This window comes from Pseudomonas sp. Ag1, assembly GCF_000278565.1.
Lineage (GTDB): Bacteria > Pseudomonadota > Gammaproteobacteria > Pseudomonadales > Pseudomonadaceae > Aquipseudomonas.
Map to the genome: position 1 here is coordinate 111,329 of NZ_AKVH01000106.1, position 57,171 is coordinate 168,499.

The 57,171-nt window shown below is 60.6% G+C and carries 54 protein-coding genes and 1 pseudogene (2 of these 55 only partly in view); 40 read left to right on the forward strand and 15 right to left on the reverse strand.

The features are described from left to right. The 6 genes from A462_RS10000 to A462_RS09975 form a co-directional block, all read left to right on the forward strand. Nucleotides 1–226: the final stretch of an ABC transporter ATP-binding protein gene (locus A462_RS10000; protein WP_008437107.1), read on the forward strand. It extends 1,418 nt beyond the left edge of the window; only the last 226 of its 1,644 coding nucleotides appear in the window; its start codon lies off the left edge, out of view; its stop codon occupies nt 224–226. 112 nt (nt 227–338) lie between these two features. Then, nucleotides 339–1,592, forward strand: a complete 1,254-nt coding sequence (locus A462_RS09995; protein WP_008437109.1) for an OprD family porin — start codon at nt 339–341, stop codon at nt 1,590–1,592. Between the two features lie 207 nt (nt 1,593–1,799). Beyond that, nucleotides 1,800–2,918 carry a succinylglutamate desuccinylase/aspartoacylase family protein gene (locus A462_RS09990; protein ID WP_032899594.1) on the forward strand — a complete coding sequence of 373 codons (1,119 nt, stop codon included), beginning with the start codon at nt 1,800–1,802 and terminating at the stop codon, nt 2,916–2,918. A 166-nt stretch (nt 2,919–3,084) separates the two neighbouring features. Next, a complete protein-coding gene (rocD, locus tag A462_RS09985) occupies nt 3,085–4,278 on the forward strand; it encodes an ornithine--oxo-acid transaminase (protein WP_008437112.1) in 1,194 nt (397 codons plus the stop codon). Beyond that, nucleotides 4,275–6,926 (forward strand): aconitate hydratase AcnA, encoded by a 2,652-nt coding sequence (gene acnA / locus A462_RS09980; protein ID WP_008437114.1) that lies wholly within the window; start codon nt 4,275–4,277, stop codon nt 6,924–6,926. The genes rocD and acnA overlap by 4 nt, the downstream gene beginning before the upstream one ends. Beyond that, a complete protein-coding gene (locus A462_RS09975; protein ID WP_008437122.1) occupies nt 6,919–7,632 on the forward strand; it encodes a transporter substrate-binding domain-containing protein in 714 nt (237 codons plus the stop codon). The genes acnA and A462_RS09975 overlap by 8 nt, the downstream gene beginning before the upstream one ends. Here the strand turns inward: A462_RS09975 and A462_RS09970 are convergent. Continuing rightward, nucleotides 7,629–7,991 carry an NUDIX hydrolase gene (locus A462_RS09970; protein ID WP_032899596.1) on the reverse strand — a complete coding sequence of 121 codons (363 nt, stop codon included), beginning with the start codon at nt 7,989–7,991 and terminating at the stop codon, nt 7,629–7,631. The genes A462_RS09975 and A462_RS09970 overlap by 4 nt on opposite strands. Before the next feature lie 141 nt (nt 7,992–8,132). On the opposite strand from A462_RS09970, the gene A462_RS09965 reads away from it, so the two are divergent. Further along, the gene (locus A462_RS09965) at nt 8,133–9,113 is read left to right on the forward strand and encodes a Gfo/Idh/MocA family protein (RefSeq protein WP_008437124.1); all 981 of its coding nucleotides are present in this window, start codon (nt 8,133–8,135) and stop codon (nt 9,111–9,113) included. Between the two features lie 36 nt (nt 9,114–9,149). Continuing rightward, nucleotides 9,150–9,788 (forward strand): ribonuclease T2 family protein, encoded by a 639-nt coding sequence (locus A462_RS09960; RefSeq protein WP_003214647.1) that lies wholly within the window; start codon nt 9,150–9,152, stop codon nt 9,786–9,788. Between the two features lie 6 nt (nt 9,789–9,794). Here A462_RS09960 and A462_RS09955 read toward each other — a convergent pair whose 3' ends face one another. From A462_RS09955 to A462_RS09945, 3 genes are read right to left on the reverse strand one after another with little or no spacing between them, the layout of a single operon-like run. After that, nucleotides 9,795–10,637, reverse strand: a complete 843-nt coding sequence (locus A462_RS09955) for a metal-dependent hydrolase (protein WP_003214649.1) — start codon at nt 10,635–10,637, stop codon at nt 9,795–9,797. Nucleotides 10,638–10,652: 15 nt separating this feature from the next. Further along, nucleotides 10,653–11,552: an SDR family NAD(P)-dependent oxidoreductase gene (locus tag A462_RS09950; protein WP_008437125.1), complete on the reverse strand. Its 900-nt coding sequence runs from the start codon at nt 11,550–11,552 to the stop codon at nt 10,653–10,655. Then, nucleotides 11,549–13,084, reverse strand: a complete 1,536-nt coding sequence (locus A462_RS09945; RefSeq protein WP_008437126.1) for a flavin-containing monooxygenase — start codon at nt 13,082–13,084, stop codon at nt 11,549–11,551. Before A462_RS09945 ends, A462_RS09950 begins: the two co-directional genes overlap by 4 nt. Before the next feature lie 303 nt (nt 13,085–13,387). On the opposite strand from A462_RS09945, the gene A462_RS09940 reads away from it, so the two are divergent. From A462_RS09940 to A462_RS09895, 12 genes are all read left to right on the forward strand, one after another. Then, entirely contained in the window at nt 13,388–14,386 is a 999-nt protein-coding gene (locus A462_RS09940) for an alpha/beta fold hydrolase (RefSeq protein ID WP_032899598.1), read from the forward strand. Between the two features lie 318 nt (nt 14,387–14,704). Beyond that, nucleotides 14,705–15,985: an alkane 1-monooxygenase gene (locus A462_RS09935; RefSeq protein ID WP_008437141.1), complete on the forward strand. Its 1,281-nt coding sequence runs from the start codon at nt 14,705–14,707 to the stop codon at nt 15,983–15,985. Between the two features lie 146 nt (nt 15,986–16,131). After that, complete coding sequence (praA, locus tag A462_RS09930) at nt 16,132–16,626, forward strand: alkane oxidation protein activator PraA (RefSeq protein ID WP_008437144.1); 495 nt, start codon at nt 16,132–16,134, stop codon at nt 16,624–16,626. A 131-nt stretch (nt 16,627–16,757) separates the two neighbouring features. Beyond that, complete coding sequence (gene praB / locus A462_RS09925; protein ID WP_008437145.1) at nt 16,758–17,273, forward strand: alkane oxidation protein activator PraB; 516 nt, start codon at nt 16,758–16,760, stop codon at nt 17,271–17,273. Between the two features lie 148 nt (nt 17,274–17,421). Further along, nucleotides 17,422–17,937 carry an alkane oxidation protein activator PraB gene (praB, locus tag A462_RS33595; protein ID WP_083853232.1) on the forward strand — a complete coding sequence of 172 codons (516 nt, stop codon included), beginning with the start codon at nt 17,422–17,424 and terminating at the stop codon, nt 17,935–17,937. A 103-nt stretch (nt 17,938–18,040) separates the two neighbouring features. After that, nucleotides 18,041–18,535, forward strand: a complete 495-nt coding sequence (locus A462_RS34305; RefSeq protein WP_008437146.1) for a hypothetical protein — start codon at nt 18,041–18,043, stop codon at nt 18,533–18,535. Between the two features lie 107 nt (nt 18,536–18,642). Then, nucleotides 18,643–20,085: an outer membrane protein transport protein gene (locus A462_RS09920; protein WP_008437147.1), complete on the forward strand. Its 1,443-nt coding sequence runs from the start codon at nt 18,643–18,645 to the stop codon at nt 20,083–20,085. Between the two features lie 262 nt (nt 20,086–20,347). Continuing rightward, a complete protein-coding gene (locus A462_RS09915) occupies nt 20,348–22,885 on the forward strand; it encodes an acyl-CoA dehydrogenase (protein ID WP_008437148.1) in 2,538 nt (845 codons plus the stop codon). A 160-nt stretch (nt 22,886–23,045) separates the two neighbouring features. Further along, nucleotides 23,046–24,389, forward strand: a complete 1,344-nt coding sequence (locus A462_RS09910) for a 3-oxoacyl-ACP reductase (RefSeq protein WP_008437149.1) — start codon at nt 23,046–23,048, stop codon at nt 24,387–24,389. A 2-nt stretch (nt 24,390–24,391) separates the two neighbouring features. Continuing rightward, complete coding sequence (locus A462_RS09905) at nt 24,392–25,282, forward strand: MaoC/PaaZ C-terminal domain-containing protein (RefSeq protein ID WP_008437150.1); 891 nt, start codon at nt 24,392–24,394, stop codon at nt 25,280–25,282. Beyond that, nucleotides 25,279–26,577: an acetyl-CoA C-acetyltransferase gene (locus tag A462_RS09900; protein ID WP_008437151.1), complete on the forward strand. Its 1,299-nt coding sequence runs from the start codon at nt 25,279–25,281 to the stop codon at nt 26,575–26,577. Before A462_RS09905 ends, A462_RS09900 begins: the two co-directional genes overlap by 4 nt. Before the next feature lie 31 nt (nt 26,578–26,608). After that, on the forward strand, nt 26,609–28,312 hold the full coding sequence (locus tag A462_RS09895; protein WP_008437152.1) for an AMP-binding protein: 1,704 nt from the start codon (nt 26,609–26,611) through the stop codon (nt 28,310–28,312). Nucleotides 28,313–28,454: 142 nt separating this feature from the next. On the opposite strand, the gene A462_RS09890 is transcribed toward A462_RS09895, so the two are convergent. Further along, nucleotides 28,455–29,351, reverse strand: a complete 897-nt coding sequence (locus A462_RS09890) for a MurR/RpiR family transcriptional regulator (protein WP_003214679.1) — start codon at nt 29,349–29,351, stop codon at nt 28,455–28,457. Between the two features lie 303 nt (nt 29,352–29,654). Between A462_RS09890 and A462_RS09885 the strand changes: the two genes are divergently transcribed. From A462_RS09885 to A462_RS09815, 15 genes are all read left to right on the forward strand, one after another. Further along, complete coding sequence (locus tag A462_RS09885) at nt 29,655–31,592, forward strand: bifunctional 5-dehydro-2-deoxygluconokinase/5-dehydro-2-deoxyphosphogluconate aldolase (RefSeq protein ID WP_008437153.1); 1,938 nt, start codon at nt 29,655–29,657, stop codon at nt 31,590–31,592. Between the two features lie 147 nt (nt 31,593–31,739). Further along, the gene (gene iolE / locus A462_RS09880; RefSeq protein ID WP_008437154.1) at nt 31,740–32,633 is read left to right on the forward strand and encodes a myo-inosose-2 dehydratase; all 894 of its coding nucleotides are present in this window, start codon (nt 31,740–31,742) and stop codon (nt 32,631–32,633) included. Then, complete coding sequence (iolB, locus tag A462_RS09875) at nt 32,630–33,424, forward strand: 5-deoxy-glucuronate isomerase (RefSeq protein WP_003214687.1); 795 nt, start codon at nt 32,630–32,632, stop codon at nt 33,422–33,424. Before iolE ends, iolB begins: the two co-directional genes overlap by 4 nt. Nucleotides 33,425–33,446: 22 nt before the next feature. Next, nucleotides 33,447–34,949 carry a CoA-acylating methylmalonate-semialdehyde dehydrogenase gene (locus tag A462_RS09870; RefSeq protein WP_003214689.1) on the forward strand — a complete coding sequence of 501 codons (1,503 nt, stop codon included), beginning with the start codon at nt 33,447–33,449 and terminating at the stop codon, nt 34,947–34,949. Between the two features lie 28 nt (nt 34,950–34,977). Continuing rightward, nucleotides 34,978–35,793, forward strand: a complete 816-nt coding sequence (locus tag A462_RS09865; protein ID WP_008437155.1) for a TIM barrel protein — start codon at nt 34,978–34,980, stop codon at nt 35,791–35,793. Between the two features lie 10 nt (nt 35,794–35,803). Beyond that, nucleotides 35,804–37,735: a 3D-(3,5/4)-trihydroxycyclohexane-1,2-dione acylhydrolase (decyclizing) gene (gene iolD, locus A462_RS09860; RefSeq protein WP_008437156.1), complete on the forward strand. Its 1,932-nt coding sequence runs from the start codon at nt 35,804–35,806 to the stop codon at nt 37,733–37,735. Between the two features lie 19 nt (nt 37,736–37,754). Next, nucleotides 37,755–38,765, forward strand: a complete 1,011-nt coding sequence (locus A462_RS09855; RefSeq protein ID WP_008437157.1) for a Gfo/Idh/MocA family protein — start codon at nt 37,755–37,757, stop codon at nt 38,763–38,765. Nucleotides 38,766–38,925: 160 nt separating this feature from the next. Continuing rightward, a complete protein-coding gene (locus A462_RS09850; RefSeq protein ID WP_008437158.1) occupies nt 38,926–39,786 on the forward strand; it encodes a sugar phosphate isomerase/epimerase family protein in 861 nt (286 codons plus the stop codon). A 131-nt stretch (nt 39,787–39,917) separates the two neighbouring features. Next, nucleotides 39,918–40,958: a Gfo/Idh/MocA family protein gene (locus tag A462_RS09845; protein WP_008437159.1), complete on the forward strand. Its 1,041-nt coding sequence runs from the start codon at nt 39,918–39,920 to the stop codon at nt 40,956–40,958. A gap of 365 nt (nt 40,959–41,323) precedes the next feature. After that, a complete protein-coding gene (locus A462_RS09840; protein ID WP_003214701.1) occupies nt 41,324–42,259 on the forward strand; it encodes a sugar ABC transporter substrate-binding protein in 936 nt (311 codons plus the stop codon). A 63-nt stretch (nt 42,260–42,322) separates the two neighbouring features. After that, complete coding sequence (locus A462_RS09835) at nt 42,323–43,876, forward strand: sugar ABC transporter ATP-binding protein (protein ID WP_008437161.1); 1,554 nt, start codon at nt 42,323–42,325, stop codon at nt 43,874–43,876. 59 nt (nt 43,877–43,935) lie between these two features. Next, the gene (locus A462_RS09830) at nt 43,936–44,973 is read left to right on the forward strand and encodes an ABC transporter permease (protein WP_003214704.1); all 1,038 of its coding nucleotides are present in this window, start codon (nt 43,936–43,938) and stop codon (nt 44,971–44,973) included. Between the two features lie 402 nt (nt 44,974–45,375). Beyond that, a complete protein-coding gene (locus A462_RS09825; protein ID WP_003214706.1) occupies nt 45,376–45,780 on the forward strand; it encodes a TraR/DksA family transcriptional regulator in 405 nt (134 codons plus the stop codon). 547 nt (nt 45,781–46,327) lie between these two features. Then, on the forward strand, nt 46,328–47,548 hold the full coding sequence (locus tag A462_RS09820; protein WP_443200828.1) for a methyl-accepting chemotaxis protein: 1,221 nt from the start codon (nt 46,328–46,330) through the stop codon (nt 47,546–47,548). A gap of 124 nt (nt 47,549–47,672) precedes the next feature. Then, entirely contained in the window at nt 47,673–47,876 is a 204-nt protein-coding gene (locus A462_RS09815) for a hypothetical protein (protein ID WP_003214710.1), read from the forward strand. A gap of 4 nt (nt 47,877–47,880) precedes the next feature. Here A462_RS09815 and A462_RS09810 read toward each other — a convergent pair whose 3' ends face one another. From A462_RS09810 to A462_RS33605, 3 genes are all read right to left on the reverse strand, one after another. Further along, entirely contained in the window at nt 47,881–48,117 is a 237-nt protein-coding gene (locus A462_RS09810) for a DUF2789 domain-containing protein (protein ID WP_003214711.1), read from the reverse strand. Between the two features lie 83 nt (nt 48,118–48,200). Next, complete coding sequence (locus A462_RS09805) at nt 48,201–48,431, reverse strand: hypothetical protein (RefSeq protein ID WP_003214713.1); 231 nt, start codon at nt 48,429–48,431, stop codon at nt 48,201–48,203. A 141-nt stretch (nt 48,432–48,572) separates the two neighbouring features. Further along, nucleotides 48,573–48,827, reverse strand: a complete 255-nt coding sequence (locus tag A462_RS33605; RefSeq protein ID WP_083853233.1) for a hypothetical protein — start codon at nt 48,825–48,827, stop codon at nt 48,573–48,575. Between the two features lie 415 nt (nt 48,828–49,242). On the opposite strand from A462_RS33605, the gene A462_RS09800 reads away from it, so the two are divergent. From A462_RS09800 to A462_RS09790, 3 genes are all read left to right on the forward strand, one after another. Then, nucleotides 49,243–49,692: a hypothetical protein gene (locus A462_RS09800; protein ID WP_003214715.1), complete on the forward strand. Its 450-nt coding sequence runs from the start codon at nt 49,243–49,245 to the stop codon at nt 49,690–49,692. Next, the gene (locus A462_RS09795; protein WP_008437165.1) at nt 49,692–49,889 is read left to right on the forward strand and encodes a hypothetical protein; all 198 of its coding nucleotides are present in this window, start codon (nt 49,692–49,694) and stop codon (nt 49,887–49,889) included. Before A462_RS09800 ends, A462_RS09795 begins: the two co-directional genes overlap by 1 nt. A gap of 123 nt (nt 49,890–50,012) precedes the next feature. Next, nucleotides 50,013–51,029: an ABC transporter substrate-binding protein gene (locus A462_RS09790; RefSeq protein ID WP_008437166.1), complete on the forward strand. Its 1,017-nt coding sequence runs from the start codon at nt 50,013–50,015 to the stop codon at nt 51,027–51,029. A 156-nt stretch (nt 51,030–51,185) separates the two neighbouring features. Here A462_RS09790 and A462_RS09785 read toward each other — a convergent pair whose 3' ends face one another. Next, the gene (locus A462_RS09785) at nt 51,186–53,312 is read right to left on the reverse strand and encodes a TonB-dependent receptor (protein WP_003214718.1); all 2,127 of its coding nucleotides are present in this window, start codon (nt 53,310–53,312) and stop codon (nt 51,186–51,188) included. A 95-nt stretch (nt 53,313–53,407) separates the two neighbouring features. Further along, on the reverse strand, nt 53,408–53,797 hold the full coding sequence (locus tag A462_RS09780) for a DUF2946 domain-containing protein (RefSeq protein WP_003214719.1): 390 nt from the start codon (nt 53,795–53,797) through the stop codon (nt 53,408–53,410). 93 nt (nt 53,798–53,890) lie between these two features. Between A462_RS09780 and A462_RS09775 the strand changes: the two genes are divergently transcribed. Next, nucleotides 53,891–54,328: a DUF3995 domain-containing protein gene (locus A462_RS09775; protein WP_003214721.1), complete on the forward strand. Its 438-nt coding sequence runs from the start codon at nt 53,891–53,893 to the stop codon at nt 54,326–54,328. Nucleotides 54,329–54,416: 88 nt separating this feature from the next. Here A462_RS09775 and A462_RS09770 read toward each other — a convergent pair whose 3' ends face one another. From A462_RS09770 to A462_RS33615, 3 genes are read right to left on the reverse strand one after another with little or no spacing between them, the layout of a single operon-like run. After that, on the reverse strand, nt 54,417–54,875 hold the full coding sequence (locus tag A462_RS09770; protein WP_008437167.1) for a DUF6896 domain-containing protein: 459 nt from the start codon (nt 54,873–54,875) through the stop codon (nt 54,417–54,419). A 32-nt stretch (nt 54,876–54,907) separates the two neighbouring features. Next, entirely contained in the window at nt 54,908–55,312 is a 405-nt protein-coding gene (locus tag A462_RS33610; RefSeq protein WP_083853234.1) for an Imm50 family immunity protein, read from the reverse strand. Further along, nucleotides 55,309–55,557, reverse strand: a complete 249-nt coding sequence (locus tag A462_RS33615) for an HNH/endonuclease VII fold putative polymorphic toxin (protein WP_083853235.1) — start codon at nt 55,555–55,557, stop codon at nt 55,309–55,311. Before A462_RS33615 ends, A462_RS33610 begins: the two co-directional genes overlap by 4 nt. A 45-nt stretch (nt 55,558–55,602) precedes the next feature. On the opposite strand from A462_RS33615, the pseudogene A462_RS33620 reads away from it, so the two are divergent. Next, nucleotides 55,603–55,731 (forward strand): annotated as a pseudogene (locus A462_RS33620) (helix-turn-helix domain-containing protein); the annotation flags it as partial. A gap of 92 nt (nt 55,732–55,823) precedes the next feature. Here A462_RS33620 and A462_RS0132600 read toward each other — a convergent pair. Both A462_RS0132600 and A462_RS09765 read right to left on the reverse strand, forming a co-directional pair. After that, nucleotides 55,824–56,240 (reverse strand): hypothetical protein, encoded by a 417-nt coding sequence (locus tag A462_RS0132600; RefSeq protein WP_003214727.1) that lies wholly within the window; start codon nt 56,238–56,240, stop codon nt 55,824–55,826. A 2-nt stretch (nt 56,241–56,242) separates the two neighbouring features. Further along, a protein-coding gene (locus A462_RS09765; RefSeq protein WP_008437175.1) for an RHS repeat-associated core domain-containing protein crosses the window boundary here: on the reverse strand, nt 56,243–57,171 show its end. It continues 3,856 nt past the right edge of the window; 929 of the gene's 4,785 nt are visible here — the last part of the coding sequence; the start codon falls outside the window, past its right edge; it ends in the stop codon at nt 56,243–56,245.

A 57,171-nucleotide genomic window follows, 5' to 3' on the forward strand; every position in this document is an offset into this window, starting at 1 on the left:
TGCCTGCCTGTTCATCTCCCACGACCTGGCGGCGGTGGAACGCATCGCCCACCGGGTGGCGGTGATGAGCGAGGGCAGGGTGGTGGAAATGGGTGCCCGCGACGAGATCTTCGACCGCCCGCAGCACCCCTATACCCGCAAGCTGCTGGCCGCCGCCAGCCCCTTGGAGAAACTTGAAAACGGTGGCTACCGCATCCGCCAGGGCCCCGTACCGCTAGCGCTGTAACCCAGGACTGACGTCACCCGCCGCGCAAATCGCCGATTTGTGCGAACGGCGAAGCCATGCCCGAAGAACAATAAAAACACCAACCCCCACCCCACTGCCAGGAGCTAAAAAAATGAAAAAATCCCTGACTCAACTCATCACCGGCGTCGGCGTTGTCAGCAGCGGGCTGGTCCCGTCACTGGCCCATGCAGACTTCATCAAGGACAGCAGCGGTACGCTGGACTTGAAGAACTACTACTTCAACCGTGACTACCGCGAGGCCGCTTCCCAGTCGATGCGCGCCGAGTGGGCCCAAGGTTTTATCCTCGGTATCAAGTCCGGTTTCACCGAAGGCACCGTGGGCTTCGGCCTGGACCTGACCGGCATGCTGGGGGTGAAACTCGACTCCAGCCCGGGGCTGTCCGGCACCGGTTTGCTGCAGCGTGACAGCGACAAGAATGTCTCCGACGAGTACTCCAAGCTTGGGGTGACCGCCAAGGCCCGCTTCGCCAAAAGCGAGCTGCGTGTGGGCTACCTGGTGCCGGACCTTCCGATCCTGCAACCCAACACCAGCCGTCTGTTTCCGCAGTCCTTCAGCGGCACCCAGCTGGTGTCCAACGACATCAGCAACCTGAAAATCACCCTCGGGCAGATCGACCAGGCCAAGGACCGTGACTCCACCAACTACGAAGACATGAAGCTGACCACGGTGAGCAAGGTCTACAAGAGCACCGCCCTGAGCGACCAGTTTCGCTTTGCCGGTGGCGACTACTCGCTGACCCCAAACACCTTGCTCAGCTACCACTTCGCGGCGCTGGACAGCATCTACCAGCAGCAATACGTGGGCTTCAAGAACAACTTCGGCCTGGGGCCGGGCACGCTGAAAACCGACGTGCGCTACTTCAAGTCGGACAAGGACGGCGCGGGCCTGGCGGGCAAGGTCGACAACAGCGCCTTGAGCAGCCGCCTGACCTACCAGTACGGCGGGCACAGCATCGGCGGCGGCTTCCAGCAGCAATACGGCACCACGCCGTTTACCTACCTGGACGGCTCCATCACCTACCTGTTCACCGAGTACCAGTTCAGCAACTTCACCCAAACCAGGGAGCGAGCCTGGCACGCCCGCTACGACTACAACTTCGCCGATCTCGGCTTGCCGGGCCTGTTGTTTGGGATCAAGTACGCCAAGGGTGATTCGGCTGAAGTGCTCGGCTTCAACCGCGAAGGCCGCGAGTGGGAGCGCGACCTGGACCTGGGCTACGTGGTGCAGAACGGGCCCTTCAAGGGCGTGTCGATGCGCTGGCGCAATGCGCTGAGCAAAGGCAACTACTTCAACGACGTTAACGAGAACCGCGTGATGCTGGGTTACACCCTGGCGCTCTGGTAACCACCCACTGTGGGAGCGGGCTTGCCCGCGATGGCGGTGGGTCAGTCACGGAATAGGCTGGCTGACCCACCGCCATCGCAGGCAAGCCAGCTCCCACACTGATCGGATTACCAGATCAAGATAGTGTGGGCCGCCCTTACAGACGATCACGCCGGCTCGTTAATATTTCTTCAGCGTTCATCACTCGAATATCGAGATTTCCGGTTTATGAAACTTAAATCACACCCCTTGCTGCAAGCGACACAAGGCACCCACAGGCACGTGGACAGTGAGCATTACGGTGCAATGGGTGCAAGTCGAAAAATCTATATCCAGGCGGCGCTGCATGCCGACGAAACTCCGGCGCTGCTGGTGGCCGCGCACCTGCGCCGGCAATTGGCAGAACTGGAAAATGCCAACCGGCTGAATGCGCAAATCGTGCTGGTGGCCGTGGCCAACCCCACCGGGCTGAGCCAATACATCATGGGCGCGCCCAGCGGGCGTTTCGAACTGGGCAGCGGGCGTAATTACAACCGGGGCTTTCCGGTGCCGTACCAGGCAATCGCCGACAAGATCGAGCACCTGCTGGGCCAGGACATCGACGCCAACCGCCAACTGATCCGCCAGGCCTGGGGCGAATGTCTGCTGGACGCGGCGCCGCTGGACGAATTCCAGTCGCTGCAACGCACCCTGATGCTGCTGGCCCACGATGCCGACATCGTGCTGGACCTGCACTGCTCCCGCGAAGCGGCGATGCATGTGTACACCGGCGAGGCAGTGTGGGCGACCGTGGAGCCGCTGGCGCGCTACATCGGCTCTGAAGCCTCGTTGCTGGCCACCGATTCCCAGGCCAACTCGTTCGATGAGGCGCTGTACCTGCTGTGGGTCAACCTGCGTGAGCGGTTTGGCGATCGGTTTCCGATTCCGGACAGCAGCGTGGCGGTGACCGTCGAGCATCGTGGCCAGCGGGATGTGTCCTATGAACTGGCAGAACATGACGCCACGGCGATCATTGATTACCTGACCCACCTGGGCGCGGTTGAAGGCGCGCCACGGCCATTGCCAGCCCTGCGCAACCCGGCGACGCCGTTGGCCGGCAGCGAACAGTTTTATGCGCCGTGCGCCGGGGTGCTGGTACACCGGGCGGCGGTGGGCAGTCGCATCGAGGCCGGGCAGGCGTTGTTCGATATCGTTGATCCCCACAGTGGGCAGGCCACCACGGTTTGCAGCCACAACACCGGCGTGTTGTACATGCGCCGTGACGTGCGCTTTGTGAAGCCGGGGGATCCGCTGGGCCGGGTGTCCGGTGCCACGCCGATTCGCAGCGGCAAGCTACTCAGCGCCTGATTTGCCAGCTATGGAATACGGTCAAAATGTGGGAGCGGGCTTGCTCGCGAATGCGGAGGGTCAGTCGCCGGAGATGTTGTCTGACCCTCCGCATTCGCGAGCAAGCCCGCTCCCACATTGGGTCTTTGTTGTTCATTCATTATTTATTCGGCAGGACATCCCCACCATGCACCCCAACCCGGCAATCACCCTCGAAAACCAATTCTGCGCCCACAACTATTCCCCCTTGCCGGTGGTGATCGTCAAGGGCGAGGGCGTCTGGGCCATTGGCGATGATGACAAGCGCTACCTGGACATGATGTCGGCCTATTCCGCCGTCAGCCACGGCCATGTCCACCCGCGCATCCGCGCCGCCGCCGTGGCGCAGATCGACAAGGTCAGCGTGGTGTCCCGGGCGTTCTACAGCGAACCCTTGGGCAACTTCCTCAAGACCTTGTGCCGCATCACGGGCTTCGACTCGGCCCTGCCGATGAACAGTGGCGCCGAAGCTGTGGAAACCGCGATCAAGGCGGCGCGACGCTGGGGCTACCGGATCAAGGGCATCCCGGCCAATCAGGCCAACATCGTGGTGGCCGACAACAATTTCCACGGCCGCACCTCGACCATCGTCGGCTTCTCGTCGGAGGCGGACTACAAGGCCGACTTCGGCCCATTCTGCAACGGTTTCACCGAGGCGCGCTTCGGTGACATCGAGAGTTTCCGCCAAGCCATTACCGCCGACACCTGCGCGGTGCTGATCGAGCCGATCCAGGGCGAGGCCGGCATTCGCGTGCCGCCCGCAGGTTTCCTGCGGGAACTGCGCCAGCTGTGCGACCAGACCAACACCTTGCTGATCCTCGATGAGATCCAGTCCGGCCTGGGCCGTACCGGCAAGTGGTTTGCCTTCCAGCACGAAGGCATTCGCCCCGATGCATTGATCCTCGGCAAAGCCCTGGGCGGCGGGATCATGCCGGTGTCGGCGTTCGTCGCTGATCATTCGATCATGGACCTGTTCGACGCCGGCAGCCACGGCTCGACCTTCGGCGGCAACCCGTTGGCGGCGGCCATTGGCCTGGAAGCGTTGAAGGTGCTGGAAGAGGAGGGTTTGATCGATAACAGCGCGCAACTGGGCCATTACCTGGTGGAGCGCCTGAAGGCCATGCACTCGCCGGCCATCCGCGAGATTCGCGGGCGTGGCTTGTGGGTCGGCGTGGAACTGGACCGCGATGCGCGGCCCATCTGCGAAGCGCTGCTGGCCGAAGGGCTGCTGACCAAGGAAACCCACGAAAACGTACTGCGCATCGCACCGCCGTTGTCCATTACCCGCGAAGAACTGGACTGGGGCCTTGAGCGTATCGAGCGGGTATTCAAACAGCTATGAGTGAGTATCTCAGTCACCTCGACATCGACGGCCAGCGCTTTGCCTGGATCGACCTGCACCAGTTGCTGACCCCGACGCAACTGCAGCGCCTGCCGTATTCCGTGCGCATTCTCCTGGAAAACATTGCCCGCTGCGCCCCGGCTTCGTTGCCACAGGTAGTGGCGCGGGCCATCGGCGAAGGGCCGGATTGCGAGGTGCCGTTCCAGCCCAACCGGCTGATGTTCCACGACACCACGTGCCTGCCGGCCCTGGCGGATTTCGCCGGCATGCGCGATGTGGTGGCCGAGCTGGGCGGTGATCCACGGGCGGTGAACCCTTCGATCCCGGCGGTGCTGACCATCGACCATTCGGTGATCGTCGAGCACTACGCCGAGGCGGGCGCGGTGGATGCCAACCTGGACATCGATTTTCGCCGCAACAGCGAGCGCTACCGTTTTATCAAGTGGGCCCAGGCCAGCCTGGATAATTTCAAGGTGATCCCGCCGGGCACCGGGATCATCCACCAGATGAACATGGAGTCCATCGCCCAGGTGGTGTGGGAAAGCGCGCCGCGCAACGGCCACGTGCTGTTGCACCCCGACTGCATGGTCGCCACCGACAGCCACACGCCGATGATCAATGCCATCGGCGTGCTGGGCTGGGGCGTTGGCGGGCTGGAAGGGCAGGCGGCGATGCTCGGCGAACCGGTGCCGATTCCTTATCCGCAGGTGGTGGGCATTCGCGTCACCAATGCGTTGCGCGACGGCGTGACGGCCACTGACCTGGCACTGACGGTGACTGAACTGCTGCGCCGGCGCAGCATGGTCGGCAAGTTTGTCGAGTTCACCGGACCGGGCCTGGCGTCCCTGAGTTGGGCGGCGCGGGGCACCGTGGCGAACATGGCGCCGGAATACGGTGCCACCGTGGTGTTTTTCCCGTTTGATGACGAGACGCTGGCGTACCTGACCCTGAGTGCGCGCCCGCAGGCCTTGATCAACAAGGTCTCGGCCTACATGTCGGCGCAATCTCTGTGGCGCCGGGACGACGATCCCGAGCCGGTGTTCGATGAGTTGATCGAGCTGGATCTGGCGCAGGTTGAACCGAGTGTCGCCGGCCCGCATCAGCCCCATCAGCGCCAGTCCCTGGCCCACGCCGGGGCGTCGTTTCATCAGCATGTAAGCGCGCAAAAGCAGGATTTCTTCGAGCCGTCATTCCAGGTGCCGATCACCCATGGCGCGGTGGTGATGTCGGCCATCACCAGTTGCACCAACACCGCCAACCCGGCGCAGATGATCCAGGCCGGGCTCTTCGCCCGCAATGCCCATGCCCGTGGGCTGACGCGCAAACCGTGGGTCAAGACGTCGCTGTCGCCAGGCTCACGGGTGGTGGCCGATTACCTGGAAGCCGCCGGCTTGCTGGAGGATTTCGCCGCGCTGGGTTTCGACCTGGCGGGCTTTGGCTGCATGACCTGCATCGGTAATTCCGGCAGCCTCGAACGCCATGTCGAGACCTTCGCCGAGCAGGGCTTGAAAGGCGTGGTGGTGCTCTCGGGCAACCGCAATTTCGAAGGCCGGGTCAACCCGAAAGTCCCTGCCGGCTACCTTGCCTCGCCCGCGTTGTGCGTGGCCTATGCGATTGCCGGCAGCATCGACACCGACCTGTCGGCCCAACCGCTGGCGATGGATGCCCACGGCCAGCCGGTGTTCCTGCATGAGTTAATGCCCAGCGAAGCCGAGGTGGCCGCGCAAGTGGCGGCGGTGGTGCGCCCGGCGCTGTTTCACCAGCGCCAGGCACTGCTGTGGCAAGGCACTCACCATTGGCAGGCGCTGGAAGCCGACGCCAGCGTGCAGTTTGCCTGGCACCCGGCCTCCACTTACCTGCGCCGCCCGCAGTACCTTGCCGGGGTAACGCCGGTGCCGGCCGCGTCCTTGGCCATCAGCAACTCCCGAGCTTTGGTGGTGCTGGGGGATAACGTCACCACCGACCATATCTCCCCGGCGGGCACGATTCCGGCCGACAGCCTGGCCGGGCATTGGCTGCGGGAGCGCGGTGAAGCGCTGGCGGACCTCAACCAGTATTCGACCCGGCGCAGCAACCACGAAGTGATGGTGCGCGGCGCGTTTACCAACCCGCGCCTGAACAATCTGCTGTCCTGCGACCAGCCCCCGCGCCAGGGCGTCTGGGCCTGGAATGCCGACCGCAGCGACTACCTGCCGCTGTACCTCGCCGCGCAAAGCTACGCCGGTACACCCACCGTGTTGTTCGCCGGGATCAACTACGGTGCCGGCTCCAGCCGCGACTGGGCAGCGAAGGTCCTGACCCTGCTGGGGATCAAGGTGGTGGTGGCCCGCAGCATCGAGCGAATCCATCGCAGTAACCTGATCGGCATGGGCGTGTTGCCGCTGGTGTTCGATGAGGGCGCATCGGTGCAGGACTTGAACCTCGACGGCAGTGAGTCCCTGAGCTTCCTCGGCCTGGACGCGTTGCAGGTCGGCGACAACCCGATCACCTTGCAGATTGACCGCGCCACCGGTGAGACCACGCGTACCCCCCTGACCTTGCGCCTCGACTCGTTGCAGGAGGTTGGTTACCTTGAACACGGCGGCGTCTTGCCCTTCGTCATTCGCAAGACCGTGCAAAGAACCGTTCAAGGAGCGCGTAATGATTGACCCGCAGGTACTGCAACAACTGGCCCCCGAGGGTGTGCTCAGGGCTGCCATCAACTTTGGCAACCCGGTGCTGGCCCAGCGCGGCGAGGACGGCCAGCCCCAGGGCGTGTCGGTGGCGCTGGCCAGGGCCCTGGCCGATGAGTTGGCGGTCGACCTTGAGTTGATCACTTTTGATGCGGCGGGCAAGGTCTTCGCCGCGCTGGGCGATGACCGCTGGCGCGTGGCATTCCTGGCCATCGAGCCGGTGCGCGAGCAGGAAATAGCCTTCAGCGCGCCCTACGTGATCATCAAGGGTACGTACCTGGTGGCGGTGGATTCACCCCTGGGCAGCGTGACCCAACTCGATGCTCCGGGCCAACGCATCGCCGTCGGCCAGGGTGCCGCGTATGACCTGTACCTGAGCCGCACGGTGCAGCATGCCGAACTGGTGCGCGCGCCGACCTCGGCGGGTGCCGTAGACCTGTTTATCGAGCAAGGCCTGAACGCCGCGGCCGGGGTTCGGGATTACCTGCGAACCCGGCTGGATGAGCGCTGGCGCCTGCTGGAGGATGACTTCATGAGCATCAGCCAGGCGGTCGCGGTACCGGTAGCGCACGCAGCCGCTGCCGCGTTCGTCAAATCCTTTGTCGAACGGCAGAAAGCCAATGGTCTGGTAAGACAGGCGTTGTTGCGCAGCGGGCAAAGCCCGGAACTGGCGGCGCCTTAGAGACGGCGCAGGAAGGATTTGACGATTTGCTGGGTGGCCTGGGTGGTATCCAGGTCTTCCAGGCGTGTGTAGGGATGCCACTGGCATTCCTTGATTTCGCTCAGTGGCCGGGCTTCGTCGATATTCACCACCGACGCCTCGAACACATGGTGCAGGGTGTCGCTGGCCTTCAGCTCCTGCAATAACAGCAAACCGTCCACGTTCAGCCCGGTTTCCTCTTCCAGTTCTCGTGCGGCAGCACCTGCCGGGCGCTCATGGCGCTCGACCTTGCCGCCGGGCAATGCCCATTTCGATCGGGCTTTACGCACGAACAGGATGTGCCCGTCGTGCTCGCAAATCACCGTGGCCCTTATTTTCATCGTCTGTGCCCCCGCAGCTGGATGATTGTCATAAAAGTGTAATGCAATTGTCATGCTCAGTCTTTATCCGGCAGGGTGGAGAGGGGGCCGGAAAACACCGATACTGCCCCATCGAAAAAAACTCACCTGAAGGAGATGCAGATGAACACCGTACGCTGGGGCATGATCGGCTGTGGCGATGTCACTGAACTCAAGAGTGGACCCGCCTTCTACAAAGCGCCAGGTTCTGCGCTGGTGGCCGTGATGGGGCGGCGCGAGGAGGCCGTGCGCGATTATGCGGCACGCCACGGCATTGCCCGTTTCTACACTGACGCCCAGGCGCTGATCGACGACCCGGAAGTGGAGGCGGTCTACATCGCCACACCGCCCGACAGCCACCTCGAATACAGCCTGATGGTGGCCGCTGCCGGCAAGCATTGCTGCGTCGAGAAGCCCATGTCCCTGAATGCCGAGCAAAGCGCGCTGATGCAACGCACCTTCGAACAGGCCGGGCTGCACCTGTTTGTCTCCTATTACCGGCGTTCCCTGCCACGCTTCCAGCAGGTGCGGGACTGGCTGCAGGACGGGCGCATCGGCGAATTGCGTCATCTGACCTGGACCCTGTGCAAGCCGCCTTCGGAAGACGATGCCAGCAGTGCCAACTGGCGCACCGACCCGGCGATTGCCGGCGGCGGGTATTTTGCCGACCTGGCCAGCCACGGTTTTGACCTGTTCCAGTACCTGGTCGGGGATATCGTCGAGGTGGCCGGGTTTACCGCGCGCCAGGCGGGGCGCTATGCCGCCGAAGATGCCGTCACCGCCTGCTGGACGTTCGCCTCGGGCGCGCTGGGCATGGGCTGCTGGAACTTTGTCGCCGACCGGCGCGAAGACCGGGTGGAGATGATCGGCAGCAAGGGCCGCATCACGTTTTCGGTGTTCGATGAGGCGCCGTTGCGGCTTGAGGGCGAGACCAGCGAGGTGCTGGAGGTGCCCAACCATGCACATATCCAGTGGCATCACCTGCTGGGGATGAATGCGCATATTCGCGGCGAGAGCAAACACCCGGCACTGGCGATCGAGGCGTTGAAGACCGACCGGGTCATGGATCGGGTGCTACAACGTAACCCCAACCTGGCGGTTTAGCGGTGCTTTGATTTTGTCTTTTTAAGGAATGAACGGATGAAAATGAAAGCAGCCTGGATTGTGCTTTGCCTGGCGTTGGCCGGGGCCGCGACAGCAGCGCCACGGGCCCAGGGGCAGGCCGGGGAGTTTGACTTTTATGTGTTGTCGCTGTCCTGGTCGCCGACCTTCTGCCTGACGCACCCGGACGACCAGCAGTGTTCGGGCAAGGGCTACGGGTTTGTCTTGCATGGGCTGTGGCCGCAGTACGCGAAGGGCGGCTGGCCGGCGTCGTGTGAGCCGCAGTCGCGCTTGTCGGATGCAGACTTCGCCCGGGGCAGGACGCTGTTCCCGTCGCCCAAACTGCTCAGGCATGAATGGGCCAAGCACGGCACCTGCAGCGGCCTTGAGGCTTCGGCTTACCTGGACAAGACCGATGCAGCGCTCAGCGTGGTCAAGATCCCGCAGCAGCTTGAGCCCTTCAATGTCCGAAGCGGCCTGGGCGCGCGGGACATCGAAGCGCTGTTTCGCGAGAGCAACCCGGCCATGGGCAACCATGGCCTTGCGGTGATCTGCAAGGGTGCCGTGCTGACCGAGGTGCGGGTGTGCCTGACCAAGGACCTGGCGTTTGCCGGCTGCCCCCGCAGCGTCAAGAGCCAGTGCCGGGATGGCGATATTCGGATCCCGACCCAGCGCTAAGCGGACTCAGGCGGGCCCATAACCTTTATGGGCCTGCTCGATCTCCTCCACCAGGCGGTCAATACCCGCCAGGCGTGCCCGGTTGTCGTGGTCCCAGGGATGGAACCCGGGCTTGAAGTAATGCAACCAGGGCAGCGCCATGCGCGGGAACACGCCCTTGGGCCCGTACAGAAACTTGAGCATCCGCCAGAAGCCCTTCAAATGCCCGCCCGAACGCCGGTCGGCAAACAACAGGCGCAGGTGAAAGTCCAGGATCGTCAGCCAGAACAGCCCCGTGGTGATGAGCATGGTGGAAGTGCGCAGCAGATAACGCTTGGGCCCGGGCTTGATCACGCTGTTCCACACATCAAACGCCACCGCCTTGTGCTCGGTTTCTTCCAGGGCATGCCAGTACCACATCTGCTGGTAACCCTTGACCGAATCCCCGAACCGCGACGGGTCGCTGAGGAGGATTTCCGCGAGCATCGCGGTGTAGTGCTCCAGGGCAATGGTCACCGCCAGGTTGAAGGAGGCGGGCAGGTATTTCTTTTGCGCGTCGAGGATCATCTTCAGCCGACGGTCGAGGGTATTCGCCGGCAGCCCTGCGGCCTGCAGCAGATCGTTGTAGGCCACGTGCTCGCGGCTGTGCATGGCTTCCTGGCCGATGAAACCCTGGATTTCTTTCTTCAGCTCCGGGTCTTCGATGCGCTGGCGGTAGTGACGCACGCTGTCCATGAAGAACAGTTCGCCCTGGGGAAACAGCAACGACAGTGCGTTGAAAAAGTGGGTAATGAACGGGCCTTGTTCATGCCAGTCCTTGATGCGTTCGGCCGGCAGGGCAAAACGGAGGTCGCGGCGAATCGGCAGCATGGTCGGTACTCCAGTTCAGAGACGGTGCTCTTCGTTGGTTTCAAGGACGGGCGAGGGCGCATTGCGTTGCTTGGGCGCCATGCGTTTGCTGGCCAACACCACCAGCGCTTGATAGGCGGCAGGCAGGCAGCGGGCGAGCAGGTCCAGAAAATAGGCGTCGCGGCCAATCAGCACGCGGCGTTTGTTTTTGCGTACGCCTTGCAGGATAACTTTGGCGGCCTGGTCGGCGTCGGTGATGAACAGCTTTTCGAAGTCGGCCCGGGCCTGCTGTTCGCTGTGAATCAGGAAGCCGGTCATGTTGGCGTCGATCCGGCTGCTGCGGCAGATGTCGGTGCGGATCCCGCCAGGGTGCACGCAGGTGGCCGAGATCCCGCTTTTCTGCAGGTCGAGTTCCTGGCGCAAGGACTCGGTAAAACCACGCACGGCGAACTTGGTGGCGTTGTAGCCGCTCATGCCCGGCTGGGCGAACAGGCCGAACACGCTGGAAGTGTTGACCACATGCCCATCGCCGCTGGCCTTGAGGTACGGCAAAAAGGCCTTGGTGCCGTACACCACGCCCCAGAAGTTGATCCCGACGATCCATTCCAGGTCGGTGTAGTCCACGCCTTCGACGGTGCTCGACAGCGCGACGCCGGCGTTGTTGAAGATCAGGTTGATCTGGCCATGTTCGGCGGCGCATCGGGCGGCCCAGTCTTCCACGGCCTGGCGCTCGGAAACGTCCAGCACCTGCGAGGTGACCAGCACCGGTGCAAGCACCTGGGCCTTGATCAGTGCGACGGTCTGCTCCAGGCCCTGGCTGTTTTTATCCGCCAGCGCCAGGTGGCAGCCTTCACGCGCCAACGCCAGGGCCAAGGCGCGGCCCATGCCGGAAGCGGCGCCGGTAATGGCCGCCACGCGGCCGTTGAATGACTTCATGACAGGCTCCCTTCTGCGGTGGTGTGGGGCGTTGCGGCCGGGCGCGCGGTGGACGGTATCGGCACCAGGCTGGCGACGTAGTCCTTGAGGGCGAAATGCCGGGTGACCTGCTTGAAACGCCAGGTGGAGCCGGGCCACAGCGTGGTGTTCTTGCCGGTGCGTGGGTCGAGGTACCAGCTCTTGCAGCCGCCAGTGGACCAGATGGTGCCGTTGAGTTTTTCCTGCAGCCTGGCGTTGTAGGCCAGTTCCACCGCCGGCTTGACGTCCACCGTGGCGATGCGATGACGCTGCATTTGCTGCAGGGCATCGAGGATGTAGGTGACCTGGGCCTCGATCATCAGAATCATCGAGTTATGCCCCAGCCCGGTGTTGGGGCCGACGATCAGGAACAGGTTCGGATAACCCGGCACCGTGGTGCCCAGGTAGGCGTGGGCGCCGTCTTGCCAGGTGTCCATCAGGTCGATGCCGTGGCGCCCGATGATGCAGTTGCGGGGCAGCGGATCGGTGGCCTGGAAGCCGGTGCCGAAGATGAGGCAGTCAGCCGGGTGCTTGATGCCGTCGGCGGTGATCACCCCGTCGGCCTCGATGCGCAGCACGTTGTCGGTTACCACCTGCACATTGCTGCGGGACAGGGCCGGGTAGTAGTCGTTGGAGATCAGCACGCGCTTGCAGCCGATGGTGTAGTCCGGCGTCAGGGTCTTGCGCAGGGAAGGGCGGGCCACTTGTTTGTGCAGGTGGCGCACGGCGATTTTCTGCACCATTTTCATCAGGCGCGGGTGCAGGGCAAAGCCCACCACGCGACCTTCCAGTGCCCAATAGAACGCGCCGCGTACCAGGCTCTGGGTGAACGGCAGGTGCTTGAATGCCCAGCGCTCGAAGCGTGAAATCGGCCGGTCGGGCTTGGGCATGATCCACGGCGGGGTGCGCTGGAACAGGTCCAGGTGGGCCACCTGCGGCGCAATCTGCGGCACGAACTGAATGGCACTGGCGCCGGTGCCGATCACCGCCACGCGCTTGCCCTTCAATGAATACTCGTGGTCCCACTGCTGGGAGTGGAAGCGCTTGCCCTTGAAGCTGTCCAGGCCCGGAATATCCGGCAGTGCCGGGCGCGACAGGCCGCCCATTCCCGACACCAGCACCCGCGCACTCACCTGGCGGCCATTGCTGAAGCTCAGGCTCCAGCGCTGTTGCGCCTCATCAAATACCGCCTTCTTTAGGCCCATGCCAAAGCGCAGGAACGGCGCCAGTTCGAAGCGCCGGGCGCACTGCTCCAGGTAGGCTCGAATCTCCGCCTGTGGCGCAAATTGCCGGGTCCAGTCCGGGTTGGGCGCAAAGGAAAACGAATAGACATGGGATTGCACGTCGCAGGCGCAACCGGGGTAGTGGTTGTCCCGCCAGGTGCCGCCGAGAGCATCGGCCTGTTCGGCAATAAAGAAGTCGTGGAACCCGGCTTCCTTGAGTTTGATCGCCATGCACAGCCCGGCAAATCCGGAACCGATGATGGCGATGTCGATGGTGTCATGGGCATTCATAGGCTGTCCCTCGTGGGCCGGTGGCGCCTTACGGGTGTCGACATCGGATGTGCTCCTTGTTTTTGTTTTGGCTTTTTAGATAGAACACCATTGCAAAGGAAAATTGAATTATTTATTTTAAAAAAGATTTTAAATAATCTACCTGAAAATATCGTCTAGGCTACGACCGAGTTCCTCATGTGCGACTTATCCGACGGACGAGAGCTTGTACGCACACAGTTAAGGTCCAGGGTGGACGATGGCTGAGGCCTTGACCAATTCCGGTCGGGCCGCCAGCAACGCAGGGATGCAGAGGACCGAGCTATGGCTGTCGAGTGGGTTGTCGCTGCGGGTGTGTGTGTAGGATTAAGCGTAGTGTTGTGGGCCTTCAGTGCCCGGATGACACGGCGTATAGAGGCTGCTGTTCCGATCAACGGGCGCTTTCTGGAGATCAACGGCGAGCGCTTTCATTATGTAGACGAGGGCAAGGGCCCACCGCTGGTGATGATCCACGGGCTGATGGGCAGCAGTCGCAACTTGACGTACGCCTTGTCTGCCCAATTGCGTGAGCACTTTCGAGTGATCACCGTGGATCGTCCGGGGTCGGGTTATTCCACCCGGCATGCCGGCACGGCCGCGGACCTGCCTGGCCAGGCCCGGCAAGTCGCCAGCTTTATCCAGACGCTGGACCTGGAGAAGCCGCTGGTGCTGGGGCATTCCCTCGGCGGGGCGATTGCCCTGGCCCTGGCCCTGGACCATCCCCACGCGGTGTCCGGATTGATCCTGGTGGCGCCCCTGACCCATCCCCAGCGCCTGCTGCCGCTGGTGTTTATGTCGTTGGCGATACGCCCGGGATGGCTGCGACGCTTTATGTCGCACACCCTGACCATGCCGATCGGATTGCTGACCAAAGGCTCGGTGGTCAAGGGCGTGTTTGCCCCCGACCCGGCCCCGGAAGACTTCGCCACCCGTGGCGGCGGCTTGTTGGGCATGCGGCCCGAGAACTTCTATGCCGCCTCCACCGAGATCAACCTGGTCAACGATTTCCTGCCGGACATGGTCAAGCGCTACCCGCAGCTGACGTTGCCGATCGGGCTGATTTATGGCGCGCAGGACAAGGTGCTGGATTTCCGCAAACACGGGCAGGCCCTGGCCAGCCTGGTGCCGGGCCTGAAGCTGCAGCTGGTGGAAGGGCGCGGGCATATGTTGCCGATCACGGCCACCGAGCGTGTCGCGGCGGTGGTCGAGCAGATAGCCAAGCGCGTCCGGCCGCCGGAAAGCGCCACGGTGTTGCACCCGCCGTTTGCGTTGGCGAGTAAATAATTGTGCGACTGAACTCGCGGTTCGAACTCGTCAATGCTTGCCCTAGACACCTGACCAAACGGCTGAAAAAGAGACTGCCCGGTCACGTTCAAAAGGGTTCAAGAAACTAGTTGACGACCTAACGATTCCGCGCTATTTATTTAAAAAAATTATTTCAATGTCTAATTTGAAACAATTTTTGAAATGCCTAAGAGCGAATAAAATAATGAAAAAAACGCCTTTTATCGCATGGTTGAATTCTCGGGGCAGTCACCGCTCCGTGTACCTGTCCAGTGTTGATTTTTGCTCCCTGCCTACCTGCGTCGTGCGGAGGCTGCCATGAATCAGACCCTGGCTGCCCCGAACGTCTGGACCGACGGCAAGCGCCACCTGTGGTGGCTCGGCATCATGCCCCTGGCAACCCCAATTCTCTCTGGCGCCCTGGCCATCACTACCGGCGTGCAACAACTGTGGTGGGTCGGTGTGCTGGTGATCTTCGGCCTGATCCCGCTGGTCGACGGCCTGCTGGGTGAAGACGTCAGTAACCCGCCCGAGTCCGCCGTCAGCAACCTCGAATCCCAAAGCTACTACCGCTGGATCGTCTACACCGGCGTGCTGTTTGTCATCTCATCCCTGGTGGTCACCGGGTGGCTGGCCGCAGGCGGCATCGACTGGATTATCAATGGCGGCCTGTTGCATGCCACCGCCACCCTGGCCCCGTCGAGCTGGCTGGCGAAAACCGCCGCGTTCATCACCGCGCGCACCGAGCTGCATGGCCAGGTGAGCTGGTTCACCTACCTGGGCATGGCAATGTCCACTGGCGCTGCCACCGGCATCGCCATCAACACCGCCCATGAGCTGGGGCACAAGCCGCGCCTGCTGGAAGTCGTGCTGGCCAAGATCACCCTGGCGCCGACCTTCTACGGGCACTTCTACACCGAACACAACCGTGGCCACCACGTGCGCGTCGCCACCCCGGAAGACCCGGCCAGTTCGCGGTTGGGGGAGAGCTTCTGGGCCTTCCTGCCGCGCTCGGTATGGTTCAGCGCACGCTCGGCGTGGAACCTGGAACGTGAACGCCTGCGCAAACTCGGCCTGCCGGCCTGGCACTGGAAAAACGCCGTACTCAGCGCCTGGATGTACAGCGTGGTGTTGTGGGGCGCGATGATTGCCTGGCTGGGCGCGGCAGTGATTCCATTCCTGATCATCCAGGGCATCTACGGTTTCTCGCTGCTGGAAGTGGTGAACTATGTCGAGCACTACGGCCTGAAACGCCAGAAGTTGCCCAACGGTCGTTATGAGCGTTGCTCGCCACGGCATTCCTGGAACAGTAATCGGATTGTCACCAATATCTTTCTGTTCCAACTGCAGCGGCACTCCGACCATCACGCCAACCCAACCAGAAGTTATCAGTCACTGCGTCATTTTGATGAATCGCCGCAACTCCCATACGGTTATGCCAGCATGATTGTCTGGGCGTATGTACCGTACTTGTGGCGACGACGCATGGATCACCGGGTACTTAATCATTACGCCGGGGATATTACCCTGACCAATCTTCAACCTTCACAGCGTTTGAAGTACCTGGAGAAGTACAGCAACACCACCAGACCCTTCTAACGAAAGCAGTCAGTTGTAGGGCGTACTCGGGATCTGTGCATCGCGCAGGTTTTCATCGCCCAGGCTTTACCGGTTTCGAGTACGGCTTAGTTGCAAGACAGTTGTTTGACCCGAACAAAAATAAAATTAAGGGAAGGACGTACACCATGCAAACCCCTGCCAAGTTCACCACGCACATTGTATTGGCTGCCCTGGGCCTGATCGTTTACCACCAGGCCCAGGCCGCCCGTATCGAACCCGCCGGCAGCGCGTTTACTGCCCAGGGCCCCATCAGCTTTTCCAAAGGCGCGCTGATCAGCGCGGATTGCACCATCAAGGTCGCCGGCAAAGTGGCGGCGGATGGCTCGTCGGTGAATGTCGACAAAGTTGAATTCGACGGCGGGCTCAAGTGCAGCCGGGTCGAAGCCATCAACTTGCCTTGGGTATTAGTGGCTAAAGATACCAGGAGCGGCTCGATGTCGAAGATCGCCGTGGATGTGCATGCCTTTGGTTTGGGCGGCAAGTGCGGGCCTTCTACTGCCGATGGAACCTGGGATAACGCCACCGGCAAGCTGGAAGCGTCGAATGTGCCTATCGGCGAAGACTGCAAGATCAAGACGGTGTCGATCAAGATGCCGCCGAGTTTCAAAGTTGTTGAGTAACAGTGGGATGTTGTAGCGGTAATTGAATTGAAATTTGGCTGGAAAGGGAAGTTCTGCAGATTCACCGTGACCTCTCGATCATGGCCATTACCCCTGGCGAAATGACTCGCCATAACATGTGAGGAAAAATAATGAAAAGCTTGAAAACCCTCGTGTCTTTGACTGCTTTGACTGTTTGCATGGGTGCTGCTTCGATGGCCAGTGCGGCGTCTTTCAGCCCTATTGGTGCAAGCATCACCGCTAACGGCAGCATTACGGTCAAATCGCCGTCGTCGTTTCAGCAGCCAGTGACTTGCAACATTCTTTTCCAGGGTGTTGTTAACGCCGATGGTACTGCCAATATCAATAGCGCCACCGTATCGGGTTCCAACAGCCTGTGCGCATTGCCCAAGATGACTAACCTGCCATGGAAACTATCGGCTACCTCCGTTACTGCGGGTACCGTGACCAACGTTGGCTACACCATCGCAGGTGCACCGCCAATCATTCCTGCCACCAACTGCGGCCCGACCACTATTGCCGTGGGCCTGGCGTCAACTGCCAGCCCAGCTTCCAGCACGATCACTGCAACCAACCAGACGCTGACCGGCAGTTGCACCGTGGTGTCGCTGAGCCTCACCGCACCGGGTGCCGTGGTAATTCCTTGATAGGCGTACTCCGTAAAAAGGGTTGATCACCCCGATGGAAGGCAGGCGCCTCGCGAGAGGCGCTTGTTCAGGGATGGACAGCCAACGGATCGGCTGACAACACCGTTCATTGCGCTTGGTGAATACATCACCAGACAGGTGGAAAAACATGGAAAGCTTGAAAACGTTCGTGGGTGCTACTGCTGTTGCAATGTGCATTTGTGCGGCTTCGATGGCCAACGCGGCGTCTTTCATTCCTGCCGACCAATCATTTACCACCGTTAACGGCACCCTGACGCTGAAGTCGCCGTCTTCGATGAGGACACCTGTAACGTGTAATATCCAGTTTGTTGGGCGGGTATCCCACGATGGTTCCACGGCAAGTCTGACCAGTGTTTATATCGCTGGCAGCAACGCCATGTGTGCCATGTATCGTGTCAGTAACTTGCCATGGGTATTGAGTCCAACAGCCAGTGCTTTCGGCGCATTATCTAATGTCAGTTTCACTGTGGCGAGCCTTCCGCCAATCATTCCTGGTACTAACTGCGGTCCTGCAACTATTAGCGTTTCTCTCTTCAATAACACCGATGGCTTAAATCTCTATGCAATCAATCAGGTACTTCCCGGTAGCTGTGAAGTTGTGTCGATGCGCTTCGCAATGCCATACCTGATGATAAATCCTTGATAAACGAATTTTGATCGGCTTGCGCCTCAGGCGAGGTGTCTGGCCATGTAACTGATGCCGGCGGAGCCGGTGGATAACAATAAAAAGTCTGGGGACTAAGACAATGCAAAGCCTTACCACACGTATTTCTCTAACTGCGCTGCTGCTTGGCCTGGCATTCACATCCTCAATGACCCACGCGGCATCGTTTGCCCAGGCGGGCGCCGCATTTACTGCCACTGGCTCGATCTCTACCGCAGTAAAACTTTTGGTATGGACACCCGTCCCTTGCACAGTCGCGCTGACCGGAAAGGTCGCTTCCGACGGTTCAAGTGCGACCATCACCGGTGCCACTTTTACGGGCAACGCACTGTGCGGAGTTTCCGGGCCGCTTAATCTGCCGTGGACCCTCGTACCGACGAATGCCAGCACCGCAACACTTTCAGGTTTCGCCGAGAAGTTCTTCTCCGACACGTGCGCGTCTCCAAGTACGTTGACCACGCAATGGAGTGCTGCTGATAACACCTTTAGCCTCCTTAGCCCTCACACCGTAAGCGACAGCTGCCGAATCACGGCATTCAGTTTCAAGCCTTCGCCAGTCCTCACGATTAGTCCTTGAACTTGATCATCAGGTCAAAGGTTGAAATATGCCCCTGAACGGGCAAACGAAGCAGCAAGACGAGCCGGCTCGAGCAGGCTCAGTTTGATAACAATAAGGAGTGCCGCATGAATAATAAAAAACAACAGGTGCAGGCTGTATTGGGGCTCGCATTGCTGGGGGGGCTGATGATTACCGCTCCGGCGCAGGCAGGTGGTTTTGCTACCCCGACCTATGGCGCGCAGGGCTGGGGCCGTGCCTTTGGTGGTGGTTCGCTGTTCAAGGATGACCCTTCAGCTGCGTACAACAACCCGGCTGCCATGGCATTTATTGATCACACTATCGTGCAGCAAACCGTCGACTACGCCCGCGTCAATATCAAGTACAAGGGTAGTGCTTACGACTACAAGGGAGATCCGAGCAGTTCCAGCGTCATTGATCCGTTGACAGGTATACCTACCTCAACCCCGCGCACAGGCAACGGCGGCGAAGCAGGCTTCACCGCTTGGCTGCCTACCGGCTTTGCGGTGATTCCGCTCAATGACCGTTTTGCGCTCGGCTTTAGCGCTGTTGTCCCTCAAGGCATGAAAAGTACCTGGGACCCGGACTGGAAGGGTCGCGACTTCGCCGTCGACACCAAGATCGAAACGGTGGGTGTGACGGGCTCGCTGTCGTTCAAGGTCAACGACCAGTTCTCCATTGGTGGTGGCGCCATCGTGCAGCACAGTAGTGGCTTCGTCAGCCAGAACGTCGACCTGCTGGCAGCGGCGGCCTTGTCGCCAGGATTGGGCGGTGCACCCTTTCCTTCAGGGGTTGGGCATGCCTTGATGCGGGTCAAGGTAGATAACACCTCTGTCGGCTGGTTTGCCGGCGTGGTCTGGAAGCCAACGCTGCAGGATACTGTTGGCCTGAACTACCACGCCAAGATCAAGAACAAGCTGGAGGGTAATTACAATATCTATGCCGATGACGGCTCCAGAAGCCTGATGACCGATATCAACCCTGCTTTCGGCAAAACCCTGGTAGAGCAGGCGTACCCGGGCCTGCATCTGTACCCGGATGGCGCCAACGCCTCAACCCAGCTGGATATTCCGGCCAATGCCGCGATTGATTGGGTGCACGTGTTCAACGACCGCTTCACCCTGGGTGTCAGCGCCATGTGGACGCAATGGTCTTCGTTCAAGGACCTGACCCTGAAGTCCGACGGCAGCACCATCGTGTCGATTCCCTACAAGTACCGTGACGTCTGGATGCTGTCGGTGGGCGGTGACTACAAACTCACCGACGACTGGACCGTGCGTGCCGGTGTCGCCAATGACCAGACTCCAACCCGTAACTCCACACGTGACCCACGTATTCCTGACGGTGACCGCTGGTTTGCTTCCCTGGGCCTGAGCTACGCCGTAAGAGCTATTCCGGGGCTGACCCTGGACGGTGCGTACTCCCGGCAGTTTGTGGAAGAGGTCAAGTTGAAGACGCAGAACGTCGATCGTCTCGGCGGCGCACGCCTGGATGGCAAGGTCGACAGCAAAGGGGAGGTGGTCAGCCTATCAGCGACTTACGCGTTCTGATCGCGTGCAGTGAAGTGAATTGACTAGCCGATAAAGGAGGGCAGCAAGCGCATCTTGCTGCTCTTCCGGCATTTCTCACGTGTTCCCTTTGATCCACCAGGCTGACTTGCTCAGCCCTTGATTTTTTCGTCCAAGCATTAAATAAAAATTTCAAAACAAAATTTGAATTTATCTTTTCAAGTTTGTAGTGTGGCTTTACGTCACAGGTCATTCCGATCTGCCCGGGCGTTGGCCGTACCCTGAATTGAGTAGAGGTATCCCCATGGTTATCTGGTTATTGGCGGGACTCGCAGCAGCGATTGCCCTGGCGTATCGACAAGCCGCTGCCACCCTCTGGCTGGGTGCCGGCCTGGTCTGGCTGGCGGCCGGTTACCTGTTCAACGCAGTCGCCGGTTTCGGCGCCGGCGTCGTGGCGGTGCTGGTGGTGTTGCCCGCGCTGCTGCTGACGATCAAACCCCTGCGCCGCACCCTGTTGACCAGCAAGGCCCTGGGCCTTTTTCGCGGCATCATGCCGGCGATGTCCGACACCGAGCGTGCTGCCATCGAGTCCGGCACCGTGTGGTGGGACGCCGAGCTGTTCAGCGGCAAACCCCGCTGGGAACGCCTGCTGCAAGCCGCACCGGCCAGCCTCAGCGCTGAAGAACAGGCCTTCCTCGACAACGAAGTGGAGACCCTGTGCGACATGTCCAACGACTGGGAAACCACCCAGGTCTGGCAAGACATGTCCCCCGAAGGCTGGCAGTACACCAAGGATGCCGGCTTCCTCGGCATGATCATTCCCAAGCAGTACGGCGGCAAAGGCTTCTCTCACTATGCGCATTCGCAAGTGGTGATGAAGCTCTCGACCCGCTGCTCGGCGGCGGCGATTTCAGTGATGGTGCCCAACTCCCTGGGCCCGGCCGAACTGCTGCTGCACTACGGCACCGACGCCCAGCGCAACTACTACCTGCCACGTCTGGCACGGGGCGAAGACATCCCGTGCTTCGCCCTGACCAGCCCGTATGCCGGCTCCGACGCCGGCGCGATTCCAGACCTGGGCATCGTCTGTAAGGGCATGCACGAAGGCGAGGAAGTACTGGGTTTCCGTGTGACCTGGGACAAGCGCTACATCACCCTCGGCCCAATCGCCACGGTGCTCGGCCTGGCCTTCCGCGCCGAAGACCCGGACGGTCTGCTCGGCCAGCCGGGTTCCCTGGGCATCACCTGCGCGTTGATCCCCACCACCCATCCGGGGGTGAACAGCGGCCGGCGTCACTGGCCACTCAACGCGGTATTCCAGAACGGCCCGACCACCGGCAAGGATGTGTTTATCCCGCTGGAATGGGTGATCGGCGGCCGCGAGCAAGTCGGCAACGGCTGGCGCATGCTGATGGAATGCCTGGCGGCTGGCCGGGCGATTTCCCTGCCGTCGGCCAACGTCGGCCTGGGCAAGGTGGCTGTGCGCGGCACCACCGCTTATGCGGCGATGCGCAAGCAATTCGGCCTGCCCATCGGCAAGTTCGAAGGCGTGCAGGCGCCCCTGGCGCGCATGGCCGGGCATTTGTATGCCTGCGACGCGGTGCGCAAGGTCTCGGTAGCGTCATTGGATGCCGGTGAAAAACCCTCGGTGATCTCGGCCATCGCCAAGTATCACGTTACCGAGCGGGCACGCATCATCGTCAACGACGGCATGGACATCGTGGCCGGCAAGGGCATCTGCATGGGGCCCAACAACTTCCTCGCCCGGGCCTACCAGCAAAGCCCCATCGCCATCACGGTGGAGGGCGCGAACATCATGACTCGCTGCCTGATCATCTACGGCCAGGGCCTGATCCGCTGCCATCCGTATGTGTTCCGCGAGATGGAAGCGGCGCGCAATACGGACCGGCGCAAGGCCCTGGTGGACTTCGACAGCGCAATGTTCGGTCACCTGAGCTTCGTGCTGGCCAATACCGTGCGTGCCGCAGTGTATTCGCTGACGGGCGGACGGCTGATTTCCGTGCCGGGCAAGACCGATCCGGCGCTGGCGTCCTACTACCGCCAGGCCAATCGGCTGTCGGTGGTGTTGGCGTTGATCTCGGACATTTCCATGGGCGTGCTGGGCGGTGCCCTCAAGCGCAAGGAAAGCATCACCGGGCGGCTGGGGGACATTCTGTCCCAGCTGTACATCCTGTCCTGCGTGCTCAAGCGTTTTGAGGATGATGGCCGGCCACAGGCAGATTTGCCGCTGGTGCATTGGGCGGCCCAGGACGCGTTGCTGCGCGCCCATGAGGCCCTGGCCGAAGTGCTCGACAACTACCCGTCGAAAGCCGCGGCGGCGGTGGTGCGTGGCTTGACGTTCCCGTTCGGTATTCCACAGCGCAAACCGTCGGATCGCCTGTTGGCGCAAGTGGCGGAGCTGGTGCAGGTGCCGGGGGAAACCCGCGACCGCTTGCTGGGCAATTCCTACATTCCTCGGCCGGAAATCGACAAGCTGGCTTACGGCGAGCTGGCCTTGCGCCTGTTGCCGCAAGTGGAGCTGATCGAGGCGCGGCTCAAGGGGGCGATCAAGCAAGGCCTGATCGAGCCAATGCCGATTTCCAGTGCGGCGTTTACTCCGTGGCGAGTCAAGGCGCGGGCGCTGGACCTGATCAGCGAGGAAGACGACAGCTTGCTCGCGCGCTATGTGGAATATGGCGATCACGCGATCCAGGTGGACGACTTCCCGCAGGACTTCGGTTTGCTGGAAGCCTTGCAACAGCGCCAGCAGGCGCTGGAACAGGCCGCCAAACCGAGCGCAAGACGCCGCGCCAACCAAGGCGAAAACGCGCCGGTCAACTGACTGGAACTGGAGGAACACGACCCCTGTAGGAGCTGGCTTGCCTGCGATAGCGTTGGTTCAGTGCCAGATGTGTTGGCTGACACACCGCAATCGCAGGCAAGCCAGCTCCTACAAGGATCGGGTTTCCATGGCAACACCGTGTTTGTGAGTGAGTTTATCCATGAGTGACAGCTACCTTTCTTTCGTCAATTCCCCCTGGGGAGCCTGGCTGGCCCGCACTGCCGGGCTGCCCCAACCCCTGGCATTGCAACGTCACCGCAGCGGCCAGCAAGGCCTGGCCAACCCGGTAATCGTCGCGGGGGTAGGGCGCCTGGGGGCGCAAATCCAGCGCATCTTCACCGCCACCGATACAGTGACCGCCACCGCTGCGACCCTCAAGGCACCCTCCACGGTCAAGGTCCAGGGCGCCGTGTTCGACGCCAGCGACATTGCCGACCTCAAGCAGTTGGATGAGCTCTACGAATTCTTCCACGCCAACGCCAGGCGCCTTGGGCAACACGCCCGGGTGGTGGTGCTCGGCACCGCGCCGGAGCAGTGCAAGGACCTGCCCCAGGCCATTGCCCAGCGTGCCCTTGAGGGCCTGGTGCGTTCGTTGGCCAAGGAGTTGCGCCGGGCGATCACCGTGCAGTTGATCTACGTCGCACCGGGTGCCGAAGACGGCCTGGAAAGCAGCCTGCGGTTCTTCCTGTCGCGGCGCTCGGCCTATGTCTCGGGGCAGGTGGTGCGCCTCGAAAAACCCGTCGATAGCCCAACCGAAATCAACTGGGACAAACCCCTCGGCGGCCGCCGTGCCCTGGTCACCGGCGCCTCCCGTGGCATCGGCCTGGCAATCGCCCAGGTGCTGGCCCGCGATGGAGCCCATGTGGTCTGCGTGGATGTGCCCCAGGCCCAGGATTCGCTGCAACAGGCGGCCGGCAGTGTCGCAGGCACCGCACTGGCGCTGGACATCACCGCCACCGATGCCACGCAGCAGTTGCACGCCCATGTCAGCCAACACGGTGCATTCGACGTGGTGGTGCACAACGCCGGGATTACCCGCGACAAGACCATCGCCAAGATGACTGAGACCGCGTGGCGCAGCGTACTGGCGGTCAACCTGGAAGCACCGTTGCACCTGAGCACGGCGCTGCTGGAAAGCCAGGGCCTGAATCCGGGCGGGCGGATCGTGTGTGTCTCATCGATTTCCGGTATCGCCGGCAACCTCGGGCAAAGCAACTACGCCACCTCCAAGGCCGGGGTGATCGGCCTGGTACAAGGCCTGGCCCCGCAGGCGGCGGCGCAGCAAGTGACGGTGAATGCCGTGGCACCGGGCTTTATCGAAACCCAGATGACCGCGAAGATCCCGCTGATGATTCGCGAAGCGGGGCGGCGGATGAACTCGATGTCCCAGGGCGGGCAACCCATCGACGTGGCAGAAACCATCGCCTGGCTGGCGCATCCGGCATCCGGCGGGGTCAATGGCCAGGTGGTGCGGGTCTGCGGCCAAAGCCTGTTGGGAGCCTGAGCATGGACTATGTGACGCAGATTATTGACCCGCCGCCCTCGCGCTCGCGGCTGTTGCTGGACGGGGTATTGGGGCTGCGCAAACCGAAGCTGGAAGGCGAGCCGACGTTGCCGAAAGAACGCCTGGTGCGTTCGGCCGTCGAGCTGTCTGCCCAAGGGATCGCGGCTTACGGTCGGGCCTGTGGTTTCCGCCATGAGCAAGGCGTGCCGCTGTCCTATCCCCATGTGCTGGCGTTCCCCTTGCACCTGATGTTGCTGACCCGCCCGAGTTTCCCGTACCCGGCCAGCGGCATGGTGCATTTGGCCAATCGCATCCGCCAGCATCGACGGCTGGAGGCGGGCCAGGCCTTGCGCCTGGAGGTGTATTGCGAACGCTGGGTCGCCCATCCCAAGGGCCAGGCCCTGAGCATCGCCACCCGTGCCTACAGCGCGGGCGCCCTGATATGGGAGAGCGACAGCCTGTACCTGCGCCGTGACGTAAACGCGCCGGTTGGCGAGCCGTGGGACGACGCGTTGCCCTTGCAGGAAGAAGGTTTGCTGCGCACTCAACGCTGGGTGCTGCCGGCGGATCTGGGGCGGCGTTTCGCCAGGGTCTCGGGGGATTTCAACCCCATTCATACCTCGGTGATCGGCGCCCGATTGTTCGGTTTTCGCCGGGCCATCGCCCACGGCATGTGGACCCTTGGCCGCGCCCTGGCCGCCCAGCAACCCCCCGGCGGACTGGACCAGGCCGAGGCCCATTGCGACTTCAAGCTGCCGATCTTCCTGCCCGGCCAGGTGGCGCTGTGGAACGTTCCGCCAACCGGCCCGCGCCGTGAGTTTGAAGTGCGCAATTTCGCCGGTGACAAACCCCATATGCGTGGGCTGTTTATCTGGAATGAGACCGATCGATGAGTGACTACAGTTTCAACCCGGCCCCGACGCGCCGCGTGGCGATTATCGGCGGCAACCGTATCCCGTTCGCCCGCTCCAACACTGTGTACGCCCATGACAGCAACCAGGATCTGCTGGTCGCCGCCCTGCAAGGCCTGGTGGACCGCTACAACCTTCACGGCCTGCGCCTGGGCGAGTTTGCCGCGGGTGCGGTGATCAAGCATTCCCGGGATTTCAACCTGGCCCGGGAAAGCCTGCTGTCTACCACACTGTCTCCCGAAACCCCGGCCTACGACCTGCAACAAGCCTGCGGCACCGGCCTGGAAGCGGCGTTGCTGGTGGCGAACAAGATCGCCCTTGGGCAGATCGAAGTGGGCGTTGCCGGTGGTTCCGACACCACCTCCGACGCGCCCATCGGCATCAACGAGTCCCTGCGCCGCACCTTGCTTTCAGCCAACCGCGCCAAGGGCACCGGCGCCAGGTTGAAGGCCTTGATGGGGGTGCGCCCGTCGATGTTTTTCAAGCCGCTGCTGCCGCGCAATGGCGAGCCGCGCACCGGCTTGTCCATGGGTGAACACTGCGAGGAAATGGCCAAGCGCTGGCAGATCAAGCGCCTGGCCCAGGACGAGTTGACCCTCACCAGCCACCAGCGGCTGGATGCGGCGTACAAGCAGGGTTTCTTCGATGATTTGATCAGCCCGTATCGCGGCCTGGCCCGGGACAACAACCTGCGGGCCGACGCCAGCCTGGAGAAACTTGCCGGCCTGTCACCGGCCTACGACCGCCAGAACGGCACGCTCACCGCCGGCAACTCCACGCCCCTGACTGACGGCGCGTCGGTGGTGCTGCTGGCCAGCGAGGAATGGGCCGCCGAGCGCGGCTTGCCCGTATTGGCGTACCTGCGAACCGGTGAAACCGCTGCGGTGAATTTCGTCGACGGCACCGAAGGCCTGCTGATGGCGCCGGCCTACGCCGTGCCACGCATGCTCAAGCGCGAAGGCCTGACGTTCGCCGACTTCGATCTGTTCGAGATTCACGAAGCCTTCGCCGCTCAGGTGCTGTGCACCCTCAAGGCCTGGGAAGACCCGGATTACTGCCGCGACCGCCTGGGCCTCGACGCGCCGCTGGGCAGCATCGACCGCAGCAGGATGAACGTCAACGGCGGCTCCCTCGGCTGCGGCCACCCCTTCGCCGCCACCGGTGGCCGGCAACTCGCGGCACTGGCCAAGGCGATCCACCAGCGTGGCGGCGGCCGCGGCCTGATTTCGATCTGCGCGGCGGGTGGGTTGGGCATTACCGCTATCGTCGAAAAGTAGTTCCCACCATAAAAACAACAAGGAGACTGCCATGAACGCTGTAAGCCTGGAACAGACCGAACGCCTCTGGTTGAACGCTTACCTGCCCGGCGTACCGGCAGACATCGACGCCGGCATCGAGGATTACCCGTCGTTGCGCGAGGTGTTCCTGGAGCACCTGCACAAATTCCGCGACCGCGTGGCCTACGTCAGCATCGGCACCGAAATGACCTACGCCGACTGGGAGGTGCAGGGCATCGCCTTTGCTGCGTGGCTGCAAGCCCAGGGTGTGAAGAAGGGCGACCGGGTGGCGCTGATGATGCCCAACTGCTTGCAGTACCCGATCTGCCTGCTGGGCACGATTCTCGCGGGTGCGGTGGTGGTCAACGTCAACCCGCTGTACACCGCCCGGGAGCTGCAGCATTTGCTCAAGGACAGTGGCGCAGAGACCCTGGTGATCTTCGAAAACTTCGCCCACACCCTGGAGAAGGTGGTGGCCGCCAGTACCGTCAAACGTGTGGTGATCGCGGCCATCGGTGACCTGCTCGGCACCTTCAAGGGCGCGGCGATGAACTTCATCCTGCGCAGCGTGCAGAAGCAGGTGCCGCGTTTCAACCTGCCAGGAGCCGTGCGCTTCAACCAGGTGCTGAAGCAGGGACGCGGCCAGACCCATCTCGCCGTGCCGATGAACCGCGAAGACCTGGCCTTCCTGCAATACACCGGCGGCACTACCGGCGATGCCAAGGGCGTCATGCTCAGCCACCGCAACATCATCGCCAACCTGTTGCAGGCCAAGGCGTGGGTCGGTGATCAGCTCGATCAGAACCAGCAGGAAACCAACGTCACCCTGCTGCCGCTGTACCACATCTTTTCCCTGACGGTGAACTGCCTGATGTTCATGTGCCTGGGCGGGCGCAACATCCTGATCGCCAACCCACGGGATGTGAAGCGGGTGCAGATGATCCTGCGCAAGGAGCGTTTCAACGGGATTGCCGGGGTGAATACGCTGTTCAACGGCCTGCTGGAAAACAAGGAATTCTGCGCCCGGGATTTTTCCGATTTGCGCATGGTGATCGCCGGCGGCATGGCCACCCATACCGCTGTGGCCAAGCGCTGGAAGGAAGTCACCGGCTTGCCGATCATCGAAGGCTACGGCCTCACTGAATGTTCGCCGGTGGTGAGCATCAGCCCCATCGACATCTCACGCATGCGCGAGATGGAATTCACCGGCAGCATCGGCGTACCGTTGCCGTCGACCTGGGTGCGGTTCATTCGTGAGGACGGTGAGCTGGCGGAACTGGGCGAGCAGGGCGAACTGCAAGTACGCGGCCCGCAGGTGATGCAGGGTTACTGGAAACGCCCGGCGGAAACCGCCGAGGTGCTGGATGCCGAAGGGTGGTTGTCTACCGGGGACATCGGGGTGATGAATGAGCAGGGCTTCATCCGCCTGGTGGACCGCAAGAAAGACATGATCCTGGTGTCCGGGTTCAACGTGTACCCCAACGAGATCGAAGACGTGGTGGCGTTGCATCCGGGCGTGGCGGAAGTGGCGGCGATCGGGGTTGAGGATGGGGTGACCGGCGAGAGGGTCAAAATCATCGTGGTACGCAAGGACCCAAGTTTGACCCAGGAGCAGATTCTGGCGCATTGCCGGGAGTATTTGACGGGGTACAAGGTGCCGCGGTTTGTCGAGTTTCGTACGCAGGAGTTGCCCAAGACGACGGTGGGCAAGGTGCTGCGCCGGGCACTGCGCTAAGCCTGAGTGAACGCGGTCAAAAATGTGGGAGCGGGCTTGCTCGCGAATGCGGTGGAACAGTCGATGGAGATGTTGACTAACAGACCGCATTCGCGAGCAAGCCCGCTCCCACATTTGATCTTTGGTGGCTGAACGGTCGCAGTCAGTCGTCGAATCCCACCTGCTCATGAATCTCATCGACCTTCAATTCCAGCCGATACGCCACGGCAATGAACAACGCCTGGCACAGGCACAGCGTCGCACTCAGTGACCTGAACGCAAACGACGAGCCTTCATTCACCAGCAACACCGTGCTTGCCCGCTTGGCCAGGGGCGACAGGTTGCTGTCGGTAATGATCAGGGTCTTGGCCTGATGGTGCTGGGCAATCCGCAGGCAGTGCTGGGTTTCCTTGCCGTAGGGCGTAAAGCTGATGGCAATCACCAGGTCGTTGGCCCGCACACTGCGCATCTGCTCGCGATAGCTGCCGCCCAACCCCGAGACCAGATGGATGCGCTTGTTGGTGTGCTGCAGGTTGTACACCAGGTAGTCCGCCACGGCGAACGAGCGGCGCACGCCCACCACGTAGATATTGTCGGCATTCACCACCAGGTCCACGGCCTTGTCGAAGGCTGCGTCATCCAGTTCCAGCCCCAGGCGCTCGATCCCGGAGAGGGTGGCATTCACGCACTCACGCGCCAGGTCGCCGCCGCTGGCTTTCTGCGACTTGTTGGCGATCATGCTGCGGATGCGTTGCTGGTAGTTCTGCACCGGCGTGGTCTTGTGGGTGTAGGCCTCGCGGAACAGCGCCTGCATTTCACTGAAACCACTGAACCCGAAACGCTGGGAAAACCGCACGATGGCCGACGGGTGCACTTCGCATTCACGGGCGATATCGCTGATGCGGTCGACCATGATCCGGTCGCTCTGCTGGCTCATGTAGCTGGCGATGCGCTTGAGCTGGCGCGGCAGGCTCTCGTATTCATCGGTGATCAGCTGCAACAACCGCTCGGCGTTCAGCGGCGGGCTGGCGAGTGCGTCTTCCGGGGCGCTCTGGGACATAGGGAATCCTTCTGGCTTGTTCTTATAGGGCGCGTCGAGGCGCCCCTGACAATAAGTCGATGTGCGCAAGTCTACAGCGTAGGCGCAAAAAAATACCTCGGCATCCCGCCCCACGGTGCAGCTGAAACGATGCACTGCGGCTGGAACATACCGATGATGGCGTATTGGAAAATATATTCCACAAAAAATATTTATAGAATAAATATTGATTGGCGTCACCAGACGTTCTAGTCTGCTTGCACCAAGAGCGTATGCCGCCACCGCGACGGCACACGCAGGCTGATAAAAATAACAGGAGCCAGCATGGGCCAGACTCGTTTTGCCAGTGGGCGTCAATTGGATCTGATTTGCCTGGGACGCCTGGGCGTCGACCTTTACGCACAACAAGTGGGTGCACGGCTGGAGGATGTCTCGAGCTTCGCCAAGTACCTCGGCGGTTCCTCCGCCAACATCGCGTTCGGCACTGCGCGGCTGGGGCTCAAGTCGGCGATGTTGAGCCGGGTAGGGGACGACCACATGGGGCGTTTCCTGCTGGAGTCCCTGGCCCGCGAAGGCTGTGACGTCAGCGGCATCAAGGTCGACCCGGAACGCCTCACCGCCCTGGTGCTGCTGGGCCTCAAGGACCGCGAAACCTTCCCGCTGGTGTTCTACCGCGAGAACTGCGCCGACATGGCCCTGCGCGCCGAAGACATCAGTGAAGCGTTCATTGCTTCCAGCAAGGCGTTGCTGATCACCGGTACCCACTTCTCCACCGACGGCGTGTACAAGGCCAGCATCCAGGCCCTGGACTACGCCGAGAAGCACAACGTCAAACGCGTGCTCGACATCGACTACCGCCCGGTGCTCTGGGGCCTGGCCGGCAAGGCCGATGGCGAAACCCGGTTTGTGGCCGACCAGAATGTCAGCCAGCACGTGCAGAAAATCCTCCCGCGTTTTGACCTGATCGTCGGCACCGAAGAAGAATTCCTGATTGCCGGTGGCAGTGAAGATTTGCTCACGGCATTGCGCACGGTGCGTGGCCTGACCTCGGCCACCCTGGTGGTCAAGCTTGGCCCCCAGGGCTGCACGGTGATCCACGGCGATATCCCGGCCCGCCTTGAAGACGGCGCGATCTACCCCGGGGTACGGGTGGAAGTACTCAACGTGCTGGGCGCCGGCGATGCCTTCATGTCAGGCTTCCTCAGCGGCTGGCTTGAAGACGCCAGCGACGAGCGCTGCAGCCAGTTGGCGAATGCCTGCGGCGGCCTGGTGGTGTCGCGCCATGCCTGCGCGCCGGCCATGCCGACCCGCGCCGAACTCGATTACCTGTTCAACAGCCCGGTGCCGATTACCCGCCCGGACCAGGACGCGGTGCTGCAACGCCTGCACCAGGTCAGCGTGCCGCGCAAGGTCTGGAAGCAGCTGTTTGTATTTGCCTTCGACCACCGCTGGCAGTTGGTGGAACTGGCCCAAAAAGGCGGCCAGGACCCGGCGCGCATCAGCGCCCTCAAGCAACTGTTTATCCAGGCCGTGGAACGGGTTGAAAGCAAACTGGCGGAGCAGGGCGTCGAGGCTGACGTCGGGATTCTGGCCGACCAACGCTTCGGCCAGGACGCGCTGAACGCCGCCAGCGGTCGCGGCTGGTGGATCGCCCGCCCGGTGGAAGTCCAGAACTCACGGCCGCTGGCCTTTGAACACGGGCGCTCGGTGGGCAGCAACCTGATTGCCTGGCCCCGGGAGCAGATCATCAAGTGCCTGGTGCAATTTCACCCCGATGACGAGCCATTGCTGCGCCTGGAACAGGAAGCGCAACTCAAGGCCCTGTATCAGGCGTCCCTGGTCAGCGGCCATGAGCTGCTGCTGGAAGTCGTGCCCCCCAAGGATCACCCGTCCACCTATCCCGACGTGCTCTATCGCAGCCTCAAGCGCCTGTACAACCTGGGCATCTACCCGGCGTGGTGGAAGATCGAGGCGCAGTCGGCGGCGGACTGGAAAAAGCTCGACGAGCTTATCCAGGAGCGCGATCCCTACTGCCGGGGCGTGGTGCTGCTGGGCCTGAACGCTTCCGCCGAGTGCCTGGCCGATGGCTTCCAGCAAGCCAGCCAAAGCCAGACCTGCCGCGGGTTCGCCGTGGGTCGCACGATCTTCCAGGAACCGAGCCGAGCCTGGCTGGCGGGGGAGATTGACGATCAAGCCTTGATTGAGCAGGTGCAGTGCATCTTTGAGCAGTTGATTAATGCTTGGCGCAGATCTCGAAGTTAAACACGCAATCAAATGTGGGAGCTGGCTTGCCTGCGATGGCATCACCTCGGTACACCTGTTAGACCGAGTCGCGCGCATCCCAGGCAAGCCCGCTCCCACATAAAGCAGATCTCAGGCAACTCTGAAAAAACAATAATAGGTGCAGCCATGCCCGCTATCCGAATTGGCATCAACCCGATCTCCTGGAGCAACGACGACCTGCCGGCCCTGGGCGGTGAAACGCCGTTGAGCACGGCCCTCAGCGAAGGCAAGGACATCGGCTACGAAGGCTTTGAACTCAACGGCAAATTCCCCAAGGACGCCAAAGGTGTCGGCGATGTATTGCGCCCCTACGACCTGGCACTGGTCTCCGGCTGGTACTCCAGTCGCCTGGCCCGGCGCTCGGTGGCGGAAGAAATCGAAGCCATCGCCAGCCACGTCGAACTGCTGCGTGAAAACGGCGCCAGCGTGTTGGTGTATGGAGAAGTCGCCGACTCGATCCAGGGTTCGCCGGTGCGCCTGATCGAACGCCCGCGCTTCCACAGCGAACAGGCCTGGCAGGAATACGCCGACAAACTCACCGAACTGGCGCGTTTCACCCTGTCCCAGGGCGTGCGCCTGGCGTACCACCACCATATGGGCGCCTACGTCGAATCCCCGGAAGACATCGACCAACTGATGCGCCGCACCGGCCCGGAAGTCGGCCTGCTGTTTGATTCGGGCCACTGCTACATGGGTGGCGGCGAGCCTATCGAGGTGCTGCGCAAACACATCGACCGCATCTGCCACGTGCACTTCAAGGATGTGCGCAAGCCGGTGGTGCAACTGGCGCGCAACCAGATGTGGAGCTTCCCGGACTGCATCGTCAACGGCACCTTCACCGTGCCCGGCGACGGCGATATCGACTTCGCCGCGCTGCTGGACGTGCTGCTGGCCGCCAATTACCAGGGTTGGCTGGTAGTGGAGGCCGAGCAGGATCCTGCCGTGGCGCCGAGCTACATCTATGCGAAGAAGGGTTACGACACCCTGCGCGCACTGTTGAGCGAGAGGACTGGACAATGAGCCTGTTGGTCAAAAGCAGCAAGCGCGGGCAAACCATGGTGGCGCTGGAAGAAGGGCGCCTGGAATACGTGGGCTTCGCCGCCTACCGCCTGAGCCTGGGTGAAACCTTGCCAGTCACCGCCGGCGACAAGGAACTGTGCCTGGTGCTGCTCAGCGGCCGGGTGACTATCCAGGGCGAAGGCTTCAACTGGGAAAACCTCGGTGATCGCCACTCGGTGTTCGAAGACAAGTCGCCCTTCGCCGCTTATTTGCCGCCAGGCACCGACGCCCAGGTCACCGCGCTGAGCGACGTGCAAATTGCCGTCTGCGCCGCTCCCGGCTCAACCGACGCAGGTCTGGCACCCCGTCTGATTCGCCCCGAGCAATGCAAGCGCAGCGTACGTGGCAAGGGCGCCAACACCCGCTACGTGTGCGACATCCTGCCCGACAGCGAGCCTGCCCATTCGCTGCTGGTGGTGGAAGTGCGCACGCCGTCCGGTCACTCGTCGAGCTACCCGCCCCACAAGCACGACACCGACGATCTGCCGCACCAGAGCTTTCTCGAAGAAACCTACTACCACCAGATCAACCCGCCCCAGGGCTTCGTGTTCCAGCGCGTCTACACCGACGACCGCAGCATCGACCAGGCCATGGCCGTGGAAAACAGCGACCTGGTGGTGGTGCCCAAGGGGTATCACCCCGTCAGCGTGCCGTATGGCTACGAGTCCTACTACCTGAACGTGATGGCCGGCCCCAAGCGCGCCTGGCATTTCCATAACGACCCGCAGCACAGCTGGCTGCTGGATCTTTAAGCACTTTCGACGGAGAACAATAATGAGCAACGCCCCGGTAATCGGCCATTACATCAACGGCCAGGTGCACGACAGCGCCAGTGAGCGTTTCAGCAATGTGTTCAACCCGGCCACCGGCGAAGTCCAGGCCCGCGTCGGGCTGGCCAGCCAGAAGACCGTCGATGAGGCCGTGGCGTCGGCGCTGAAAGCCTTCCCGGCGTGGTCCGAGCAATCATCCCTGCGCCGTTCGCGGGTGCTGTTCAAATTCAAGGAATTGCTCGACCGGCACCACGATGAGCTGGCTGAAATCATCAGCCGCGAACACGGCAAAGTGTTCTCCGACGCCAAGGGCGAAGTCACCCGTGGTATCGAGATCGTCGAGTTCGCCTGCGGCGCGCCAAACCTGTTGAAAACCGATTTCAGCGACAACATCGGCGGCGGCATCGACAACTGGAACCTGCGTCAGCCACTGGGCGTGTGCGCCGGCATCACCCCGTTCAACTTCCCGGTGATGGTGCCGCTGTGGATGATCCCGCTGGCGCTGGCCACCGGTAACTGCTTCATCCTCAAGCCGTCGGAGCGCGACCCGTCCGCCAGTTTGCTGATGGCCCGCCTGCTGACCGAAGCCGGTCTGCCCGACGGTGTGTTCAACGTGGTGCAGGGTGACAAGAGCGCGGTAGACGGCCTGTTGCAGCACCCGGATATCGAGGCGATTTCGTTTGTTGGCTCCACGCCGATTGCCGAGTACATCCACCAGCAGGCCACTCAGCGCGGCAAGCGTGTGCAGGCGTTGGGCGGGGCGAAGAACCATATGATCGTGATGCCCGACGCCGACCTGGATCAGGCGGCTGACGCCTTGATCGGCGCGGCTTACGGCTCGGCCGGCGAGCGCTGCATGGCGATCTCGATTGCGGTGGTGGTGGGCGATGTCGGCGACAGGCTGATCGAAAAACTGCTGCCGCGTATCGACCAGTTGAAGGTCGGCAACGGTATGCAAAAAGACAGCGAGATGGGCCCGCTGGTTACCGCCGAACACAAGGCCAAGGTCGAAGGGTTTATCGACCAGGGCGTGGCCCAGGGCGCGAAGCTGATCGTCGACGGTCGTGGCTTCAAGGTGCCGGGCGCGGAGGGTGGTTTCTTCGTCGGTGCGACCTTGTTCGATAACGTCACCACCGAAATGAGCATCTACCAGCAAGAGATTTTCGGGCCGGTGCTGGGCATCGTGCGGGTGGCGGATTTTGCCAGTGCCGTGGCCTTGATCAACGCCCATGAGTTCGGCAACGGCGTGTCGTGCTTTACCAGCGACGGCGGCATTGCCCGTGCCTTTGCCCGCACCATCAAGGTCGGGATGGTCGGCATCAACGTGCCGATTCCGGTGCCGATGGCCTGGCATTCGTTCGGTGGCTGGAAGCGCTCGCTGTTCGGCGACCACCACGCCTATGGTGAAGAAGGCATTCGTTTCTACAGCCGCTACAAAAGCGTGATGCAACGCTGGCCCGACAGCATCGCCAAGGGCCCTGAATTCAGCATGCCAACCGCCAAGTAAATGTTTTCGAGTGTGGAGCACAACAATAATGAAGTCGCCTCTACGTTTTGCCCTGAACCGCATGGTCGCCCCCAGCCTTTCCCTGGCGGATTTTATCCAGCTGGCGGTGACCCTGAAATGCGACGCCATCGAGATCCGCAACGACCTCAAGGGCATCGAGATTGAAGACGGCACCCCTGCCAGCCGCGTGCGCGAATTGTGCGCGGTGCATGGCATCACGGTGCTGTCGATCAACGCGCTGTACCCCTTCGATGTGTGGAATGACGAACGCCGCGCCCAGGCCATCAAGCTGGCGGCCTATGCCCGCGAATGCGGCGCGCAGGCGTTGGTGATGTGCCCGTTGAACGACCGCGCCGACTCGCGCAACGAAGCCCAGCGCGCGGCCGGTTTGCGCACCGCCTTGAGTGAACTGGCGCCGATCCTGCGGGAATACGGGATTCTCGGTTTTGTCGAACCCCTGGGGTTTGAAGAATGCTCCCTGCGCCGCAAACGCGTGGCCGTGGATGCGATCAAGTCTGTCGGCGGCCTGGATGTGTTCCGCGTGGTGCATGACACCTTCCACCACCATTTGGCCAGTGAACATGAGTTCTTCCCCGAGCTGACCGGGCTGGTGCATATCTCCGGCGTGGAAGATGCCGACGCACCGCTGAACTCGATCCGCGACGGCCACCGCGTGCTGGTGGGCGAGGCTGACATCCTCGGCAATGCCGCGCAGATCGACACGCTGCTCAGCACCGGCTACAGCGGCCACCTGTCGTTCGAACCGTTCGCCGAAAGCGTGCACGGCCTGGCCGATATCAAGCAGGCATTGGGGGCGAGCATCGCCCACCTGCAGAAACGATAAGGAGCACCCCATGACCACAACCCGATTGACCATGGCCCAGGCCCTGGTGAAGTTTCTGGATAACCAGTACATCGAAGTCGATGGTGTGCAGAGCAAGTTTGTCGCCGGCATCTTCACGATTTTTGGCCACGGCAATGTGCTGGGCCTGGGCCAGGCCCTGGAGCAGGACAGCGGCGACCTGGTGGTGCATCAGGGCCGCAACGAACAGGGCATGGCCCACGCGGCGATTGGTTTTGCCAAGCAGCATTTGCGCCGCAAGATCTACGCGTGCTCCTCCTCGGTGGGGCCGGGTGCGGCGAATATGTTGACCGCCGCGGCGACCGCGACCGCCAACCGGATTCCGTTGCTGCTGTTGCCCGGTGATGTCTACGCCAGTCGCCAGCCCGATCCGGTACTGCAACAAATCGAACAGTTCCACGACTTGAGCATCAGCACCAACGACGCGTTTCGTGCGGTCAGCAAATACTGGGACCGCATCAACCGCCCGGAACAGCTGATGACGGCGGCGATTCACGCTATGCGCGTGCTCACCGACCCGGCGGAAACCGGCGCCGTGACCCTGGCCCTGCCGCAGGATGTACAGGGCGAAGCCTGGGATTACCCGGATTACTTCCTGCAAAAACGCGTGCACCGTATCGACCGTCGCCCGGCGACCGAAGCGATGCTGGGGGATGCCGTGGCGGCGTTCAAGGGCAAGCGCAAACCGCTGATCGTGTGTGGCGGCGGGGTCAAATACTCCGGGGCGAATGCCGCGCTGCAAGCCTTTGCCGAACGCTTCGACATTCCTTTCGCGGAAACCCAGGCGGGCAAGAGTGCGGTGGTTTCAAGCCATCCAATGAACCTCGGCGGTCTTGGTGAAACCGGCTGCCTGGCGGCGAACCTGCTGGCACCCGAGGCGGATCTGATCATTGGTATCGGCACGCGCTATACCGATTTCACCACGTCGTCGAAGTCACTGTTCAAGCATCCTGAGGTGCAGTTTCTCAACCTGAATATCAGCCCGTGCGATGCACTGAAACTCGATGGCGTGCAGTTGCTGGCGGATGCCAAGGTTGGCCTGGAAGCACTGGCTGAAGCCTTGGGCGACTACCGTTCCAGCTGGGGGGATCAGCCACGGGATGCCAAGGCGCAATTGGACGTCGAAGTCGACCGGATCTACCAGGCGGAATACCAGACTGAAAACTTCGTCCCTGAAATCAACGACCACATGGACCCGGCGGTGCTGCGTGAGTTTATCGAGCTGACCGGCTCCTGCCTGACCCAGAGCCGCGTACTCGGTGTGCTCAACGAAGCCCTGGCCGACGACGCAATCATCGTCGCCGCCGCCGGCAGCCTGCCCGGTGACTTGCAGCGCAGCTGGCGCAGCAAGGGCGTCAACACCTACCACGTCGAATACGGTTATTCGTGCATGGGCTATGAGGTCAACGCCGCGTTGGGCGTGAAGCTGGCCGAGCCCGAGCGCGAGGTGTACGCACTGGTGGGCGACGGCTCGTACATGATGCTGCACTCGGAGCTGGCCACCTCGATCCAGGAGCGGCGCAAGATCAACGTGGTGCTGCTGGACAACATGACCTTCGGCTGCATCAACAATTTGCAGATGGAACACGGCATGGACAGCTTCGGCACCGAGTTCCGCTTCCGCAACCCCGAGACCGGCAAGCTCGACGGCGGTTTTGTGCCGGTGGACTTCGCCATGAGTGCGGCGGCCTATGGTTGCAAGACCTACAAGGTCAACACCGTGGAGCAGTTGCAGGCGGCGCTGGCCGATGCGCGCACGCAAACCGTGTCGACGCTGATTGATGTCAAGGTCCTGCCGAAAACCATGATCCACAAATACCTGTCGTGGTGGCGCGTCGGTGTGGCGCAGGTGTCCACCAGCGCGCGCACCGATGCGGTGGCCAAACAACTCAATGAACGCCTGGCCAAGGCCCGGCAGTACTAATAACAAGAGGAGTGTTTTCATGTCTTTGAAGTTGGGTGTTATCGGTACTGGCGCCATCGGCCAGGATCACATTCGTCGCTGCAGCCAGACCTTGCTCAACAGCCAGGTGGTGGCCGTGACCGACATCAACCTTGAGCAGGCGGCCAAGGTCGTCGCTGACCTGAAACTCACCGCCGAGGTGTACCCGGACGGCCACGCGCTGATCAATTCGCCGCAGGTCGAGGCGATCCTGGTGACCTCATGGGGCCCGAGCCACGAAGAATTTGTGTTGGCGGCGATTGCGGCCGGCAAACCCGTGTTCTGCGAGAAGCCGCTGGCGGTGACTGCCGAAGGCTGCCGCAAGATCGTCGAGGCCGAAGTGGCCCACGGCAAGCGCCTGGTGCAGGTGGGTTTCATGCGTCCGTATGACCAAGGCTATCGCGCCTTGAAAGCCGTGATCGACAGCGGCCAGATCGGCGAGCCGCTGATGCTGCACTGTGCCCACCGCAACCCGAGGGTGGGTGAGAACTACAAGACCGACATGGCGATCACCGACACCCTGATCCACGAGCTGGATGTGTTGCGCTGGTTGCTGGCCGATGACTACGTGTCGGTGCAGGTGGTGTTCCCGCGTAAATCGAGCAAGGCGCTGGCGCACTTGCGTGACCCGCAGATCGTGCTGCTGGAAACCGCCAAGGGCACGCGCATCGATGTGGAAGTGTTTGTGAACTGCCAGTACGGCTACGACATCCAGTGCGAAGTGGTGGGGGAGACTGGCATTGCGAAATTGCCGGAGCCGTCCCAGGTGCAGATGCGCAGCGGGGCCAAGCTGTCGAACGCGATCCTTATGGATTGGAAAGACCGGTTCATCGCGGCGTATGACGTTGAGCTGCAGGCGTTTATCGACGGTGTGAGGGCAGGGCAAGTGGGGGGGCCGTCGGCGTGGGATGGTTTTGCAGCGGCGGTGGCGGCGGATGCGTGTATTGAGGCGCAGAACAGTGGGCAGATTGTGAAAGTGGGCCTGCCACCCCGTCCGCATTTCTACGGCTAACCACAACCCTCACTGATGTAACGCAGTCAGTGTGGGAGCGGGCTTGCTCGCGAATGCGGCCTTTCAGTCAACATTTGCATCGACTGACCCACCGCATTCGCGAGCAAGCCCGCTCCCACATTTGACCGAGTTCCTACCTCAAATTCGGGAGATCTCAAGCATGCGCATCGCATTAGACCCCTACATGTACCGCCACCTGCCCCTCGGCCAAATGGTCGACAAGGCCGCCGAGCTCGGCTACCAGCACATCGAACTCTCGCCCCGGGAAGACTTCCTGCCGTTCTACAAGGCCCCCCGGGTCGACCGCGCGCGCATCAAGGAGTTTCGCAAGGCCCTGAGCGACGCCGACGTGCAACTCTCATCCCTGCTGCCCATGTACCACTGGGCCGCCGCCGACGAAGGCCTGCGGGTTGCCGCCGTGCGCAACTGGAAGCGCGCGATCCAGATCGCCGTGGAAATGGACTGCGAGCTGGTCAACACCGAATTCACCGGCCAGTCCGACAATCCGTTGGTGTGCGAAAACCAGTTCATGCGCTCCATGGACGAGCTGATGCCGGAGTTCGAGCGCGAAGGCATCAAGCTGGATATCCAGGCGCATCCGTACGACTTCTGCGAGCGCAACAACGAGTCGGTGGACATCATTCGCGGCCTCGACCGCGACTGGATCAACTACCTCTACGCCGCGCCGCACACCTTCTTCTATGACGACGGCAAGGGCGATATCGCCTCGATGCTCAAGTACGCAGGCTCCAAGCTCAGCCACTTGATCATTGCCGACACTTACAACCACCGGGCGTCGTCCAACCTGCGCTACATCGTCAACCCGCCGGGCGTCACCGCCACCGTGCACCAGCACCTGGACATCGGCCAGGGCGAGGTGAACTGGGAGGCGTTTTTCGGCACTCTGCGGGAAATCAAGTTCGACGGCATTGCCACGGTGTCGGTGTTTGCCTGGGAAGACCGGCCGGATGAGTCCAACCGGATGATGCTGGAGCGGGTGACCCGCGAGTTGTGCTGTTAGACCGTTGTGGCTTGCCCTGTGGCGAGGGAGCTTGCTCCCGCTGGGGTGCGAAGCGCCCCCAAAAGCTTGCGACTGCTACGCAGTCGAGCGGGAGCAAGCTCCCTCGCCACAATTAACCAAGGAGTATTTGTATGCGAATCGGACTGGTTGGATACGGCAAAGGCGGCCGTGTATTTCATGCACCCCTGATAGCCAGCCTGCCGGGGGCGACCTTTGTCGGCGTGGTGACACGGTCACCCGAACGTCGCCAGCAACTGGCGACGGATCACCCCGGAGTGAAGGCCTTCGACAGTATCGGGCAGATCACCGAGGCCGGTGTCGACGTGCTGGTGATCTCCACCACCCTCAAGGGCCGTCCGGCCCTGGTGCTGGAGGCCATTGAGCACGGTGTGGCGGTGGTCAGCGACAAACCCTTTGCCAGCAATGCCGAACAGGCCCAGGCCTTGATCACCGCCGCCGAGCGCCAGGGCGTGCTGCTCAGCGTCTACCAGAACCGGCGCTGGGATTCGGACTTCCTGACCCTGCGCAAGCTGATCGACGCCGGAGCCCTGGGCTCCGTCACCCGCTTTGAATCCCGGGTGGAGCGCTACAACCCGGGCTCGGTGGGCAATGCCAGCGGCGGTGGCTTCCTTCGGGACCTGGGCAGCCACTTGGTGGACCAGGCCATGCAACTGTTCGGCCCGGTGGACCGGGTGTTCGCGCAGTTGCACTACACCGCCGATGAGCGGAGCTTGGACCACGGCTTCTTTGTATCGCTGACCCACGCCAACGGGGTGATTTCACACCTGTGGGGCAGCGCCCTGCAAAACAGCCAGGCCCCGCGGTTTCGGGTGAATGGCACGGCCGGTTGCTACAGCGTCGAAGGGCTGGACGGCCAGGAAGAGGCGTTGCTGGCCGGCAAGACCCCGAAAACCGAAGGCGAGCACTGGGGCGCTGAAGAACATCGACGCTGGGGCTGGTTCGAGCAGGGGCCGGATCGTGAGCGGGTGCCGTCGGAAAAGGGCCGTTGGAATCAGTTCTACAGTCAGCTGCAAAGCGCGGTGGAAGGCCACGGCGAGTTGCCGGTGAACGTCCTGGATGCGCTGGCAACCACCCGCGTACTGGATGCCGCGCGCCTAAGTTCAGAGCGCCAGCAGGTAGTGGAAATGGCGGCTATGGAGCCTCATGGATGAAAAATAGAATAAAATTCTAAAACAGGTTGATATGGAAATTATTTTCCAATAAAGTCATTCCAGGTTGCATAAAGTACGTTCGGACTCGATTCGGGCGACTCGACAAAAACAAGATCAAAACAACCAGGTACCGTCAGATGAAAATCTTCAACGCTGTACTGCGAGTTTTACGTCCTGCCCTCCAGCCACGCGGTCTGCCCCGCGCCCGGCCGTTTTACTTTTCCCTCCTGAATGTCCTGTGCGTCGAAAGCAAGGGTTCCCTGGTGTGCTGCATTCCGGGGGCGCCGATCGTTCGACTGCCGACCGCTTCGCTCTGAAAAACGCAACGTCCACAAAACCAACAAGAAATTGGAGACAGACCGTTCATGAAGACCCCGATCCGTTTTACCGCGCTGGCCCTGTCCATGATGCTCGCCAGTGGTTTCGCCACGGCGGCCGATATCAAGGTGGGCGTGAGCATGTCGGCGTTCGATGACACCTTCCTGACTTACCTGCGCGAGGACATGGACAAGCAAGCCAAGTCCTACCCCAAGGGGGACGGCGTGCAGCTGCAGTTCGAAGACGCCCGCGCCGATGTGGTCAAGCAACTGAGCCAGGTCGAGAACTTTATCAGCCAGAAAGTCGACGCCATCATCGTCAACCCGGTCGACACGGCGTCTACCGCCAATATCAGTAAAGCGGCCCTCGCAGCGGGCATTCCGCTGGTGTACGTCAACCGTCGTCCCGACCAGACGGATCTGCCCAAAGGCATCGTGGCCGTGACCTCCAATGACGTCGAGGCGGGTCGCCTGCAAATGCAGTACATCGCCGAAAAGCTCGGCGGCAAGGGCAAGATCGTGATCCTGCTGGGTGACCTGGCGAACAACTCCACCACCAACCGCACCAAGGGGGTGAAGGAAGTCCTGGCCAAATACCCAGGCATCACCATCGAGCAGGAACAGACCGGCATCTGGCTGCGTGACAAGGGCATGACCCTGGTCAACGACTGGCTGACCCAAGGCCGTGAATTCAACGCGGTGCTGGCCAACAACGACGAGATGGCCATCGGTGCGTCCATGGCGTTGAAGTCGGCGGGCACCAAGCCGGGCACCGTGTTGATCGCCGGGGTGGATGGCACACCGGACGGTTTGAACGCGATTACCAAGGGCGACATGGCCGCGTCGGCGTTCCAGGACGCCAATGGCCAGGCCGTGGGTTCGGTGGAAGCGGCGCGCAAGATGGCCAGGCACGAGCCGGTCGAGCAGAACGTGGTGATCCCGTTCAAGCTGATCACCCCGGACAACGTCAAAGACTTCAAGTAGCCCTTAATAACAACAATAAACCGGCAGGGCAGCCACGGCGGCCCTGCTGACGGAGTACCCGATATGTTTGCTCAAGCGACTGCTTCCCAGCCTCCCGGTATCCAGCCCTTGGTACTGGAAGAACCCTATCTGCTGGAGATCTCCAACATCAGCAAAGGCTTTCCCGGCGTCGTGGCCCTGGCCGATGTGCAGCTGCGGGTGCGCCCCGGCTCGGTGCTGGCGCTGATGGGCGAGAACGGTGCGGGCAAGTCGACACTGATGAAGATCATCGCCGGCATCTATCAGCCCGACGCCGGTGAAATCCGCTTGCGTGGCAAGCCGATCAAATTCGAAACACCGCTGGCGGCGCAGAAGGCCGGGATCGCGATGATCCACCAGGAACTTAACCTGATGCCGCACATGAGCATCGCCGAGAACATCTGGATCGGTCGCGAACAGCTCAACGGCCTGCACATGGTCAACCATCGGGAAATGCACCGCTGCACCGCCGAATTGCTGGCGCGGCTGCGGATCAACCTCGACCCGGAGGAACACGTCGGCAACCTGAGCATTGCCGAGCGGCAGATGGTCGAGATTGCCAAGGCGGTGTCCTATGACTCCGACATCCTGATCATGGATGAACCGACCTCCGCCATTACCGACAAGGAAGTGGCCCACCTGTTTTCGATCATTGCCGACCTCAAGTCCCAGGGCAAAGGCATCATCTACATCACCCATAAAATGAACGAAGTATTCGCCATCGCCGATGAAGTGGCGGTGTTCCGCGATGGCGCCTATATCGGCCTGCAGCGGGCCGACAGCATGGACAGCGACAGCCTGATCTCGATGATGGTGGGGCGTGAGCTGAGCCAGCTGTTCCCGGTGCGCGACAAGCCCATCGGCAATCTGCTGCTGTCGGTGCGCGACCTGCGCCTGGATGGGGTATTCCAGGGCGTGTCGTTCGACCTGCACGCCGGCGAAATTCTCGGTATCGCCGGGCTGATGGGCTCCGGGCGGACCAATGTGGCCGAAACCATTTTCGGCATCACCCCAAGCTCCGGCGGCGAGATCCAGTTGGACGGCAAGACCGTGCGCATCACCGACCCGCATATGGCCATCGAGAAGGGCTTCGCGCTGCTGACCGAAGACCGCAAGCTCAGCGGCCTGTTCCCCTGCCTATCGGTACTGGAAAACATGGAGATGGCTGTGCTGCCGCATTACTCCGGCAATGGCTTTATCCAGCAAAAAGCCCTGCGTGCCCTGTGCGAAGACATGTGCACCAAGCTGCGGGTGAAAACCCCGTCGCTGGAGCAATGCATCGACACCTTGTCCGGTGGCAACCAGCAAAAAGCCCTGTTGGCCCGCTGGCTGATGACCAACCCACGGCTGCTGATCCTCGACGAACCCACTCGCGGTATCGACGTGGGCGCCAAGGCCGAGATCTACCGGCTGATTTCCTACCTGGCCAGCGAAGGCATGGCGGTGATCATGATTTCCTCGGAGCTGCCCGAGGTGCTGGGCATGAGCGACCGGGTGATGGTGATGCACGAAGGCGACCTGATGGGCACCCTGGACCGCGCGGATGCGACCCAGGAAAAAGTCATGCAACTGGCTTCCGGTATGACGGCGGTCCACTAACGAACAGACGGCGCCGGCCCGTTGTGGCCGGCGCAACGCGATAAAAAAGGTGAGTGGTTATGAACGCGATACTGGAAAGCAAACCCGAGGAAAAGAAGCCCGCTGCGGCGCCGGTCAAGCACCGTCGACGCATGCCCACCGAGCTGAGCATCCTGCTGGTGCTGATTGGCATCGGCCTGGTGTTTGAGTTGTTCGGCTGGATCGTGCGCGACCAGAGCTTCCTGATGAACTCCCAGCGCCTTGTATTGATGATCCTGCAAGTTTCGATCATCGGCCTGCTGGCGATTGGCGTGACCCAGGTGATCATCACCACCGGTATCGATTTGTCCTCGGGCTCGGTGCTGGCGTTGTCGGCGATGATCGCCGCCAGCCTGGCGCAGACTTCCGACTTTTCCCGTGCGGTGTTTCCGTCATTGACTGACCTGCCGGTGTGGATACCGGTGGCGATGGGCCTGGGCGTGGGGCTGCTGGCGGGGGCGATCAACGGCAGTATCATTGCGGTCACCGGGATTCCACCGTTTATTGCGACCCTCGGCATGATGGTCTCGGCCCGTGGCCTGGCGCGTTACTACACCGAAGGCCAGCCGGTGAGCATGCTCTCGGACTCCTACACGGCCATCGGCCACGGCGCGATGCCGGTGGTGATCTTCCTGGTGGTGGCGGTGATCTTCCATATCGCCCTGCGCTACACCAAGTACGGCAAGTACACCTACGCCATCGGCGGCAACATGCAGGCGGCGCGCACCTCGGGCATCAACGTCAAGCGCCACCTGATCATCGTCTACAGCATCGCCGGCCTGCTGGCAGGCCTGGCCGGTGTAGTGGCGTCGGCACGGGCGGCCACCGGGCAGGCGGGCATGGGCATGTCCTATGAGCTGGACGCGATTGCCGCTGCGGTGATCGGCGGTACCAGCCTGGCGGGCGGGGTAGGGCGCATCACCGGCACCGTGATCGGCGCGTTGATTCTCGGGGTGATGGCCAGCGGGTTTACCTTCGTCGGCGTGGATGCGTACATCCAAGACATCATCAAGGGCCTGATCATCGTGGTGGCGGTGGTGATCGACCAATATCGCAACAAGCGCAAACTCAAGCGCTGACACGGTCCTCAAGGCCGCATCGGTCAAAATGTGGGAGCGTGCTTGCTCGCGAAGACGGTGTATCAGTTAAACATTCAGTGACTGACACACTACCTTCGCGAGCAAGCCCGCTCCCACATTTAACCGTTTGTCTTCTATATAGCTCCACAACACTGAATTTCTTGCTATAAACGCACTCCGATGACCATTCGCCGAGCCCGTCCTGGTGCCTTTGCGGGTTATCTTGGAAAAAATGCCTGTCATTTCAGTTGCTGAGCCCTCAAGTCGGCCTTAGACTGCCGCCCCTCGTAAATTGAGTGCCGGGTGGCGCTTGAAATGGACGGCGCCTTTCCGAGACCTGCAGAGGTCGGCCGGAACGCTCCCTTATTCGCCTTAATGCACGTATTTTTTATAGAGAAATCAATGACAAAGGAAAAGTTGCTGGCCATGCCGGCGGATGACTACATGAATGCCGAGCAGCACGCTTTTTTCGAGAAGTTGTTGCAGGACATGAAAGTGGAACACCACGAGCGCATCGAGCAGAACCGCATCGCCATTGAAAGCCTGGACACCCCGGCAGACCCGGCCGACGCTGCTTCTGTCGAAGAAGAGCGCACCTGGCTGGTGAACGCCATCGACCGCGACCAGCGCATGCTGCCGCAACTTGAGCAGGCCCTGGGCCGTATCAAGGAAGACTCCTTCGGCTGGTGCGATGACAGCGGCGAGCCTATCGGCCTCAAGCGCCTGCTGATCAGCCCGACCACCAAGTACTGCATCGAAGCGCAAGAGCGCCACGAGCAAATCGACAAGCACCAGCGTCAAGCCTGATGCGGTGAACTGCTGGAGCCGGGTTACCCGGTTCCCAGCAGAAAACAGCCGTTTCCCCCCGTTTATTGATCTGCTGCAAGCCCCCCACTAAAGGCCCATGGATAATGGCCACATAGTGGCGTCTAATGCAGTCACAATAATGACAAGCAGCGGGGTAACGAACATGGCTGGAGACGGATCTCTCATGGGCGCAGCAGTGTCACCACCCGTGGTGGCGCGACAGTTGCCCGGCTGGTTGACGCCGCTCCTGCAAAGTACCGCCCTGGTGCTGTTGCTGCTGGGCCTGGCGTTCGCCCAACTCTCGATTTACCTGTGCCTGCCGGTGGCCCTGCTGCTGATCTGGCTACCTCGCCTGACACATCGCACCCCCAGCGTTGCCGCGTCCGAAGCCACCGATGCCATCGGCGAGCTGACCCGCGACCTTTCCTACACCACCAGCCATAACGCGTTGTCTGCTGCGGGCGTGGCCTATGCGGTCAAGCAACTGGCGGCCAGGCTGCAATCTCAATTGGGCGCGGCGAAGCAGATCGTCAGCAGTGCCGAAGTGATGATCGGCACCGAGCAGCTCACCTCGCAACTGAGCCGCCAGGCCCTCGGTGCGGCCAGCCAGGCCCATCAGCGCAGTACCGAAGGGCGCGAGGTGCTGGCGCAATCCATCACCCGTATGCATCAGCTCAGCCAGCGCGCCAACGACAGCCGTCAATTGATCGAGGCCTTGAGCCAGCGCAGCGAAGAAATCCAGCGCGTCACCCTGGTGATCCAGTCGATCGCCAGCCAGACCAACCTGCTGGCCTTGAACGCGGCGATTGAAGCCGCGCGGGCCGGTGAGCATGGTCGCGGGTTTGCGGTGGTCGCCGACGAGGTGCGTGGCCTGGCCGGGCGAACCGCCACGGCGACCGATGAAGTCGGGGTGATGGTGGCGGATATCCAGCAGCGTACCGCCCAGGTGGTGGAGCAGATCCGGCAATTGTCGGCGGATTTGCAATCCGGTGTAGAGCAGGTGGAGCACGCCGGCGAGCAACTGGACAGCATCGCCAGCCTGGCGGCGGATGTGGAAGGCCAGGTCAATGAAATCGCCCAGGGCACCGACACCAACCGCGCCCAACTCGACAGCTTGTTCCATGCAGTGGAGCAGATGCGCAGCGATTTGACCGTCAGCGACCAGCAGACCCAACAGTTGGCTGCCGCCGCCGTACAAATGGAAGGCCAGGCCGAAACCATCAGTGAACGCCTCGCCGAGGTCGGCCTGGATGACTACCACCAGCGCATCTATGACCTGGCACGCGAAGGCGCGAGCCGCATTGCCGCGCAGTTTGAAGCCGACGTCCTGCAAAACCGCATCAGCCTCGATGACCTGTTCGACCGCAGCTATACCGCCATTCCCAACACACGGCCAAGCAAGTACCACACGCGTTTTGACGGCTACACCGACCAGGTGCTGCCCGCCATCCAGGAAGCCCTGTTGCCCCGGCATGAGGGCCTGGTATTCGCCATCGCCTGCACGCCACAGGGTTATGTGCCGACCCACAACAAGGTGTTTTCCCAAATGTTGACCGGGGATGCCCAAGTGGACGCGGTACAAAATCGTACCAAGCGCAAGTTTGAAGACCGCACGGGAATCCGCTGCGGCAGCCACCAGCAGGCGGTGTTGTTGCAGACCTACACTCGCGATACCGGTGAGTTGATGCACGATCTGTCGGTGCCGATCACGGTCAATGGCCGGCATTGGGGCGGCTTGCGCCTGGGCTACAAACCCGAGGGGCGCTGATTCAGCGGGGGATTGTTGCAGGTTATGCAAGGGAGCTATTCCGGGGATAGCTTTTTCCAACTGGAAGAAAACCGTAGCATGGCGAACATTGTTAGCCAGCTAACTAATTTTCCGGAGGCGCTCCATGCAAACCAAAGTCGATGTGGCTGTGATGATTGGCAGTGGCGTACCGCCCACCCTGCGTGCGCTGGGGCAAAAGGCCTGTTGGGTAGTGTTGCTCAATGGCGAGCAGCGCGGCACGGCGTTCGCCAGTCGCGATGAGGCTGAAGAGTGCAGGGCTGCCTGGGAGGCGCTGTTGCACCTGGAGCAGTCAGACAGCCTGCATTGAAGGCTCAGGGTTGCTGGTGCAGGCGCTGGTTCAGTTCGTCGACCGCGATCGCCCAGACTGCGTCTTCACGCAGTTCATCCTTAAGGAATTGGGCTTGTTGCGGTGACCAGAAATCCGCGTCAATCAGCTTTACGTCATTGGGCAGGGTGTGTTTGCCGATAAAATCGTCAATCCCTTCGGGTGACGAATCTTCTCCAAGTTGTTCAAACAGGTCTTCGAGGGTGTAGGTCTGCGCTTCCATATCGTTCTCCATGCGGGCTGATCATCGTATGCATGGGAGGGTTGTTGCGGGACAGAGTTCGATCGGATTGTCGCGCCGGGTAATCAGGAGGTCAGCGCGCCGGAATCAACGGCGGCCTTAAGGGCTTTTGCGGCTTCCTTGGCAGCCGTGTTGGCAGCGTCTACGGTTTTGAACCAGCGGTCCTTTTCTACCTGGTGAGTCGTCACGGTGGTCAGGGGAGCCTTGGCCCGCATCACAATCACGGCCTGGAACTCACCGTCTACTTCCCTGGCTTCGCCATGGATGAAAAATTCGCCAATATCAAATTCCGTCACGTATAGCCTTCCCTTGGAGGTAATTGCGCTGATGAAACCTGAACCGCAAGGGCACAAATCTCAATGGACGGACCAGTATGGCAGTTGTTACGCGCTGGCGGCGCAGTAAAGTCAACCAGATGACGAAACGCCAGCCGCGCCTCAGCCGTGTGGCGCTTGCAGGATGGCTTCCAGCTGTCGGGCCAGTTCGCAGGCCTGGCTATGGCCGCTGCGAAAACCTTTGATCCGCCCACTGGGCACTTCAAGGATATGGAAAAAGTTTCTCCCGGCGGGGACTACCCGATAGAGCGCCGAATGCAGGCAACTGTCGTGGGTGTATAGGGAGTAGAATTGCCCGTCATCGATAAAAGATGAACCTGTGTTCGAAGGTGTGGCAATCGGTTGAGGTCGTTGCATAATCAGCTCCTGTCGATCGACATTGCGTACCCGCTTGCAGTATTTCGAGTGGTTTTGACCTGTGTTGCTGTTTTAGTATTGTCGTCAGTGTCCGGCGTCCGGTTCCATCCAAAGCATTAGTTTCTGTGTTGGATGTCGGAAACTGCATTTTTTAAAGGGTTATTGTCTGAAGTGGGTCGGCCAGTATTCTCTGGTCGTTAAACCTGTGATTTCCTGCAACGCCTGGCGACCTGCGTAAGGTGCGTCGGGCACGCCTGTACTAGTCTCATGGCCTGGCAGCGTGATCTTCTTCAGTTTTTATCAGTGGATTTGTTGTGTGATCGTGCCGTTTCCGGCCGTTTTTTTGTGCTGCCCGCTTGGGCGGACAGCACCCTTTTGATGTGGGGGCGTTTCCTTGGCAGTCAGTAATCTGGATATGCACGCGTTATTCGTGCTGGGTGATTTGCGCGCAAAGTTGGTCAAGCAGTTTCAATCCCGTTTCGTCTACGTCACTGAGCAGACACCTGAAGGTATCTACATCGCCGAGATCGATACCGAAGCGGCATTGGTGGTGGACGACAAGCCGCGCCTGGAACTCAAGGTCGGTGATCATTTCCGGGCCGCTGTATTGCCCAGCCGCGAAGGCGGCAAGTTCGAACTGAAGTTTCGCGATATCAAGTTGACGGTGTATGGCCTGGGCGATTACGCCTTTGTGTCCTCGGCCGAAGGCCAGGGCATCGTGTTCAAGGAAGGCCACAGCGTGATGCTGGTGTTTGCCGCCAATGAGCAATTGGTAGAAGGCCTGACCAAGACCCTGAAGGCCGTCACCGGCAAGGCCGCCAAATGGCGCAAGGGTGAACTCGTGACCTTCAAGGCCAGCGAGTAATGAGCCAGGGTAGGGCGCAGTTCCACGAGCAGCACCTGCTCGATGCCCAAGCCACGGCGGCTCAATTGTTTGCCCGCAAGGCCGAGTTACAGGGCGCCTGGTTGAGCTGGGTCGCCGGCCAACTGTATGAACTCAAGCCCGCCGAATTCGCCAGCATGGTGCGCCGCGAGTTGCAGCGGCTGAACAATCCTGCGTAAAAACCGGCAACCTGCCATGTTCCCCGGAACCTCTACTACAGTTGAGTTGACTTAAGTATTCAGAGGCTTCGCGGTGTTACAGCAAAGCCATTCGCGATTGCTGTAAGGCATGAGGTGCAAAGCATGAAAGGAATTCGAGCACTGTTGGCAGCCTCACTGACGACCCTGAGTCTGTCGGTGGCGTCGCTGCCGGTATCAGCGGCCCAGGCGCCGATTCATTTTGCCGACCTGAACTGGGAAAGCGGCAGCCTGATCACCGAGGTGCTGCGGGTGATTGTCGAAAAGGGCTATGACTTGCCCACCGACACCTTGCCCGGCACCACCATCACCCTGGAAACCGCCCTGGCGAAAAACGACATCCAGGTAATCGGCGAAGAATGGGCCGGCCGCAGCCCGGTGTGGGTCAAGGCCGAGGCCGAAGGCAAAGTGGTGGGTCTTGGGGATATCGTCAAGGGCGCCACTGAAGGCTGGTGGGTGCCGGAGTACGTGGTCAAGGGCGACCCGGCCAAAGGCATCAAGCCCCTCGCGCCGGACCTGCGCAGCGTGAAGGATCTGGCGCGCTACAAGGACGTGTTCAAGGACCCGGAAGCACCGAGCAAGGGCCGTTTCCTCAACAGCCCGATTGGCTGGACCTCGGAAGTGGTCAACAAGCAAAAGCTCAAGGCCTATGGGCTTGACGACAGCTATGTGAATTTCCGCAGTGGCTCGGGTGCTGCGCTGGATGCCGAGATTGCTTCCTCGATCCGTCGGGGCAAGCCGGTGCTGTTCTACTACTGGTCGCCTACACCGTTGATGGGGCGCTACAAGCTGATCCAGCTGGAAGAGCCGCCATTTGATGCCGAGGCGTGGAAAACGCTGACCGATGCAGACAATCCTGACCCGAAACCTACACGTTCCCTGGCCTCCAAGCTGAGCATCGGAGTGTCCACGCCGTTCCAGAAGGAGCATCCGCAGATCGCCGAGTTCTTTGCCAAGGTCGACTTTCCGATCGAGCCGCTGAACAAGGCGCTGGCCGAAATGAGCGAGAAGCACAGCCAGCCGCGAGAAGTCGCCCAGGCATTCCTCAAGGATCATCCGGAAGTCTGGAAGGCGTGGCTGACTGAGGATGTGGCGCAGAAGGTCGAAGCCAGCCTGAAGTAACACCGATATAACAGCCCGATTGCGATCAAAAATGTGCGAGCGGGCTTGCTCGCGAAAGCGGTTTTTCAGCCAACATTTGTATTGACTGACTCACCGCTTTCGCGAGCAAGCCCGCTCCCACACTGACCTCATTCTTGCCTTGAAACTTGCTGGGCTTTAGAACTTCGTCTGCACCGCCAGCTCAAACGTCCTCGGTGACCCCAGGTAATACGCCGGCGACACATGGGCAAACTCGGCATACACCTCATTGGTCAGGTTGCGCACCCGGCCCGTCACGGAGGTGTGTTGATCCACCTTGTAAGTCAAAAACGTCCCGAACAAGGTATAGGCCGGCACCGTCAGGGTGTTGGCGTTATCGGCGTACACCGACGCCACATACCGCGCATCCACACCTCCCTGCCAATCCTCCGCAAAGTCATAGGTCAGCCACAGATTACCCACCTGCCTGGGCACATTGGTCGGCGTATTGCCCTTGCGCGACACCACGGCACCGCTGGCGGTTTTCTCGTTGAAGTCCTCGTATTCGGCATCGACCCAGGCGTAGTTGCCCTCCAGCAATAGCTTGGGCGTGACCCGCAACGAACTGGCCAGCTCGATACCCTTGGACGTCTGCGCGCCCACCGGAATGCTATTGGTCGGGTCCAGCGGGTCGGTGACGGCGAAGTCCTTGCGCTCGATCCGGTAGGCGGCCACCGTGGCGGAGCCGCGACCGTCCATGTAATCGAACTTGCTGCCCACTTCCCATTGCTTGCCGGTGGACACATCGAACACCTGGGTGGTGCTGCTCGGCTGTTCGGCAGCGGTGCTGTATTGCACGTAGACATTGGCTTGCGGGATGAACTGATACGTCAGGCCAATCCGCCCGGTCACCGGCTCCCAACTGCGTTTGACATGCCGCGGATTGCTGGCGGTGATATCCCGGTGGTTGGTGACTTCCAGGTCAATCGCGTCGTAGCGCAGGCCGGTGAGCAACGACAGCTTGTCAGTCAGGCCCAGGCGGTTCTCGAGGAACAATGCCTTGGTGGTGACGGCGTTGGTCTTGTCCGGATCGAAACCGGGCTTGGTGCCCGGGATGTCATAGAAATGCCCGGGATCATAGTTGTTCGGGTCCACCGTACTGTTGCCTGCCACATTCAACGGATTGTTGGTGGTGCTGTTGACCCTGTACTCGAAGCCGCCCGACCACGTGGTGCTCAAGCCGAAGAACGTGTCGTCATGGCGCAGCTCGAACTGGTTGCCGTTCTGCTCACCCTGGTGCCGTACCTGATAGGCCGTCGAGCGATTCACTGCGCTGTTATCAGCGTTGTACTGGTAGGTTTCCAGGTTGCGATAGTCGCGCTGGCTGTCGAGGTGATAGAGGGTATTTTTCAGCGTGGTGCTGTCATTGATCCGGTAGTCGATGATCGAGCGCACCCAGATCGTGCGTTGTTCATAACGACCGTCGGCCACGTTGTAGTTGTTGAAGCGGTTGTGTTTGTCGATCTTCAACTCGCCCGACTTCGGGTTGAGCACCGGTGTGCCCCAGTAGGGGCTGTCCTCGTGTTCGTCCTGATATTCCAGGGCCAGGGTGTGGGACAGGTTCGGGGTGAAATCACTCAGCAGGGAAAACGCCACGCTCCAGGCATCGCGCTGTTGGCGATCGATATAGGTGTGGTTGGTGTTGCGGCTTACGTCCAGGCGCGCGTAATGCTGGACCTCGGCGCCCGGCTCGGTCAGGGCGTGGTTCAGGCCGAAGGCCATTCCGGCAGTGTCGTAGCTGCCATAGGTGAGCTGACCTTCGGCGGCCTGTTCCTCACGGGTGGCCAGCTTGGTCACGTAGTTCAGCGAACCACCGACGGAGCCGGCGCCGTTGATCAGCGAGGAGGGCCCGCCCACCAGTTCGACCCGGTCATAAATCCACGCATCCACGGGGCGAGCCAGGCCGCCGGACACCGCGACGCCATTGAACATCTGGGTAATCTGGCTGCTGGTAAACCCTCGATAGGAAATGAAACCGCCAAACCCCGGCGGCGCGCTGGCGTTGACCCCGGGCAGGGTATTGGCCGCGTCCTGGAAGGTCTTGGCGCCTCGGCGCTCGATGTCATTGCGGTTGGCAATGCTGATGGACGCCGGGGTTTCCCGCACGCTCAGCCCCAGACGCGAGGCCATGCCACTGGACTGATCCAGGGCCAGGCCGGCATCACCGGTTTGCTCGCCATCAATGGTGGTCGGTGCCAGCTCAATCGCCCAGGTGCTGACAGGCAGGCAGCCGAACAGGCCCGCCAAAAGGGGTAAATGTTTCATGGTTGAATCCTGAAAAACTTGGCTTGAAAACAACCCAGTGCCGTCCGCACTCCCGGGGGAGGCAGCCGCGTGGGCCAATCAGAAAAGCGCAGGTATCAGGCGAAGGCGGGCGGGGCGCGCGGATTAGCCGCAGGCCAGGTGAAGCGGGCAGGGATGTCGGCACTGGCAACGATGGCGGGCGGCGGCGCATGGGGTTGCGGAAGCACCGCCACATTGAGGCTGGAGTTGAGCGCCGGGCCCATGCCGCCGGTGGAGCACAGCGGGCAACCGAAGGCTTTCGAGAGCGTGGGCAGGGATTCATCGGTGGACTTGTAAGGCGCCGGCGCCTGGGTGCGCGGGTCCACCGTACAGAACTGGCCGCCGATGCCGTTGAGCTGCATCCCGACCATTTGCCCGTGGCCGATGCTGCAGGCGAACACATTGAACAGGACGCAGCAGTAGAGCATCCAGGCAATGAGCGAGCGGTCGGTACGGGCGAGTTTCATGGGGCGGCACTTTACCATCAGCCGCCGACGAATTGCCTGCAAAAAATCTCAAGAGGGCTATCCTCTCTCGGACTTTTCCAAGGATATCCAGCCATGAGCTTTTTAGTCGCGCGATGGATCGTCGGGGTTTTTGGCTTTATCAGCCTGGTGCATTTGTACTGGGCGGCCGGCGGCAAATTGGGTGTGACGGCGGCTATTCCGCAGCTGCCGGGTGAATTCGCCAGCGGGCCGCGACCGGCGTTCAAGCCGTCGGCACTGGGAACGTTGCTGGTGGGTGTGGGGTTGGTGGCGATTGCGGTGCTGGTGTGTTTGCGGGCCGGGCTGTATTTCGAGCCGGTGTCCAACCATGCGTTGCAGTGGGGGATTAGTGCAGTAGCACTGGTGATGTTTGCCCGGGCGATTGGGGATTCAGAGCTGGTGGGTTTTTTCAAGAAGGTCGGCGGGTCGCGGTTTGCGCGGCTGGATACATTTTTTTACTCGCCGCTGTGTTTGGTGTTGGGGGCGGGGTTGTTGGTGGTGGCGTGGAGTTGAGGGGGAGTGTTTACCGCGAAAGAGTGAGTTTTACGCTGGGTAAACTCGAATGTTCGCCTGGCGACAGCTGGTCAGGGGGGGAGCAGGGTCAAGGATTCAGGAAGTATAGGTTGGACATGGAGTCAGTGATTTTTTGTGCTTTTCCTTGCGCTACATAATTATTGAATTCTAGTTTGAGAGTGTTCTGGTTGGTGTACTTTTTGTACCGGTGTGGTACTTCGCATGCGTAAATGTAAAGCCGCCACGGGTCGAAGCCGTCCACTCTTTCGTCTGGGCCATAGTCGAAATCGATACATACTCCGGAAAAATCGACTCTGCAGCCAATTCCGTGTAGTTCGTAGGAGATGTTGTTAGTGATCGTCCCGCGTTGCGGGATTTCTTTGCTGCGCCATAGCTGGAGTATGTTTTTTGTTCCGAACGTTTGTTCAAGTAAAATGGTCGCTTTTTCGACTTGAGTTAGGTACTCATGAATTAGGGTTTCTAGATTGTGTTTTTTTATGTTGTCAAATTTGTGATAAGGCGCTGTTTTTTGTTTTGTATTTAGCATCGTTGTCGTTTCTGTTGCTAGCTAGATCCTTACTAATAGCATGCTGATTCAGGGTCATTTGTATAGACCGATGGGCCGCAAAGCGAAGGATGTTTAGTTTTGAGTTCGATCAAAGACTTAGATGATTGAGCACGAACCAAAAAATAGCTTTCATGCTTTTCGATGGTGAGTTTCATTTTTTGAGTGCTGGGTATATTTTTTATTAGTACGTCGCTAAGGCCGCCGCAACTCAACCCTAATCTGCAAGTGTTGAATCCTGCTGTAACCCATTTTAAAGGTGGATTGTCAGGGACTTCAGAAATGTCAAATGCTATGTGGATGTGTGAGTGATCGTTATTGATGTCTACTGAGAATAAAGTGATTTCTCCAATGGGTATGGGGGTTGTGAACACCTTGTTGAACAAAATGCTTCCGTCAAAGTCGTTCCAGAATTTCACTTTTTCACCTCGAAGTAGTAGTGATCGTCCGCGCCAGGCAGTTTTCCAGTTCGAGTATTGCTGATTGGGCGCAGATTGAAATGTGCGCCTTGATCACCTATACCGCCAGGTGCCCCAAACGTGTGTCCGGCACTATGTTCTTGAATTACAACTTTTGAACCGTCGTTGCGAGTGTACTCATACTCTCCAGTAAGGATAACTTTTCCTTTTTCGTCAAGGATCTCGTTGTTCTGCAAGTCTTTCATTCTGATATGTCTGAACTGCTTAATTTGGTCGGTTTCTGCATCAGTGAGTCGATTACGTCGATTGCGTATAAATGGGGGTTTACGGATTCGGCGCACTTTAGTCGCTCGTTCAAGAAGCAGTTTGAAGTGTCGCCGAAGGATTTTCGGGCTGGGCGGTTGCATCAGGTGGGATAGGGGGGGGCAGGCATTTCATTGACGTACACAGCTCAACTGTGGGAGCTGGCTTGCCTGCGATGTCGATTTGGTAGGCGCTAAAAATATTAGAACTACCAAGTAGACCGATCCTCAACGCTCGCTTTTTGAAGTTCCTCCTCCCAATCATTGCTCGCTAATCTATAAATTTCTTCAAAAAAAACTCGCGGTTCATCTATCTCTGTTTCATCCCAAGCCATTGTTATATGTTTGTCGTGATCGCTTTCAAATTCTTTTGAAAAATCAGTACTGGGGTTTTCAAGTGCCTTTTTCAGAACGGAAATTAAAACAAGTCGGTGTCTGTAAGTTAAATATTCAAGATCTTTTAAAATAAATGACTTGATGATTTTTTCTCGATCCTCAGGGTCGTTAGGGTTGTATTGCCAAAGTACTTCGCCTTTAGTTTCTTCTTGATCATATATCGAAAGCGCTCCCAGTATGTGAGAGAGCTTTGGCTCATAGGGTGCATCTATAAATGGGACCTTTAACATTGTTATCTCACAGGGAATGCTGTAAAGGGGCGGCTCACGTTGTTTTTGTCAAACCGGACTTCGGCTTTGTTCATGTTTTCCGAATATTTTGGATTTTGTTTGTCTTTACTATTCGGCCTGTATCCATGTCCTGCTCCTGGTAACTCCATAACGACTACTGGGTTGCCTTCATTGTCAAAACCTGTAGATGAAGGATTTTTACCCTGCATCTTATACAAAGCTTTATTGATTGCATGAAGCTGCACTTTCCAACTTTTAAATTGAGAGCTTGAACTTGTTTTTCCTTTTTTGCCATTGGTTGGGTTAGTTCCATCTATCGCACGTTGCTTCATAGCCCTGCCCGGTATTTCTGGTCCATGCTTGACTACAGTATGCATGTCGTATTTCTTTTCAAATTCTAATACCCGCCTTTTTGCATTTGCCTCCGTTAGCTCGTCAATTTTTGTCCGGCGCTCGGCTTGCGTTTGTTTGGGTAGAGGCGGCTCGCTGTCATCAACTTTCGCAGTCGGTTTTTCTACGCCTGCACTTGGTTTACACCCATCCCCTCCCGGACAGGTACTTAACCCCAACGGATCCACCCACCCCGTCGGGTTGGGCACGTACTGGTATCCGTTCAGCCCGCCCGCCAGCTTCACGGGATCGGGCGTCAGGTAGCGGCCAATATCCGGATTGTAGTAGCGATGTCGGTTGTAGTGCAGCCCGCTTTCCGGGTCGAAGTAYTGGCCCTGGAAGCGCAGCGGGTTGGTAACGGTGTTGACGTCCAGCTTCGCGATTTGGCCGTAGGCGCGGTAGTGCGCTGACCAGACRATTTCGCCATCGGGCGCGGTGAGTTYTTGTGGCGTGCCCAGGTGGTCGAGTTGGTAGTGGAAGGGTTTTACGTTTCCCGGCCCATAGCCTTTCAGCAGCGCTAACGGGCGAAAGCTGTTGGGTT

Bases quoted from the DNA above. Each gene is read 5' to 3' on its own strand.
- A462_RS09830 (WP_003214704.1), top strand. From the start codon at position 43,936: ATGAACGCGATACTGGAAAGCAAACCCGAGGAAAAGAAGCCCGCTGCG.
- A462_RS33605 (WP_083853233.1), bottom strand. From the start codon at position 48,827: ATGCAACGACCTCAACCGATTGCCACACCTTCGAACACAGGTTCATCT.
- A462_RS09945 (WP_008437126.1), bottom strand. From the start codon at position 13,084: ATGAATGCCCATGACACCATCGACATCGCCATCATCGGTTCCGGATTT.
- A462_RS09990 (WP_032899594.1), top strand. From the start codon at position 1,800: ATGAAACTTAAATCACACCCCTTGCTGCAAGCGACACAAGGCACCCAC.
- A462_RS09855 (WP_008437157.1), top strand. From the start codon at position 37,755: ATGTCTTTGAAGTTGGGTGTTATCGGTACTGGCGCCATCGGCCAGGAT.
- A462_RS09955 (WP_003214649.1), bottom strand. From the start codon at position 10,637: ATGCTGCCGATTCGCCGCGACCTCCGTTTTGCCCTGCCGGCCGAACGC.
- A462_RS09865 (WP_008437155.1), top strand. From the start codon at position 34,978: ATGAAGTCGCCTCTACGTTTTGCCCTGAACCGCATGGTCGCCCCCAGC.
- A462_RS09900 (WP_008437151.1), top strand. From the start codon at position 25,279: ATGAGTGACTACAGTTTCAACCCGGCCCCGACGCGCCGCGTGGCGATT.
- iolB (WP_003214687.1), top strand. From the start codon at position 32,630: ATGAGCCTGTTGGTCAAAAGCAGCAAGCGCGGGCAAACCATGGTGGCG.
- A462_RS33615 (WP_083853235.1), bottom strand. From the start codon at position 55,557: ATGAAAGACTTGCAGAACAACGAGATCCTTGACGAAAAAGGAAAAGTT.
- A462_RS09910 (WP_008437149.1), top strand. From the start codon at position 23,046: ATGAGTGACAGCTACCTTTCTTTCGTCAATTCCCCCTGGGGAGCCTGG.
- A462_RS09810 (WP_003214711.1), bottom strand. From the start codon at position 48,117: ATGGAAGCGCAGACCTACACCCTCGAAGACCTGTTTGAACAACTTGGA.
- A462_RS09920 (WP_008437147.1), top strand. From the start codon at position 18,643: ATGAATAATAAAAAACAACAGGTGCAGGCTGTATTGGGGCTCGCATTG.
- A462_RS09895 (WP_008437152.1), top strand. From the start codon at position 26,609: ATGAACGCTGTAAGCCTGGAACAGACCGAACGCCTCTGGTTGAACGCT.
- A462_RS0132600 (WP_003214727.1), bottom strand. From the start codon at position 56,240: ATGTTAAAGGTCCCATTTATAGATGCACCCTATGAGCCAAAGCTCTCT.
- A462_RS09975 (WP_008437122.1), top strand. From the start codon at position 6,919: ATGATTGACCCGCAGGTACTGCAACAACTGGCCCCCGAGGGTGTGCTC.
- acnA (WP_008437114.1), top strand. From the start codon at position 4,275: ATGAGTGAGTATCTCAGTCACCTCGACATCGACGGCCAGCGCTTTGCC.
- A462_RS09935 (WP_008437141.1), top strand. From the start codon at position 14,705: ATGAATCAGACCCTGGCTGCCCCGAACGTCTGGACCGACGGCAAGCGC.
- A462_RS34305 (WP_008437146.1), top strand. From the start codon at position 18,041: ATGCAAAGCCTTACCACACGTATTTCTCTAACTGCGCTGCTGCTTGGC.
- iolD (WP_008437156.1), top strand. From the start codon at position 35,804: ATGACCACAACCCGATTGACCATGGCCCAGGCCCTGGTGAAGTTTCTG.
- A462_RS09915 (WP_008437148.1), top strand. From the start codon at position 20,348: ATGGTTATCTGGTTATTGGCGGGACTCGCAGCAGCGATTGCCCTGGCG.
- A462_RS09785 (WP_003214718.1), bottom strand. From the start codon at position 53,312: ATGAAACATTTACCCCTTTTGGCGGGCCTGTTCGGCTGCCTGCCTGTC.
- A462_RS09840 (WP_003214701.1), top strand. From the start codon at position 41,324: ATGAAGACCCCGATCCGTTTTACCGCGCTGGCCCTGTCCATGATGCTC.
- A462_RS09885 (WP_008437153.1), top strand. From the start codon at position 29,655: ATGGGCCAGACTCGTTTTGCCAGTGGGCGTCAATTGGATCTGATTTGC.
- A462_RS09960 (WP_003214647.1), top strand. From the start codon at position 9,150: ATGAAAATGAAAGCAGCCTGGATTGTGCTTTGCCTGGCGTTGGCCGGG.
- A462_RS09890 (WP_003214679.1), bottom strand. From the start codon at position 29,351: ATGTCCCAGAGCGCCCCGGAAGACGCACTCGCCAGCCCGCCGCTGAAC.
- A462_RS09790 (WP_008437166.1), top strand. From the start codon at position 50,013: ATGAAAGGAATTCGAGCACTGTTGGCAGCCTCACTGACGACCCTGAGT.
- iolE (WP_008437154.1), top strand. From the start codon at position 31,740: ATGCCCGCTATCCGAATTGGCATCAACCCGATCTCCTGGAGCAACGAC.
- A462_RS09825 (WP_003214706.1), top strand. From the start codon at position 45,376: ATGACAAAGGAAAAGTTGCTGGCCATGCCGGCGGATGACTACATGAAT.
- A462_RS09850 (WP_008437158.1), top strand. From the start codon at position 38,926: ATGCGCATCGCATTAGACCCCTACATGTACCGCCACCTGCCCCTCGGC.
- A462_RS09995 (WP_008437109.1), top strand. From the start codon at position 339: ATGAAAAAATCCCTGACTCAACTCATCACCGGCGTCGGCGTTGTCAGC.
- praB (WP_083853232.1), top strand. From the start codon at position 17,422: ATGGAAAGCTTGAAAACGTTCGTGGGTGCTACTGCTGTTGCAATGTGC.
- A462_RS09770 (WP_008437167.1), bottom strand. From the start codon at position 54,875: ATGCTAAATACAAAACAAAAAACAGCGCCTTATCACAAATTTGACAAC.
- A462_RS09940 (WP_032899598.1), top strand. From the start codon at position 13,388: ATGGCTGTCGAGTGGGTTGTCGCTGCGGGTGTGTGTGTAGGATTAAGC.
- A462_RS09820 (WP_443200828.1), top strand. From the start codon at position 46,328: ATGATCGGCACCGAGCAGCTCACCTCGCAACTGAGCCGCCAGGCCCTC.
- A462_RS09775 (WP_003214721.1), top strand. From the start codon at position 53,891: ATGAGCTTTTTAGTCGCGCGATGGATCGTCGGGGTTTTTGGCTTTATC.
- A462_RS09950 (WP_008437125.1), bottom strand. From the start codon at position 11,552: ATGAAGTCATTCAACGGCCGCGTGGCGGCCATTACCGGCGCCGCTTCC.
- A462_RS09845 (WP_008437159.1), top strand. From the start codon at position 39,918: ATGCGAATCGGACTGGTTGGATACGGCAAAGGCGGCCGTGTATTTCAT.
- A462_RS09815 (WP_003214710.1), top strand. From the start codon at position 47,673: ATGCAAACCAAAGTCGATGTGGCTGTGATGATTGGCAGTGGCGTACCG.
- A462_RS09970 (WP_032899596.1), bottom strand. From the start codon at position 7,991: ATGAAAATAAGGGCCACGGTGATTTGCGAGCACGACGGGCACATCCTG.
- A462_RS09835 (WP_008437161.1), top strand. From the start codon at position 42,323: ATGTTTGCTCAAGCGACTGCTTCCCAGCCTCCCGGTATCCAGCCCTTG.
- A462_RS09870 (WP_003214689.1), top strand. From the start codon at position 33,447: ATGAGCAACGCCCCGGTAATCGGCCATTACATCAACGGCCAGGTGCAC.
- A462_RS09795 (WP_008437165.1), top strand. From the start codon at position 49,692: ATGAGCCAGGGTAGGGCGCAGTTCCACGAGCAGCACCTGCTCGATGCC.
- A462_RS09780 (WP_003214719.1), bottom strand. From the start codon at position 53,797: ATGAAACTCGCCCGTACCGACCGCTCGCTCATTGCCTGGATGCTCTAC.
- praB (WP_008437145.1), top strand. From the start codon at position 16,758: ATGAAAAGCTTGAAAACCCTCGTGTCTTTGACTGCTTTGACTGTTTGC.
- A462_RS09965 (WP_008437124.1), top strand. From the start codon at position 8,133: ATGAACACCGTACGCTGGGGCATGATCGGCTGTGGCGATGTCACTGAA.
- A462_RS09905 (WP_008437150.1), top strand. From the start codon at position 24,392: ATGGACTATGTGACGCAGATTATTGACCCGCCGCCCTCGCGCTCGCGG.
- praA (WP_008437144.1), top strand. From the start codon at position 16,132: ATGCAAACCCCTGCCAAGTTCACCACGCACATTGTATTGGCTGCCCTG.
- A462_RS09800 (WP_003214715.1), top strand. From the start codon at position 49,243: ATGCACGCGTTATTCGTGCTGGGTGATTTGCGCGCAAAGTTGGTCAAG.
- rocD (WP_008437112.1), top strand. From the start codon at position 3,085: ATGCACCCCAACCCGGCAATCACCCTCGAAAACCAATTCTGCGCCCAC.